This is a genomic window from Halohasta litorea, assembly GCF_024494645.1.
Lineage (GTDB): Archaea > Halobacteriota > Halobacteria > Halobacteriales > Haloferacaceae > Halohasta > Halohasta litorea.
Map to the genome: position 1 here is coordinate 105,620 of NZ_JANHDJ010000006.1, position 53,566 is coordinate 159,185.

74 protein-coding genes, 1 tRNA gene and 1 pseudogene (2 of these 76 cut by a window edge) are annotated in these 53,566 nt (G+C 56.7%); 57 read left to right on the forward strand and 19 right to left on the reverse strand.

Annotation, left to right across the window (positions count from 1 at the left end):
- From NO877_RS14605 to NO877_RS14645, 9 genes are all read left to right on the forward strand, one after another.
- Nucleotides 1-185, forward strand: partial view of a hypothetical protein gene (locus NO877_RS14605; protein ID WP_256397084.1) — the 3' portion only. Its footprint begins 148 nt before the window's first position; only the last 185 of its 333 coding nucleotides appear in the window; its start codon lies beyond the left edge, outside the window; it ends in the stop codon at nt 183-185.
- A gap of 25 nt (nt 186-210) precedes the next feature.
- Complete coding sequence (locus tag NO877_RS14610) at nt 211-1,137, forward strand: hypothetical protein (protein WP_256397085.1); 927 nt, start codon at nt 211-213, stop codon at nt 1,135-1,137.
- A gap of 73 nt (nt 1,138-1,210) precedes the next feature.
- On the forward strand, nt 1,211-1,714 hold the full coding sequence (locus tag NO877_RS14615; RefSeq protein ID WP_256397086.1) for a hypothetical protein: 504 nt from the start codon (nt 1,211-1,213) through the stop codon (nt 1,712-1,714).
- Nucleotides 1,715-1,755: 41 nt separating this feature from the next.
- The gene (locus NO877_RS14620; protein ID WP_256397087.1) at nt 1,756-2,115 is read left to right on the forward strand and encodes a hypothetical protein; all 360 of its coding nucleotides are present in this window, start codon (nt 1,756-1,758) and stop codon (nt 2,113-2,115) included.
- A gap of 5 nt (nt 2,116-2,120) precedes the next feature.
- Nucleotides 2,121-2,462 carry a hypothetical protein gene (locus NO877_RS14625; RefSeq protein WP_256397088.1) on the forward strand — a complete coding sequence of 114 codons (342 nt, stop codon included), beginning with the start codon at nt 2,121-2,123 and terminating at the stop codon, nt 2,460-2,462.
- Nucleotides 2,463-2,467: 5 nt separating this feature from the next.
- Nucleotides 2,468-2,794, forward strand: a complete 327-nt coding sequence (locus NO877_RS14630; protein WP_256397089.1) for a hypothetical protein — start codon at nt 2,468-2,470, stop codon at nt 2,792-2,794.
- Entirely contained in the window at nt 2,791-4,104 is a 1,314-nt protein-coding gene (locus NO877_RS14635) for a hypothetical protein (protein ID WP_256397090.1), read from the forward strand. Before NO877_RS14630 ends, NO877_RS14635 begins: the two co-directional genes overlap by 4 nt.
- 31 nt (nt 4,105-4,135) lie before the next feature.
- On the forward strand, nt 4,136-4,426 hold the full coding sequence (locus tag NO877_RS14640; RefSeq protein WP_256397091.1) for a hypothetical protein: 291 nt from the start codon (nt 4,136-4,138) through the stop codon (nt 4,424-4,426).
- Between the two features lie 183 nt (nt 4,427-4,609).
- Nucleotides 4,610-5,131, forward strand: coding sequence for a hypothetical protein (locus NO877_RS14645; RefSeq protein ID WP_256397092.1), 522 nt, complete (start codon nt 4,610-4,612; stop codon nt 5,129-5,131).
- 39 nt (nt 5,132-5,170) lie between these two features.
- Here NO877_RS14645 and NO877_RS14650 read toward each other — a convergent pair whose 3' ends face one another.
- On the reverse strand, nt 5,171-5,338 hold the full coding sequence (locus NO877_RS14650; protein WP_256397093.1) for a DUF1931 domain-containing protein: 168 nt from the start codon (nt 5,336-5,338) through the stop codon (nt 5,171-5,173).
- Nucleotides 5,339-5,547: 209 nt separating this feature from the next.
- Here NO877_RS14650 and NO877_RS14655 point away from each other — a divergent pair, with 209 nt between their 5' ends.
- From NO877_RS14655 to NO877_RS14680, 6 genes are all read left to right on the forward strand, one after another.
- A complete protein-coding gene (locus NO877_RS14655; protein WP_256397094.1) occupies nt 5,548-6,615 on the forward strand; it encodes a transcription initiation factor IIB in 1,068 nt (355 codons plus the stop codon).
- Entirely contained in the window at nt 6,612-6,992 is a 381-nt protein-coding gene (locus NO877_RS14660; protein ID WP_256397095.1) for a hypothetical protein, read from the forward strand. Before NO877_RS14655 ends, NO877_RS14660 begins: the two co-directional genes overlap by 4 nt.
- A 116-nt stretch (nt 6,993-7,108) precedes the next feature.
- A complete protein-coding gene (locus tag NO877_RS14665; protein ID WP_256397096.1) occupies nt 7,109-7,816 on the forward strand; it encodes a hypothetical protein in 708 nt (235 codons plus the stop codon).
- Nucleotides 7,817-7,898: 82 nt separating this feature from the next.
- The gene (locus tag NO877_RS14670) at nt 7,899-8,219 is read left to right on the forward strand and encodes a hypothetical protein (RefSeq protein WP_256397097.1); all 321 of its coding nucleotides are present in this window, start codon (nt 7,899-7,901) and stop codon (nt 8,217-8,219) included.
- A complete protein-coding gene (locus tag NO877_RS14675; RefSeq protein ID WP_256397098.1) occupies nt 8,216-8,686 on the forward strand; it encodes a hypothetical protein in 471 nt (156 codons plus the stop codon). Before NO877_RS14670 ends, NO877_RS14675 begins: the two co-directional genes overlap by 4 nt.
- A 4-nt stretch (nt 8,687-8,690) precedes the next feature.
- Entirely contained in the window at nt 8,691-9,017 is a 327-nt protein-coding gene (locus tag NO877_RS14680; protein WP_256397099.1) for a hypothetical protein, read from the forward strand.
- A 138-nt stretch (nt 9,018-9,155) separates the two neighbouring features.
- On the opposite strand, the gene NO877_RS14685 is transcribed toward NO877_RS14680, so the two are convergent.
- The gene (locus NO877_RS14685; RefSeq protein WP_256397100.1) at nt 9,156-9,857 is read right to left on the reverse strand and encodes a S26 family signal peptidase; all 702 of its coding nucleotides are present in this window, start codon (nt 9,855-9,857) and stop codon (nt 9,156-9,158) included.
- A 172-nt stretch (nt 9,858-10,029) separates the two neighbouring features.
- On the opposite strand from NO877_RS14685, the gene NO877_RS14690 reads away from it, so the two are divergent.
- Genes NO877_RS14690 through NO877_RS14710 form a run of 5 tightly spaced genes read left to right on the forward strand, consistent with a single transcriptional unit; the run spans nt 10,030 to nt 12,351 of the window.
- On the forward strand, nt 10,030-10,413 hold the full coding sequence (locus tag NO877_RS14690; RefSeq protein WP_256397101.1) for a hypothetical protein: 384 nt from the start codon (nt 10,030-10,032) through the stop codon (nt 10,411-10,413).
- A complete protein-coding gene (locus NO877_RS14695) occupies nt 10,410-10,703 on the forward strand; it encodes a hypothetical protein (RefSeq protein WP_256397102.1) in 294 nt (97 codons plus the stop codon). The genes NO877_RS14690 and NO877_RS14695 overlap by 4 nt, the downstream gene beginning before the upstream one ends.
- Before the next feature lie 6 nt (nt 10,704-10,709).
- Nucleotides 10,710-11,336 carry a hypothetical protein gene (locus tag NO877_RS14700; protein WP_256397103.1) on the forward strand — a complete coding sequence of 209 codons (627 nt, stop codon included), beginning with the start codon at nt 10,710-10,712 and terminating at the stop codon, nt 11,334-11,336.
- Nucleotides 11,333-11,629 carry a hypothetical protein gene (locus NO877_RS14705; RefSeq protein ID WP_256397104.1) on the forward strand — a complete coding sequence of 99 codons (297 nt, stop codon included), beginning with the start codon at nt 11,333-11,335 and terminating at the stop codon, nt 11,627-11,629. Before NO877_RS14700 ends, NO877_RS14705 begins: the two co-directional genes overlap by 4 nt.
- Nucleotides 11,630-11,655: 26 nt before the next feature.
- Nucleotides 11,656-12,351, forward strand: a complete 696-nt coding sequence (locus NO877_RS14710; protein ID WP_256397105.1) for a hypothetical protein — start codon at nt 11,656-11,658, stop codon at nt 12,349-12,351.
- Between the two features lies 1 nt (nt 12,352).
- Here the strand turns inward: NO877_RS14710 and NO877_RS14715 are convergent, their stop codons facing one another.
- Nucleotides 12,353-12,931: a DUF192 domain-containing protein gene (locus NO877_RS14715; RefSeq protein WP_256397106.1), complete on the reverse strand. Its 579-nt coding sequence runs from the start codon at nt 12,929-12,931 to the stop codon at nt 12,353-12,355.
- 140 nt (nt 12,932-13,071) lie between these two features.
- Between NO877_RS14715 and NO877_RS14720 the strand changes: the two genes are divergently transcribed.
- The 16 genes and pseudogenes from NO877_RS14720 to NO877_RS19865 all read left to right on the forward strand — a co-directional run.
- On the forward strand, nt 13,072-13,749 hold the full coding sequence (locus NO877_RS14720) for a hypothetical protein (protein ID WP_256397107.1): 678 nt from the start codon (nt 13,072-13,074) through the stop codon (nt 13,747-13,749).
- A gap of 49 nt (nt 13,750-13,798) precedes the next feature.
- Nucleotides 13,799-14,284, forward strand: a complete 486-nt coding sequence (locus NO877_RS14725) for a hypothetical protein (protein ID WP_256397108.1) — start codon at nt 13,799-13,801, stop codon at nt 14,282-14,284.
- A 31-nt stretch (nt 14,285-14,315) separates the two neighbouring features.
- On the forward strand, nt 14,316-14,765 hold the full coding sequence (locus NO877_RS14730) for a hypothetical protein (protein ID WP_256397109.1): 450 nt from the start codon (nt 14,316-14,318) through the stop codon (nt 14,763-14,765).
- Entirely contained in the window at nt 14,758-15,999 is a 1,242-nt protein-coding gene (locus NO877_RS14735; protein WP_256397110.1) for a hypothetical protein, read from the forward strand. The genes NO877_RS14730 and NO877_RS14735 overlap by 8 nt, the downstream gene beginning before the upstream one ends.
- Nucleotides 15,999-16,196 (forward strand): hypothetical protein, encoded by a 198-nt coding sequence (locus NO877_RS14740; protein WP_256397111.1) that lies wholly within the window; start codon nt 15,999-16,001, stop codon nt 16,194-16,196. Before NO877_RS14735 ends, NO877_RS14740 begins: the two co-directional genes overlap by 1 nt.
- 4 nt (nt 16,197-16,200) lie before the next feature.
- A complete protein-coding gene (locus tag NO877_RS14745) occupies nt 16,201-16,677 on the forward strand; it encodes a DUF6884 domain-containing protein (RefSeq protein ID WP_256397112.1) in 477 nt (158 codons plus the stop codon).
- Nucleotides 16,678-16,820: 143 nt separating this feature from the next.
- Nucleotides 16,821-17,561, forward strand: a complete 741-nt coding sequence (locus NO877_RS14750) for a hypothetical protein (protein ID WP_256397113.1) — start codon at nt 16,821-16,823, stop codon at nt 17,559-17,561.
- Nucleotides 17,558-18,604: a hypothetical protein gene (locus NO877_RS14755; RefSeq protein WP_256397114.1), complete on the forward strand. Its 1,047-nt coding sequence runs from the start codon at nt 17,558-17,560 to the stop codon at nt 18,602-18,604. The genes NO877_RS14750 and NO877_RS14755 overlap by 4 nt, the downstream gene beginning before the upstream one ends.
- Before the next feature lie 42 nt (nt 18,605-18,646).
- Entirely contained in the window at nt 18,647-19,015 is a 369-nt protein-coding gene (locus tag NO877_RS14760) for a hypothetical protein (protein ID WP_256397115.1), read from the forward strand.
- 20 nt (nt 19,016-19,035) lie between these two features.
- Entirely contained in the window at nt 19,036-19,446 is a 411-nt protein-coding gene (locus NO877_RS14765) for a hypothetical protein (RefSeq protein ID WP_256397116.1), read from the forward strand.
- Complete coding sequence (locus NO877_RS14770; RefSeq protein ID WP_256397117.1) at nt 19,443-19,859, forward strand: hypothetical protein; 417 nt, start codon at nt 19,443-19,445, stop codon at nt 19,857-19,859. Before NO877_RS14765 ends, NO877_RS14770 begins: the two co-directional genes overlap by 4 nt.
- A 44-nt stretch (nt 19,860-19,903) precedes the next feature.
- The gene (locus tag NO877_RS14775; RefSeq protein WP_256397118.1) at nt 19,904-20,311 is read left to right on the forward strand and encodes a hypothetical protein; all 408 of its coding nucleotides are present in this window, start codon (nt 19,904-19,906) and stop codon (nt 20,309-20,311) included.
- A gap of 54 nt (nt 20,312-20,365) precedes the next feature.
- Complete coding sequence (locus NO877_RS14780; protein ID WP_256397119.1) at nt 20,366-21,319, forward strand: hypothetical protein; 954 nt, start codon at nt 20,366-20,368, stop codon at nt 21,317-21,319.
- Nucleotides 21,320-21,481: 162 nt separating this feature from the next.
- Nucleotides 21,482-21,599: transfer RNA gene (locus NO877_RS14785), tRNA-OTHER, on the forward strand.
- A gap of 110 nt (nt 21,600-21,709) precedes the next feature.
- Nucleotides 21,710-22,300: an archaellin/type IV pilin N-terminal domain-containing protein gene (locus NO877_RS14790; protein WP_256397120.1), complete on the forward strand. Its 591-nt coding sequence runs from the start codon at nt 21,710-21,712 to the stop codon at nt 22,298-22,300.
- 2 nt (nt 22,301-22,302) lie between these two features.
- Nucleotides 22,303-22,791 (forward strand): annotated as a pseudogene (locus tag NO877_RS19865) (archaellin/type IV pilin N-terminal domain-containing protein); the annotation flags it as partial.
- Nucleotides 22,792-23,417: 626 nt separating this feature from the next.
- Here NO877_RS19865 and NO877_RS14800 read toward each other — a convergent pair.
- Nucleotides 23,418-24,020, reverse strand: coding sequence for a hypothetical protein (locus tag NO877_RS14800; RefSeq protein WP_256397122.1), 603 nt, complete (start codon nt 24,018-24,020; stop codon nt 23,418-23,420).
- A 157-nt stretch (nt 24,021-24,177) separates the two neighbouring features.
- Here NO877_RS14800 and NO877_RS14805 point away from each other — a divergent pair, with 157 nt between their 5' ends.
- Both NO877_RS14805 and NO877_RS14810 read left to right on the forward strand, forming a co-directional pair.
- Nucleotides 24,178-24,396, forward strand: a complete 219-nt coding sequence (locus NO877_RS14805) for a hypothetical protein (protein WP_256397123.1) — start codon at nt 24,178-24,180, stop codon at nt 24,394-24,396.
- Between the two features lie 77 nt (nt 24,397-24,473).
- Nucleotides 24,474-26,180 (forward strand): DNA-methyltransferase, encoded by a 1,707-nt coding sequence (locus NO877_RS14810; protein ID WP_256397124.1) that lies wholly within the window; start codon nt 24,474-24,476, stop codon nt 26,178-26,180.
- Between the two features lie 67 nt (nt 26,181-26,247).
- Here NO877_RS14810 and NO877_RS14815 read toward each other — a convergent pair whose 3' ends face one another.
- Both NO877_RS14815 and NO877_RS14820 read right to left on the reverse strand, forming a co-directional pair.
- The gene (locus tag NO877_RS14815) at nt 26,248-27,045 is read right to left on the reverse strand and encodes a LamG domain-containing protein (protein WP_256397125.1); all 798 of its coding nucleotides are present in this window, start codon (nt 27,043-27,045) and stop codon (nt 26,248-26,250) included.
- 152 nt (nt 27,046-27,197) lie between these two features.
- On the reverse strand, nt 27,198-27,983 hold the full coding sequence (locus NO877_RS14820) for a LamG domain-containing protein (RefSeq protein WP_256397126.1): 786 nt from the start codon (nt 27,981-27,983) through the stop codon (nt 27,198-27,200).
- A 98-nt stretch (nt 27,984-28,081) separates the two neighbouring features.
- Between NO877_RS14820 and NO877_RS14825 the strand changes: the two genes are divergently transcribed.
- The 5 genes from NO877_RS14825 to NO877_RS14845 all read left to right on the forward strand — a co-directional run bounded on the left by NO877_RS14825 (nt 28,082) and on the right by NO877_RS14845 (nt 32,207).
- Nucleotides 28,082-28,618: a hypothetical protein gene (locus tag NO877_RS14825; RefSeq protein WP_256397127.1), complete on the forward strand. Its 537-nt coding sequence runs from the start codon at nt 28,082-28,084 to the stop codon at nt 28,616-28,618.
- Nucleotides 28,619-28,630: 12 nt separating this feature from the next.
- Nucleotides 28,631-29,404 (forward strand): CPBP family intramembrane glutamic endopeptidase, encoded by a 774-nt coding sequence (locus NO877_RS14830; protein ID WP_256397128.1) that lies wholly within the window; start codon nt 28,631-28,633, stop codon nt 29,402-29,404.
- Between the two features lie 62 nt (nt 29,405-29,466).
- Nucleotides 29,467-30,651: a hypothetical protein gene (locus NO877_RS14835; RefSeq protein WP_256397129.1), complete on the forward strand. Its 1,185-nt coding sequence runs from the start codon at nt 29,467-29,469 to the stop codon at nt 30,649-30,651.
- A gap of 95 nt (nt 30,652-30,746) precedes the next feature.
- A complete protein-coding gene (locus tag NO877_RS14840) occupies nt 30,747-31,172 on the forward strand; it encodes a hypothetical protein (protein ID WP_256397130.1) in 426 nt (141 codons plus the stop codon).
- Between the two features lie 78 nt (nt 31,173-31,250).
- Nucleotides 31,251-32,207 (forward strand): PIN domain-containing protein, encoded by a 957-nt coding sequence (locus NO877_RS14845; protein WP_256397131.1) that lies wholly within the window; start codon nt 31,251-31,253, stop codon nt 32,205-32,207.
- A gap of 347 nt (nt 32,208-32,554) precedes the next feature.
- Here the strand turns inward: NO877_RS14845 and NO877_RS14850 are convergent, their stop codons facing one another.
- On the reverse strand, nt 32,555-33,175 hold the full coding sequence (locus tag NO877_RS14850; RefSeq protein WP_256397132.1) for a DUF6735 family protein: 621 nt from the start codon (nt 33,173-33,175) through the stop codon (nt 32,555-32,557).
- A 179-nt stretch (nt 33,176-33,354) separates the two neighbouring features.
- On the opposite strand from NO877_RS14850, the gene NO877_RS14855 reads away from it, so the two are divergent.
- The 8 genes from NO877_RS14855 to NO877_RS14890 all read left to right on the forward strand — a co-directional run bounded on the left by NO877_RS14855 (nt 33,355) and on the right by NO877_RS14890 (nt 40,518).
- Nucleotides 33,355-33,768: a DUF7964 domain-containing protein gene (locus tag NO877_RS14855; protein ID WP_256397133.1), complete on the forward strand. Its 414-nt coding sequence runs from the start codon at nt 33,355-33,357 to the stop codon at nt 33,766-33,768.
- Between the two features lie 215 nt (nt 33,769-33,983).
- The gene (locus NO877_RS14860) at nt 33,984-36,260 is read left to right on the forward strand and encodes a DEAD/DEAH box helicase (RefSeq protein ID WP_256397134.1); all 2,277 of its coding nucleotides are present in this window, start codon (nt 33,984-33,986) and stop codon (nt 36,258-36,260) included.
- 158 nt (nt 36,261-36,418) lie between these two features.
- The gene (locus tag NO877_RS14865; RefSeq protein WP_256397135.1) at nt 36,419-37,291 is read left to right on the forward strand and encodes a hypothetical protein; all 873 of its coding nucleotides are present in this window, start codon (nt 36,419-36,421) and stop codon (nt 37,289-37,291) included.
- Between the two features lie 283 nt (nt 37,292-37,574).
- On the forward strand, nt 37,575-37,946 hold the full coding sequence (locus NO877_RS14870; protein ID WP_256397136.1) for a hypothetical protein: 372 nt from the start codon (nt 37,575-37,577) through the stop codon (nt 37,944-37,946).
- Nucleotides 37,947-38,033: 87 nt separating this feature from the next.
- Nucleotides 38,034-38,720 (forward strand): thioredoxin domain-containing protein, encoded by a 687-nt coding sequence (locus NO877_RS14875; RefSeq protein WP_256397137.1) that lies wholly within the window; start codon nt 38,034-38,036, stop codon nt 38,718-38,720.
- A complete protein-coding gene (locus NO877_RS14880) occupies nt 38,717-39,088 on the forward strand; it encodes a hypothetical protein (RefSeq protein ID WP_256397138.1) in 372 nt (123 codons plus the stop codon). The genes NO877_RS14875 and NO877_RS14880 overlap by 4 nt, the downstream gene beginning before the upstream one ends.
- A 132-nt stretch (nt 39,089-39,220) precedes the next feature.
- Complete coding sequence (locus tag NO877_RS14885; RefSeq protein WP_256397139.1) at nt 39,221-40,066, forward strand: hypothetical protein; 846 nt, start codon at nt 39,221-39,223, stop codon at nt 40,064-40,066.
- Nucleotides 40,063-40,518 carry a hypothetical protein gene (locus NO877_RS14890; protein WP_256397140.1) on the forward strand — a complete coding sequence of 152 codons (456 nt, stop codon included), beginning with the start codon at nt 40,063-40,065 and terminating at the stop codon, nt 40,516-40,518. Before NO877_RS14885 ends, NO877_RS14890 begins: the two co-directional genes overlap by 4 nt.
- 93 nt (nt 40,519-40,611) lie before the next feature.
- Here the strand turns inward: NO877_RS14890 and NO877_RS14895 are convergent, their stop codons facing one another.
- Nucleotides 40,612-41,052 carry a hypothetical protein gene (locus NO877_RS14895; protein ID WP_256397141.1) on the reverse strand — a complete coding sequence of 147 codons (441 nt, stop codon included), beginning with the start codon at nt 41,050-41,052 and terminating at the stop codon, nt 40,612-40,614.
- Nucleotides 41,053-41,199: 147 nt separating this feature from the next.
- On the opposite strand from NO877_RS14895, the gene NO877_RS14900 reads away from it, so the two are divergent.
- Nucleotides 41,200-42,054 (forward strand): hypothetical protein, encoded by an 855-nt coding sequence (locus tag NO877_RS14900; RefSeq protein ID WP_256397142.1) that lies wholly within the window; start codon nt 41,200-41,202, stop codon nt 42,052-42,054.
- Nucleotides 42,055-42,124: 70 nt separating this feature from the next.
- Here the strand turns inward: NO877_RS14900 and NO877_RS14905 are convergent, their stop codons facing one another.
- Nucleotides 42,125-42,670 carry a TATA-box-binding protein gene (locus NO877_RS14905; protein WP_256397143.1) on the reverse strand — a complete coding sequence of 182 codons (546 nt, stop codon included), beginning with the start codon at nt 42,668-42,670 and terminating at the stop codon, nt 42,125-42,127.
- A gap of 112 nt (nt 42,671-42,782) precedes the next feature.
- On the opposite strand from NO877_RS14905, the gene NO877_RS14910 reads away from it, so the two are divergent.
- The 5 genes from NO877_RS14910 to NO877_RS14930 all read left to right on the forward strand — a co-directional run bounded on the left by NO877_RS14910 (nt 42,783) and on the right by NO877_RS14930 (nt 46,161).
- A complete protein-coding gene (locus NO877_RS14910) occupies nt 42,783-43,328 on the forward strand; it encodes a hypothetical protein (protein WP_256397144.1) in 546 nt (181 codons plus the stop codon).
- Between the two features lie 37 nt (nt 43,329-43,365).
- Entirely contained in the window at nt 43,366-43,800 is a 435-nt protein-coding gene (locus tag NO877_RS14915; protein ID WP_256397145.1) for a hypothetical protein, read from the forward strand.
- A 9-nt stretch (nt 43,801-43,809) separates the two neighbouring features.
- On the forward strand, nt 43,810-44,601 hold the full coding sequence (locus tag NO877_RS14920; protein ID WP_256397146.1) for a hypothetical protein: 792 nt from the start codon (nt 43,810-43,812) through the stop codon (nt 44,599-44,601).
- A gap of 69 nt (nt 44,602-44,670) precedes the next feature.
- On the forward strand, nt 44,671-45,063 hold the full coding sequence (locus tag NO877_RS14925) for a hypothetical protein (RefSeq protein ID WP_256397147.1): 393 nt from the start codon (nt 44,671-44,673) through the stop codon (nt 45,061-45,063).
- 120 nt (nt 45,064-45,183) lie between these two features.
- Nucleotides 45,184-46,161, forward strand: a complete 978-nt coding sequence (locus tag NO877_RS14930) for an A24 family peptidase (RefSeq protein ID WP_256397148.1) — start codon at nt 45,184-45,186, stop codon at nt 46,159-46,161.
- A gap of 2 nt (nt 46,162-46,163) precedes the next feature.
- Here the strand turns inward: NO877_RS14930 and NO877_RS14935 are convergent, their stop codons facing one another.
- From NO877_RS14935 to NO877_RS14980, 10 genes are all read right to left on the reverse strand, one after another.
- Nucleotides 46,164-46,574 (reverse strand): hypothetical protein, encoded by a 411-nt coding sequence (locus NO877_RS14935; protein WP_256397149.1) that lies wholly within the window; start codon nt 46,572-46,574, stop codon nt 46,164-46,166.
- Nucleotides 46,575-46,645: 71 nt separating this feature from the next.
- Nucleotides 46,646-47,395: a LamG domain-containing protein gene (locus tag NO877_RS14940; protein ID WP_256397150.1), complete on the reverse strand. Its 750-nt coding sequence runs from the start codon at nt 47,393-47,395 to the stop codon at nt 46,646-46,648.
- A gap of 40 nt (nt 47,396-47,435) precedes the next feature.
- Complete coding sequence (locus NO877_RS14945) at nt 47,436-48,191, reverse strand: hypothetical protein (protein WP_256397151.1); 756 nt, start codon at nt 48,189-48,191, stop codon at nt 47,436-47,438.
- An 80-nt stretch (nt 48,192-48,271) separates the two neighbouring features.
- Nucleotides 48,272-49,015, reverse strand: a complete 744-nt coding sequence (locus tag NO877_RS14950) for a hypothetical protein (RefSeq protein ID WP_256397152.1) — start codon at nt 49,013-49,015, stop codon at nt 48,272-48,274.
- Between the two features lie 53 nt (nt 49,016-49,068).
- On the reverse strand, nt 49,069-49,719 hold the full coding sequence (locus NO877_RS14955; RefSeq protein ID WP_256397153.1) for a hypothetical protein: 651 nt from the start codon (nt 49,717-49,719) through the stop codon (nt 49,069-49,071).
- Nucleotides 49,720-49,884: 165 nt separating this feature from the next.
- A complete protein-coding gene (locus tag NO877_RS14960) occupies nt 49,885-50,637 on the reverse strand; it encodes a hypothetical protein (protein WP_256397154.1) in 753 nt (250 codons plus the stop codon).
- A 78-nt stretch (nt 50,638-50,715) separates the two neighbouring features.
- A complete protein-coding gene (locus NO877_RS14965; protein ID WP_256397155.1) occupies nt 50,716-51,471 on the reverse strand; it encodes a hypothetical protein in 756 nt (251 codons plus the stop codon).
- 46 nt (nt 51,472-51,517) lie between these two features.
- Nucleotides 51,518-52,315, reverse strand: coding sequence for a hypothetical protein (locus NO877_RS14970; protein WP_256397156.1), 798 nt, complete (start codon nt 52,313-52,315; stop codon nt 51,518-51,520).
- 153 nt (nt 52,316-52,468) lie between these two features.
- On the reverse strand, nt 52,469-53,008 hold the full coding sequence (locus NO877_RS14975; protein WP_256397157.1) for a hypothetical protein: 540 nt from the start codon (nt 53,006-53,008) through the stop codon (nt 52,469-52,471).
- Between the two features lie 72 nt (nt 53,009-53,080).
- Nucleotides 53,081-53,566: the 3' portion of a LamG domain-containing protein gene (locus NO877_RS14980; protein WP_256397158.1), read on the reverse strand. The gene runs 321 nt beyond the window's last position; 486 of the gene's 807 nt are visible here — the last part of the coding sequence; its start codon lies off the right edge, out of view — the gene reads right to left on this strand; its stop codon occupies nt 53,081-53,083.

Below are 53,566 nucleotides of genomic sequence, written 5' to 3' on the forward strand. Positions count from 1 at the left end.
CCGTCGAACGCGGCTCGGTCTATCTCGATGCGAAGGTCGCCGACGAGCTCACCTGGCTCGTCACCAGCCACATCGGTTCGACACTCGAGATCACGGCGCTCCCGCAGAAATTCGGCGTCGAAACCGAATACGCGGTCAACCCCGGCTTCTGGGCGGCCACGATCGACGAATCCGAGATCCGGTGAGCCACCGCTCAACGACACATCCACCATGAACGGCCTTTCACAACATATCGCAGACGACGACGACCGGACTCGTATCGCGTCGCGCTCCGATATCAACGTCTTCGTGCCCAAGCTCGATGACTCTCGCTACGTGTCGGACTTGGCGGGCGACTATTGGCCCCACCGGTCAGTCACGCTCAAGCAAGCGTGTGAACAGCCGAAGGCAGTCGAACGAACGCGCCGCCGGACACAGACACTCCGACTCGTCGACAACCGACCACCGGGAAGCAACTTCCCGATGGAACTCTTCGAGACGGCCGACGACGCCCACGTCGACGAGGTGCTTCCGGCGAGTTACTCCGGGACGGCGAGGGACGCGATCGCGGACGCGGTTCGGCTCTACTCGAACTACGATTTCCGAACGGAACCGACACTGCTTGTACCGGTTGTTGCGCCGTACGAGCTGACGGGAGCCTGTATCAAGCATCTCCTGTACGAGACTGACCACACGAGCGGACTCCGGTCGATCAACAATCCGACCGACTTCGCCGTCCGTGGGCTCTCCTCGCGAACACAGAGCTACGAGCAGTTCAAGGAGATCCTCACGACGATCGAGGACGTCCTCAAAGGCGGCGTCAATCTGAACATCCACGCGCCTCACGTCAGCGCCGACCTCGTTCGAATCGTCCGCAACCACAACGGGCTGATCAACTCGGTGACGCTCCCCCACGACACAGCGGGACTCGCAACCACGGAGTCGACATCGTACCTCTCGGCGAAAGGCACGGAGAATCTGACAGCGGACTCGTGTCCGTTGGTCCAGTTGGCCGGCGAACTGAGCCTACTCACGAGCGACCTGATCGACGATGACCAGGTGGCGAGCGCACTCGCCGAGTCAAGTATCCCAGAGCTCGCGCCGGAAACGCCGAAGCCGGACGCTGCGGGAGTCGACCGTCAGTCGACATTCTCGTGAAGACACCGTGAAGACAGACACAGCCACGTACGACCGAATACACCACACAGACGGCCCAAAACACCAGAACCCCATGACAGACGACTCCCCAGAAACTACGTTCACACTCAACGTTCGCCACGAAGGATACCACGCCGATCAGTTCACACCACACACGCAGATCAACCGGTTTTACCTCGTCGGCTCGGGGACGCCATCTGCGGAACAGCTTGTCGAGGCCTACCTCCATGCGATCGCAGACGCCGTCATCTACGACAAGCACAGTCTGTCGGACGCTCTACTCAGCGGGATCATCGCCGATAGCGGGAATCCACTCGATATCGAAGTGGTGGACAAAGAGACCTACACCGAACACGAAGCGGCCGAGACGTTCGACCTCTATATCTGGGACTACCGGGAGGCAACGCTGGAGAGAGGACGCAGTCACGTCCCAGCTATCACAGATCCAACAAAGGAGGAGTTGATCGACGCGGCACAGACACTCGACGAAGAACACGAACGACCCACGACCGCGAGCGACAGCCAAGAACCGCTCGACGGTTTCGACACTTCCGACGCCGACCTGGATTTCGCGTAATTGCCCCTGTGAGTGTTTGTAGCCCCCGAATGAGGTGAAGGATGGGAAACATACCAAAGTACCTCAGAGAAATCTTGGACGAGGCGACCGCCTACTTGGAGGAGGACGATGACATCTCGCGAGTAGGGGCCGCCCACGAGATCGCCCACCAGCACGAATCGCTGGTGGTGATGGACGACGGCGAGCGCGACGCCCTCGAACTGTTGCGGGACATCCGAGCCATCCACACGTTGTGTGGCGACGAGTTCGAAACGTACCGACAGTACCGCGACGCAGAGTACGCGGACTCGATTCTCGAAGCGGTCGCGCTTCGCTCGCTCGAGGAGCTGATCAACGTCCATCTCCACGACGAACAGTCCTTCAACAAGAACGAACCAGCCACGGCGCAGACGGCGAAGTGAAATCCATGACAGAAGCCATTAACCCCGAAAATCTGCGAGAAGCATACGACCAGACGACCATCCCCAAGCCGGGGACGCCAGAGCGGAAGCCGCACACCGAGTCGGACGACGAGACCGAGGTCGCGGTGAACGTCGGCGACGTTATCGAACGCCGAAACACGCGCAACGGCGGGACGGTCGCCGATGTCAGATACGTCTTGGAAGTGTACGACCACGGCCTCGTGGTGTGGATCCTCGACGACGAACGGTACACGTACTACCCGAGCGAATTCCTCCGGGAGGACCTGAGTGAGTACGACCTGCGTGTTCACGAGGATCCGTGGGGCCTTCGCGAGGACGACGAGTAGCGACCATGCCAGCCACAGAGACCGAGTACGGCCGCGGGGGACCCTACCCGAAAGACGGCGAACGGTTCGACCCGATCAACGGCACACCGCCGAACGACTGGAACCTCGACGCCCACCTCGTCGGCGGCGGAGCCGACACGCCACGCCGAGAGACGGCGCTATGGAGCCACCCAGCCGGCGGGACCATCCGCGTGGTCCGATTGCCCAACGCCGACGAGAAGCCGTACACGCTCGCCGTAACGGCGACTGGCGAGTCCCGGCGTGGAAAGCGAGAAGCAATCTTCGATCAGGCCCGCGAGCTGATGGGCCGACGCCGCCCAACGGGCCGATGACCACGACGTGGCCGATTTCGATCCGGCCGCCGTTCGCAGACGACTGCTGGGCGATCGTTCGAGCCCGCTTTCTCGACGCCCAGTATTGGGAGGCCGACTCGAAACAGGCGGCCATCGACCAACTGAAAGCCGGCATCGACGACCCACGGAACGTGCCGGGCGAGAACCCTCCGGTGACCCGACAGACGGTCGCGATCGATGCTCACGAGGACTTCGCGAACAGCATCACGCTGGACACACTCTTCGAGAACCAAGTCGGGCTCGCGAGCTTTGGAGAAGCCACCACCGAGGAGCCGTGGTTCAAAGCCCAACCAGAGTGGACCCAACTGGAGCCACTGTACGACGCCGACCGTGTGCTCCACGCGACGAGCGGCGACGGCCCTGCTGAACACCCCTCGGGGTGGGAGTGGGACTACGCGATTTGGGCGAGACATGCCGGTGACAAAGAGTTCGATATCGTGCTTCACCGCCCAGAGCGATACGAGTGGACGACGAAGACCGCTGAGACCAGCGAGCTCATCCGGATACTCCAAGGGCGGTGGCACACGCAGGGCAGCGCACACCTCAAGCAGTTCTACTTCGAGAAGTCTCACGAAGACACGGACGACCCGTATCTTGCGTGGGAGCCAGCCGCGGTCGAGTACCACCCGGAGTCGGAGTCACCGTTCGACCCATCGTGGGACTTCTGTCCGGGCGCTCCGATGGCGATCAACGGCTGGGAGTACGATCCACACGCCAGGCTGTCGCGTGAGGTCTGGCGAAGCACGACGACGCCGGAACGCCGAGTCGAACTCCACCACAACCCCAGCGACTACTCGTTTCTGAAGGTGTTCGACAGCCGGGTCTCAGGCGCAGACGCCGCGATGGTGCCGGACGGATTTGACGGTAAGGTCCAATCGACCACCTCGGCCAGCGACCTTCGAGACAAGGCCGTCCGCTGGATGCGACAGCACAGTCCCGGCGGCGTGGCTCACCCAGCGTTCGACGCGCAGCTGCTCGAAACACCGGCTGGGTGGGTCCTTGATCGGTCACCGGGCGTTCGGTATGGAACCGAGTTCCACGTCCGCTACCGCAAAGAGACGCCCTCAGACGAAGAGACAAACGTGTTCATCGAGATCGCCGGGCCGTCGAAAAGCACGGACTTTCGCGTGACACGGATCGAGCAGGTGGGGGAGACCGGCCGGAAGACCACCGAGTCTATCCCGACGCCGGAACACTGCTCGCCAGTCGTGGCGCATTCACGATTCCGGAAGTTCGTTCGCTCGAACACGGAATCTCCGGCAGACGGCCCGACGCGGGCACACCCATAAGTTCAAACCCACAGCCACGCAGAACACACCCATGACACCACTCACAACGCTTCTCACTCTCGCAATCGGCATTCTGATCGCCGGGACCGTCGCGGGGACCGTTGCGTACTCGATGAACTACATGATGCGGGCGGACGACGTCGCCCACCGAATCATCTTGGGGACGTACGTCATCGTCCCGTCGGTTGGCCTCATCGCGAGCGGCGAGGACCCCACAGTCGTCATCATCTCGATGTTCGTGAGCATCATCATCATCGGGCGCTACACGTTCGGCCTGATCAAACCCCGTCTCCCACAGCGCAAACCGACCAACCAGCAATAGTCACCGGTCGGCCAAGACTTTTCATAGAAACAACAAATACTTGGAAGTAGATTCCAAGACCCTACTTGAGCGAAACTATAATACTGTGACATACCTGTTAGTGAGTCACCAAGAACAGAACCAGTCAGATAGGTACAGTGCGAGTCGAAGACCTGCGCCCCGCTTAGCGTGGATAGGAAACGTATGAACCCCGCAAAAACAGAATATACAATCGCAGTCGAAGAGGAAGTTGCCCTCGAAGCGTTCAGGAACGCGACGAGTGACGGAGTCAACATCAGGTGGGTCAATATCGCCCCCATCCACCACCGGACAACTGCTCCGTTAGACACCAAGCGAGCCACACACGAAATTATCGCAGACATGGCCGCCCTCTGTGAAGAGTGGCCAGAAGACGAGACGACGCTTTACTGGAATCTTCACATTCCGGATACAGACACGCTAATCGACCCCCTCACGAGCAGGTCGATTCGCACGCCGGCAGTCTCCCATCTTCAACCGCCGCCTGCCCCGATCGTGACTGCGTGCCAGCGATGGTACGACGACGACAACGAGGAGATCGAGGGTGATAGCGACGGCACTCTACTCAAGGGCTTTTTCATCAAGACGACCATCGGCCAAGACGGAACGGTCACTGATGCCGAACTGATCGCGAAGTACACCGAGCCCTCAAACAGCAGAGCTGGACTCAACTCACCACCATACTAGCGCCGAAACCGCAACTACAAGAGGGTAGTAGACCGGTATCTACAGGTCGCGCGGCTGGACCGTCTTCCGATCGTTCGCCTCAGCTCGGGCCGCGGCGTCGGAGATCAGTTCCTCGACTTCCGCATCGAGTGCGTCGTAGAAGTCCGCCGCCACGTTGCTGTCATCCAGGGCTTCCTTTACGGCCGCTTTGACGATTAGGTCAGACATTGCGAATTATACTCTGATGCCCCTCAATATAAACCTTGTTTATAGGAGATAGATGGGGCCGAAACGGGCGGAATATCAAATGACGACAGCGGGGGAACTTCCTGATAGAATAGATATGATTCCTTGTTTTTGTCCCCCGGAGTTGTGCGAAGGGGTTTCCTTAGAAGCACCACCGTAGATCCCAGACAGATCACTCCAATCACCCACTAATGACTCACCGAACATCCGTAGTAACCGCATCGCAAGAAGCCGCGACCACGTCGGCCATTTCACCCGAAGAAACACGCCAAGAGCCGGCAAGCAGTCGCCAAGACGAAACCACCTGCCCTGACTGCGAGGGCACAATCATCACTGACGAGGCCGCCGGGGAGCGTCACTGTGCTGACTGTGGGATGGTCGTCGAGGAAAACCGAATCGACCACGGCCCCGACTGGCGGAATTTCGATCACGAAACGGACAACAGCCGAGTCGGAGCACCGGTCTCCGAGGCCTTACACGATAAGGGCCTCTCGACTCAGATCAGCTGGCAGGACAGAGACGCAAACGGGAATCGGATCTCCACGCGAAAGCGGAGGCGGATGTCTCGACTCCGGAAATGGGACGAGCGATTCCGAACGCAGGACGTCCGCGATCGCAACAACAAGAAGGGCTTCACCGAGATCCAGCGGATGACCTCTGCACTGGGGCTACCGACTAACATCGCACAAACGGGCGCAGTCATCTTTCGGCAAGCCTCCGAGCAGAAAGTCCTGCTCGGACGATCCATCGAAGCCGTCGCAACGGGTGCGACTTACTTAGCCGCGCAGTTAGAGGGCATCCCCCGGACCTTCGACGAGTTCGCTCACGTTTCACGAGTCGAACGGGCAGCCATCAGACGAGCCCAGTCCGCGATCGACAAGAAACTGAAGCTCCCCATCAAGCCGACGACGCCCGAGGTCTACATCCCGCGATTCGCGAACGAACTGGATGCCTCAGAGCGAGTCGTCACAGAAGCGAAGCGACTGACCAACCATCTCTCGGAGACGAACCACATCTCCGGTCGGAAGCCGAGTGCGCTCGCTGCTGTCGCCCTCTATGCGGCCAGCATCACCCTCGGAACGCAGATGACACAGAACACCGTCGACGAATCCGGACTAGCGAGCGAAGTGACGGTCCGGAACACCTACAAGCTCTTCCTCGACGCCGACCCCACCTGTGAGTACACGCTCGAAGAGCTCGAATCGATGAACTCCGCCGAAATCAAATCGAAACTAAGCCCGGACCCTACCGACAAATGACACACGCCAACAACCTAGACGACAGCCCGCCTGAGCGAGACGAATTCAAGACGATCTACTCGCCGTACAGACCGTTCCCGCATGGAGCGAAGAAGGCCCTCGCGAACGCGGCAGACGCCGTCGAGTATCCCGAGGATCACAGCCGGTATGCGTACGTGAGCGACCTCCCCGACGAAGAGACTCTGGATAGCTGGGAGCTCTCCCACGTGAAGTACGACAGTCCGGATGAAACGTGGGTCACAGATAGCGGAGAGGAGGTTCTCATCTACACAGACCGGGTCATCGTCGATGGCCGCGTGACACAGATGGACCCCGGTGATGCAAAGAGTCAGGCCCGGTCACAGGATTCCTTCACTCGCACCGAGTCACCCGCCTGAACCGCTGAGAATTTCAGCCAGCCAACAACACGCCCGACGAATACCGAGAAACAGACACAAGCAACTCTAACAGGGGCAGTGTGGTTTTATACATTAGAAGGGTGTGCTGTTCATATATGAAATCAAAAAAAGCAGAAGAGGTCGTAGAGGAACTCCGGGCAAAAAAGCCAGATAGTGCAGGCCACTGTGAAATCGAGCTAGTAGATACTTATTCAGACGAGACCATCGACAGGTTCACCTCGGGAGATCTGGCGAGCATCCATAACACATTCAGACAACATTTTCTGGTTCTTATTAAATATAGAACAGCGACATCAACTGAACAGTTACCCAACCGCGACAACGTGGTTGACACCTACAAGATTCCCGATTGGCTACAGAACGTCGCTCAAGATTTTGAATCAGTAAGGCTAAGAACCGGAGAGGGCGACAATAATTACTCACATAAGTATTTCACACTCGATGACGGCAAAAAGGAGGTGGTCGATGACGTTAATATCTGTCAATTAAAGACCATCATCGACAAATCGAAGGCGCAACTGCCGGTAACTCGGAGTATTAGAAGGAAGCTAGGTGTTGAGTTTGATTCATTTGAATCGATCATACTTGCGGATAAAAAACGGCTACAAGGAGTAAATGGAATTGGAGAAGCAATCTCTGATAAAATATATAGCCGTTATAGCGATCAGGTGCGGGAATACGTAGCGTCTGATGAGTATTCAGACGAAACCACACTCCCACTAATTGAGGATCAAGACGGTGTTCTACGGCTACCTGAGGAATTCGAAGCGGACTCATTAACACCAAAGACGCCTTCACTGTAGCATTCACAGCTGCTTCATCGCACCCACCTGATCGACTACAGAGACCGCAGCGCCGGTGTTTTTGTCCACCGATGGGGTTGAGATGGAGAAGGTAAAATCACCAGAGGAGGGATTCACCCACTGGTATGACGAAGATATCCATAGTGCCATCAACCCGATCAACTACACGCAAGCGTTGATCGATGAGATGGGGCTGAAAAGCGGGGATGTCTACCTCGCGAACGGAAAGGCCCACCAGATCGAATCCATCGACATAGCCGTCGATCGGCTCGTCCTCGCCGACCCCACGGTGAACCACCCGCAAGATGCCCGAAGCGGCCAGTGGAGCGTTCCGATCACTGGACTGTATCAGGACTGGCGGCAGGGGAAAATCGACCCGGCAACCATGGACGCAGTAGCGTGACTGCCCGAGATACCCCGCCACACCGTTCGGTGAATTCTCGGCATACGCACATCGCCGAAGACCGGGCAGTCCACGTCGTCGATGACGGAGAGGTCGAGCAGGACCTGACCGAGACCGCCGACCCCAACGAGGTTCTGGCGTTCATTCGCCAGCTCGTCGAGTGGTACGAGAGCGACGTTGATCACCGGGACGAACTCCCGCTGTTCGCGACGGTCGTCGACGACGGCTGTGTCTACATCCGAGACCCCCAAGGCGGCGAGTGGCTCGCGTGGACTGTCGATGAGTGGACGCTCCCCCCTGAAGACGGACAAGCGAGTGACAGCGATTACTCGTTAGAAGGCACAGACCGACGGCTGAACACAGACGTGATTCGACCGATCATCACCGCGATCGCACAGACCTACGAATCCCCAAGCGAAATCAAGCAGCGACACGACCGCACCCAGATCGAATCCTGTTCCCCCTAGACCCATGCACAACGGAGTATACACCGACATCGACGAATTCACCGAGGCAGTTGACGAGTCCAGCGAGATCCACCGCGATCTCGACTTACAGGGCGCACCGATGAACCGGACCATCGGAACCCTGATCGAGATGAACGACGAATTCGACCTACTAACGGTCGTCACTTCCCACCGCCACGACCTCCCTTACCCGACGGGAGCCGATTTCAACGTTTCGTCAGTCCACGAGTTCGCAGACCTCATCGAGAAACTCGGTGGGAGCTGTATCTGTACGGAGGACATCGAACAGAACGACGACGGAAGCGCCCAGGTCGGCTACCACTTCGATTAACACGCCCAACCCATGACAACCACTACTCTCCCGATAGAATCGCTCCTCGAGGCCGCTGACATCCCCAGCGATGCGTCAATTCACGACTTCGAGTGGACAGACGACGGTCTCGAAATCGAGTATAGTGAGTCCTAGCAGCTAGACGATGAGCCGACCGGAGAAGATCAGTCGGATCCAGCCTACGTAGGGGACATCCGCGCGAGCAACCGAGCTTATCCAGTCACCGTCGATCGGCCGGGACAGGCCGATAGCTTGGTCATAGTACGGGTTGTTGTCTCCCTTCGTGATGTAGCCAGCATTTGGAGCAGGGCAGTTCCGGAGGTCAGAACACGATGTCGCCCCGTGAAGGAACGATTCATTCGCCCGCTCGAACCAGTCTTCACCCTCCTCAACGTGGAACATGGCACGGTGGATCGTTGCTGGACCGTTCGTTTGTGGATCCTGAAACACGATCACCGTCCCGTATCCGCCGAGGTTCTCGACCCCTTCCTGAACGGCGAAGTCGTGAGTGACGACGCCGTTCTCGTCAGCGTTCTCGTTCACAAACCGATCAGGAGCCGACACGATAGTCATGTCTCCTTGGTTGATGTTCGGCTCCATACTCCCGCTTTCAACTACAGTCATCGGCGGCCAAACGCCAGCAGCCACCGTAAGTAGAAGCAACCCTACAATCACGATCCCGAACCCGAGACTTCCGTCGCGGATCCACAACCCGATAGTAGACTTACCACCGCCCCCATCAGTAGGCGACTCCATTTCGGGATATTCTATCGCCTCAGACTCCGAATCGGAATCCGGATCGGGATAGACAAACCCTGACCCATCATCGTCTTGGCTCATTACAACTCGTACTCAGTCACTTATCAAGTATCTTTGGCTCAACTTTCCGCCGCGCCTCAGTAGAGACACAGGGTGTGAGCAGACCGAGCGGCACCCTGACGGGGGGATAGCTACCTACAGAAGCCGCCAAGGGAGAATTTTTAGAAACCGAGAGGGGTGAGTTATGGAATTGATGGAAACGCCGGTTACGCAGGCCCAAGCACAACAGGCACTCGAAGCCGCCTTCGAGACGGAGGATGACCAGCCGGACCTCGAGGTCTTCATGTCTCTCCTCCGTGAGTACCAGGCCTACTTCCTCGATGAGGAGCTGGAAGGACACCTCGAATCCGTCCACGAAGGATACATCCGAATCTACGCAGCCTACGCAGACTGCTTCGTGATCGAGACTTCGTACGACGCTCACTCCATCGGATTAGGAGAACTCGGATACGGTCACCAACCCCTCCAGCGCGCCGTAATGAACGCCCACCGAAAGGTCGCAGAAGAAGTCGAAGACGAAGTGGGGCCGGACATCTACCCGATCGCGCTCAACCTCCCAAACAGAACCACCGAATGACCAACATCAAGTCGCTGAAAGAACTGAAGCGGAGTAGCATTACTCGGTACGAACACACCCGTACCGGCGAAGAGAAACGAATCCACACTATCGACATCCGTGGAAAGCGAGAGGAACCAAAGCTCGTTGGAAGCGTCGTCACTGTCGATGAAGATGGGCAGTGTGACGAAATCGACGCACAAGAGTTCCAGAACCAACTCGCGCTCGGGGTAATCAAGCTCCTACCGGACACGAGCACCGAGACGACTACCCTAGACAGCATCGAGAACACGCCGGCCGGACATGCGTAATCCAACATGAGCGACACCACGACCCTCAAGCAGACAGAACAGACCGGACCACCGCCGACCCACCTCCCCGACCCGCCAAAAATCACTGGTTATCAGTCATCGGGCGGTGAGTTGGGCTCGCCGTCGACGATCACGCTGACCGTCGAGTTCTACACACCGGGGATTGCGGAACCCTACGAGACAGACGTCCTGTTCTCGATCATCAACGGCACCGCAGAGTTCCGCCGCGTCGAAGCCCAGCTCGGCCTCTCCAAGTCCCTCATTGCGGTAGAAGCCGCTTCAAAAGAAGTGAGCAAGCACCCAGCAGTAACCGCTGTAGAAGGCGTCGACGCAATCGTTGAGTCACAGCGCCAGTGGATCGGGCGGTGTAAACAGTTCAACGAAACCGGCTGGGTCGAGATGCCGGAGAAGCCCGACAGCACGATCGCCAGTTGCGTCGAGGCGTACGAGAACAAAGATGGCGAGCAGTACATCATCTGGACGACCTCCGAAGACGACGACAACCACCCAGACATCCTCGTCGAACACCACCACGGAGACGACGACGAGACCGTGGACACGACACCCTGCGACACTCTCAATGAAGCACGAGAGAAAGTCGCCCGCGAAACGACAGGCGTGACCGAGGAATGACCACACAGGCTAGCGAAGGCACAGAGCGTTGTCGAGAGACGACCGAGCATCAGAACGTCCCCACATCAGCATCCTACGGAGGAGCAACGTTCCACCTCTACCAGCTCGTCTACACGCCTGACCCCAGAGACAAACACTACCCGAAGGCGTGGGTTGTGGTAGATCTTCAAGACAGACTCAAATTGGCCGATCTGCGATTTGACGAGACGAAGAGCCTCACAGAAGAGGAAGTCCGCGATTTTCGGGTCACTCCAGAGACAGCCGAAACCGGAACGCCGGTCTTCGGGTACTAACCCCGATCTGCCCCAGAACCCACAGAATGAATCACAGAAACGCAGCCCACGGTGAGACGATTTCCTTACCGACAGTCTACCATGTCGGGAACCTCGATGAAGAGCGAGCCGTCCCATACACCTCACAGGAAGGGGGTGAACTCTCTATCTCAGTCCACCCAGACGTGTGGGAAGGGATCATCCGAGGAGACGGCACAGCAACCCACGAAACCCTCCATACCTACGAGCTCTCAAACGGACAAGCGGAGTTCTACTACGTCGACCCAACTGCCGAGTTAGAAGCCGAACGGGCCTGGTGTCTCGATGCGGAATACATCACCGAGGTCACCGGCTATCGTGTGACCTTCACCGACGAAAACGGCGACGAGCGGTATCTGAAAGTCAAAGACGAAGGTACTGCTCAGGAAGAAGCGGCATCCAGACAGTCGAGATACGCTGAGGAACCAATCCTCACACTTGCCGCGAAAGGAGTGGACTACTGGAACAAAGCGTTCAGACAAGCGCCGGAACACGCTTCACCAGTCCTGATAGAAGGGCTACTGCCGATTTGGTACGCCAGCGACCTCGATGTCGACGGCGTCTGGTGGGCCGAACAACTGGCCCCCGAGAAACGTTCTGCCCCCCGTGGTTGTATCTTCCAGAACCGGCTCAACAGATGGAACAAAGAGATCACCGGGACAACGAAGCCGGCGTTCGACGATTCACCGCGTTCGTCAGCGTGAGTTATGCCTCACAACCGCCGTCGATCCGCACGGAATCGCCCGGTTCAACAACACCAGAAGCGGCCCCTTTGGGGACTTCTAGAACGTATTTCCCAACACCTCGGTACTGATGATGCGGCTCGACCCCGGTCTCGTTTCCGGTCGGCGCGTCCGCCTCGTGAACCGCCTGGATGACACACGAATCATCGATGAATAGAATATCGATGTCGAACTCCATCCGTGGCATCGCGTAGGTAAACGTCCGCATCTCGTCATGGAGGAACAGCATTCCCGTACCTGCTTCAAGTTCTGAGACACCACCGAGCCCGGACTCTTTCTCCGACTGCGTGTCCGCGTGAACGACAGAGAACGTCTCAACAGTCTCGCCCTCCGAGACCAGCTCGACTTCACCATCCCAATCCACGGTGTACGCTTCAACCCCAATGAGAGCGCCAGTTCCGATGAGGATGCCGAATCCCGCGACCCCCGCTAGAACGAGCACTAAGGAGGGGTGTCCATCTTCAGACTCCACCGCTTCCTCCGGCTCAGCAGCGTCGTCACTATCCACTTCTCCGTTCGAATTCGTGTGTTCGTCACTCATTGTTGATACAGCGGCTGGCCGCTGTCTCTTACCCACCGATTCACACCACCCCATCAAAAGTGTTGAGGGTCAAACACAGACGGGGGATAGAGTTTATACCACACGTTGTGTGTGTCCTGTTGTTAAAGGAGTCTCCATCTATGGATTCTAACCACTCACACCCAGACGACACCGATGCCGCCGTGCTCGCTCCCAGTCCAGAGTACCTCATCTGTCTTGCGGAACTCTCACCCGCGAACCTCAAACTGTACAACACCGAGACGGGGCAGTTCGTGAGGGTGGTCCCGTCAGATCAGGAGTTCGAAATGGAACACCGAGCGGGGGCTGAACAGCCGTGGGAACACCAGTCAACTGGGACTGATCTGAAGGAGATCGTCAGAGAAGCCACCGACGTTCTCGATCTGGCGGTCGCGACGAAGACGTGCCCTCAGACCGGCCTTGAGGATCTGTATATCGACACGGGAGAACACGGTCGGCTACTCATCGACGATCGCGACCAGTTCCCGGTCCACATCGTCAAGAAGCACCCCAATCCGTTCGACCCGACAAACGAAGAGTTCCTCATCGAAGCCCCCAGCAAGCAGGGGGAGTCGATCCCGAACCACTACAGCTACCACGTCCACACCCGGCACTGTATCGAAGACGAGTGGGAAGCCCTCCACTCCTGTTACGAAGAGCTCACCCCGGCAGCGGCGATGGACCGCTTCTCAGCGATTACGGACCTCGACACGCTGATGATCAACGAAGAGGAGGAACCAACCGAGCTCTTCCAGGAGCCTCATGAGACAGAGGCAGAATCGCCGAACACCGAGAGCTAAATAGAGCGGGTCCAACGTTCAATACAACCACTACCCCGATTCGCCACCCATGACTGAGAGACTATCAGAGATCAACTTCCCGCTCGAAAGCTGCTCCTGCGCTCACTGTGGGGTGAGTTTTCCCGAGGCTAGCATCCCCGAGATGGCGAAAGCGATCGCTACACACTGGAACAGACAGCACCGAGCTGTTCTCGCGGAAGTGTACACCCAATTCGACGCAGAGGCCTACCACGAAGAGCACATCGAAGGCGACCTCTACGGTGTGTTCAAGGAAGCCCACTACATCACGGCCTACGACGTGATCGCGACCACCGGAGTGTACCCACTCTCTCCGGAGTTCACATCCGACCTCAAGTTTCGCGATGTCTGTGTCGACTGCTGGGAAGACGTCGCAGATATCGACGAGTACACGGAAGTTCCGGACGACACCGAACTCGCTGGCGAATACCTCTGTATCCCCTGCTCGGAAGCCAGACAGATCGAGCGGCGACAGCAGAACAATCAGCAGTTGAGCCGGTTTTCAGCAGCGGAGTAGTCTGTTTTTAGCCTCCGAGTGGTAGTAGAAGATGTGTAATAATGCCCAAGCACAGCGGAAGCCACCGATGAGCCAGACCGGGCTCAGCCGGGAGGAATTCGTCGCGATCGGAGAAACAGTTGGCGAGCAGGTAGACACGGACATTGGAGGCGACTCCCAAGTCAAGTACCAGATGGAGCCGTACTACGCCGACACGACTGGTGAGATCACTCTCTGCTTCAAAGCGCAGGACGAGCCCGTCATCATCGTCGAGTCGATTCCCGCGAGGGGGTCAGAGCGAGGGATCACGCTGACCGCGCCTGCCTCCGAGTGGACAGTCGCGAACGACGTCGACGACCACAACATCATCACGACGCTCAGTATCGCCCAGGAGGTAGGCCACACCGCCGAGTTGTACTTCCGAGGGCCGCCAGCGAAGCTCACCCCGGAGGGTATCGTCACTGATGGCCCCGTCGAATACCCCCCACTCTTCAATGAGTGACTCCCAACCCGCGCTCTCGGAGTTCGACGGGAAGACAGCCCGAACGAAGCCAGAGCCCGCAGATACACCGCCCGAACCGATCAGTGTCCCCAGCCACAGCCAGTTCGAATCTACCGAGGGCGAGTATCCCGACAGCCAGATCGGCGCGCTCACCGACGGATCAACGATCAGCGTCTCGTTGTGTATCCCAGAGGGGACAGTTTCAGTAACGTTCACTCACCTCGCCGGGTCGGGCGGTATGGGGCCAACCGCGGAGATCGAACACCGCAACGAGGTAGCAGGACTACTGGACCAGCTCAACGGTCACCCACTTCTCGTGACCGGTGGGGGAATGAACACACCGATGGGGTGCGGATTCGTCCTTGGACGCCTCACAGACACCAGGACCGTCGACGCGACCGTCGAGGTGGAGTATCGAGAGCTCTTCCGACACGCCAAGCACAGCCGAGACACCACCGAGACGAAGCGACTCGGCTCGTATCAGGTATTCGTCCCCAAAACGGACCACGACAGCCAACGCGCAGCGAAGGCGCTGACCCACTGGGAAGCCGGCGAACTCGAACATCTGAATCCCGAAAAACGGGCGCAAGAGAAGGCCAAAGAACAACATCAAGAAGCGTTCGACAGCCTCTCTCCCGGCGACAAGATCGAGACGCCGGAGTACGCGACCCGGCTCGACGTCATCTCCGAGCCATACGAAACACACGCGGTCATCCCGCGAGGGACGCTCGGAGAGAAGACAGTTCCAGTGACCGCAGTCGTCGTCGCAAATCCGCGAGGCGGCTACTATCAGATCGGGATGAATCCGAATTCCAACTCGCGGTACCGAGACGGTCCCACGTGCTACATGAGCGGGTCGAAAAAGACACCGCCCACCCCGAATACAGCGTTCACTCGCGACGTGAGGTTCGGCTGTTCGGACATCGAGATCACGACGATCGACCACCCACCGGACCCAACGGTCATCGAACCAGACAGGACGGTCCTCGAATCACCACTCCCCGAACCGCGGCTCCAAACGACCCTCCAATCCCTCGACGGAATCGGCGAGAAGACCAGCCGGAAGATCCAGCGTCTCGCTGACGAGCGGGTGACCGCCGACACACTCGCATGGACGCTCTTCGGAGACGGAGAGACACACACCGGGTCACAACGAGAGATCGAGAAGATCCTCAAGTCCCTGCCAAAACACGAACAGATATATGACCAGCTTCAGAAGTACACTCCAGAATAATGGCTCCCTGGCCCCTCTTCGCCGTCGTCTATCACGCCGCTCGGTCGGGAGACGCCGACTGGCTGAAAGCGATCAGCATCGCAATCCTGTTCTTTCTGTTTCTACCAGTCATCTTCGGAGTAGCTGGCACTTCTGGACAGATCCTCGCGTGGGGGACGCTCTTCGGACTCCTCCTCCTCGGCCGAAAGAAGGACTAACACCATGTCAGACCAAACAGTAGTCGGAATAACGGCGTGTAGCAAGTCGAAGAGCGTCGACGACGATTTCCAAGGCAAGATCGAGGCACAACACCTCTACGACTCTTGGCTGTTCGACTCCCGGAGAGACGCCCTCGAAGCGAACTGCGATGAGTGGGCGATCTTCTCTGGGAAGTTCGGCTACGTCGAACCCGACGAAAAGCTCCCGTGGTACGACCAGCAGATCTCAGAACTCCCCGAAGACGAACAGTGGGAGTTGGCCGAGGAGGTCGCAGGCAACGTGGGCCACGCAGACAAGGTTCTCATCCTGATGGGGCGAGACTACGCAGAGAAGTTGAAAGACGCCCTCGACGCCAGTGTGACGATCTGGGACCCGCTTGAGGGGGTCCAACTATTCGACCAGCGCGGGAAACTCAAGGAGTTAGCAGACGGAACCGATCCGACTGGGCAGACCACATTCGCGGAACTCGACAACGAGTAGCAGAACCGGTCTTGTCAATCGTTACAATCTGATAGCGGACGCAATTGACAAGAGACACCCACCCACCACGCCGGGGGTGAGTTTTTCTCCCCCGGATTAGAGGTGGAGGGGTTCGAAAAGAGCCCATCAGAGATAGAATACTCATGAGTGAATCCAGCACCACGATCGGCGACTTCGAGTTAGCCGGGGTCCCCACCTCGGTAGAGCAGATCAGCGAATCAGCGTCCGCTCACGTACTGGAGGCGTTCACCGCCCTCAGTTCGTGGGGAACGGCCGTTACCATCAACGAGATGGACGAGCCGCTGTTAGTCGGCGCAAAGACGGACGGCCACACCGAATCATACCGGCTCTACCACGGACCTTCAGCAGACCACGGCCTTCAGTTCGCCGGGGTCCTCGCCCACTCGCACTCTTACAGCGACGACATCCCCGACCGAGTCGGATTCGTCCCTGCCGGCGACGGCCCCGATGAACCCACCGAGGTCGCCCCTGTCGAGACGCTCGACGTCACCGATCACGACCGAACGGACCGGCTAGACAAACTGTTACCGTACATCCGTACCGAGATCACTGACTCAGACTGGGTGAACGGGCGGGGTGATACGACCTACCCAGAGTGGGGCCAAGCCGTGAGGCGGATGGCCGAGTTCATGCGGGACGACCTCGACACCGAGCTCGCCTTTGACCGGCAGCTGCTCCGACTTCCCCGAGTCGAACACGCGCTTGGCCGGTATCCCATCGATGCAGGTGGCATCCTCACCCAGTTCTCGAACACGATCGACCAGAAATCCAAGCTCGACCATCACAATGTGAGCCCGGAGGCGTTCAGAGAACTCCTCTTCGCATTCGCCACGCACCACGACATCACCGGAGAGGGTGAATGACCGACACACAAGAGTCTCTCTCGGCGTTTTCGACAACAGACACCCCGTCATCACAGAATACACCACAGAAACAGAACGAAACGGACGAACAGTCCGAACAGTCCAACGCGGGAAAGAGAACTACACCTACACCGACCACGGCGTCTCAGTCCAAGACCCCCCTCGCAGACCTGTACGAAGATGTCGAGTCGCACATCATCGAACACTACCCAGCATTTCTTCGAGAGCAATCGATCGTCACGCCCCTCAACCCGGAGGAAAGGCGATACCGAACGAACAGAATCCCAGACGGCGTTGATGCGCTTCCGGACACAATTGGCCAGTGGAAGCTCGTCACCCACGATGCCACTCACGTGAGCTATCTCGCAGACGGACCCGCCTACGATGCGGAGTACGGCAAAGGCGGCTCGCTGGTCAGATTCAAGCTCTCGCTAAACGATCGCGGGGCCAATCGAGACGACAAGTACCACCTCCGAACCGAGAAAGTCGTCGGTTACACCAACGGGGAGAAGATACGGTCATACACCCCGGACGACGAGTCGCCAATGCTCGGGATTCGCGGCCACAGTGTCGGGGACAATCCCGGTGACTTCTCCGTTCTCGGCGGAACAAAACGCAAGTACGTAGACCCGAGAGACGGCCTTATCGACCTCATCTCTCTCCTCCACCACCTACCAGTCCCGATTCGGAACTACCTCCCCGACACAGAAGACACGCCGTGGGATCTGGTCAGACACGATCTGGTGAGTGGCAATTGGGCCACAGACGCGCCCGACTGCGTCCCCAAGGAAAGTCTGAAGCTCGGACTGTCGCATAACCAACTCAGACTAACCGCATCCGATTCAAGCGATTCGTTGCCACAGAAGGATAAGGCGACAGCCCCTCTCGTCGATCCCAGCCACCCGGACGATCTCACCGAGTGGCTCGAGTCGAAGTCTGCGTACACCACCGTTTCGTCAAATCCCGCTGCGAGTGCGATACTGACCGAGGACTTGACCACGGTGGCCGAGAAGAGCCAGTTGGATACCTCAGAGAGTTTGTAGCCCCCGAAAGGAGATGTAGGGGAGTCTAAGGAGACACCACACATGGATACAATCACCGTCGAAGCGTTCGAGACACTCGACAGAAACGTAGCTGAGGTCAGCACCGACGCGGAGGCATACATCGAGGTCGAAGTCACCCGAAAGGAGGCTGTCGACGTCGACGACGCACTCAGCAGCCTCCTCAAAGAGGCGATCGGCGGAGAGTACGGCAACGCCGAGCAGGTGTCGAATTTCAAGCGACTCTGGGAAGGTCGGTCTCAACAGAACCCGACCATCATGATCACCAGCTCCGACGAAGCCGACATCGCACTCGACGCTTTGGATCGGTTCGAAGCGGACGAACTCGATCTCACAGACCGGATCCATGACGACCTGGTCGAGGCCATCAACGAGACCAGCGTCGATCTGTAGCCCGCACCGAATCAATTCTCATGAGTTCAGCACACCACCCAGCAACAAGCACCGAGACCTGTATCGACTACACCGAAACCGAACACTCAGTCCGGCTCTCACACCGAGATGAGCCGCTAGAGGTGACGTTCGATAAGGCGTATGAAGACGCCCCGACCAAGTTCAGCGTCGTCGCATACGAACACCTGATCGCAGACCACCTCGTCGGGCCGTTCGCCGAGACCGACTTCGAGATCGACACGGTCCACGAGGATTCCGCTCACTTCTTCCTCACGACCGAACTCCACAACGTGGATTCGTACGAAGAACTGGTCGACATCCTCTCGACAGTCGCGAACTACGCTTGGGAGTATCCCGGTGGTTGCTGGCTCAACGTCCAGACGGTCGAATCGGACCATCACTCCCACGTCGTCGCGACGATCATCCCATGACCATGACCACCTACCCATACTCCGACAACGAGAACCGGAAATTCACCTACGAAGAGACCGAGCAGAGCGTCACGATCACTCACGAGCCGGAAGCTGTGTCGGTTAACTTCAAGCACGTCTCGAACCCCACTCGCAATACAAAGCTGAGCATCATCGTCAACCGAGGGGGCTTAGAACAGTTCCCAACCGACCTGTTCGACGAGACCCCATTCGAGCCAGCAATAGCCGAGGTCGGCAACCGAACATCGTTCATCACGACCGAATTCGTTGAGCTCGACGCCTACACGGTACTACTCCCAGTTCTCAAGGCACTCGCAGAGTACGCCTGGGTGGACAACATGAATTCACTCCACATCCACAACAGCGATACCCCCGCAGCGAATCACCTCGTGTGCGTCCTCGGGGAGATATAGAGCGATAAGGTCAAACCCTCAGACACCAGTTTCCCGATAACAACATGGCCCACCACGACATTCCCGATCTTCCGTCTGGCTGGGTGGTCTCCACGAACATCGAGGAGCACATCTCGCTGCTCCGTGCGGAAGGGGAAACGCGCTACTCGATCGCGATCTACCCGACGAATCCAGCAACCACCCATTCAGGATGGACCGTGATGGGCCTCGCGAACTACGAGCCATTCCGCCCAGTCTTCACAGACAACGCCACACTCGAGGACGCACTCTCCACCGCGATTGACGAGATCACCGCAAAGAACAACGGCGAGCAGATCACCCACGTCAGGAAGGCAGGCGGCGACCAAGACGCAGACCCGACGGACAACCCCGAACCGGAGTCGGACGATGAAGACACAGAAACAGACTCAGACTCCGGCGACGGACAAAGCGATCTGAACCACTGGACCTGAAGTTTTTATCCACCAGATCGAGTGATGCGGAGTTCGGAATAGGTGAGAAGAGATATGACCGGATCAACAACCCAATCAAGCGGTGCTGTAACGCTCTCAGATATCGACTATACGACCATCGCCGCCCCTGAAGTAGACGAATCGGCGGTTGAAGAAACAATCACCACTCCCGAACAAGTCTTCAACTGTGAGCAAGGGGACGTCCTCTGGATCGCCGGGACGGAGTACGTCGTCGTCGACGAGTCATTCACCATCCTCGGGAAGAACCCCCTCATCGTCGTCGGCGAAGACGGTACGCATGGGAAGCTCGCAGCAGGAATGACCGATGGCTCAGCCGGTGGCGTCGCGTGGGTCGACACACTCGCAGACTGTGAAACAGGCGGCGTTCGAAAAGCACACCTCCTCGGCGAGTTCGGGGATATCTACAAGCTGAAAACGAACGGCTTGGAGATGCTTCACTCGTATCTCCCAGACACAGACACTCGGTCCTGTCCCAGCTGTACGCACGATGGAACGGGGAAACCGATCCGCATCGAAGAGCAGGGAACCAAGACGATCGAAATCAAGCGATGTCTCAACACAGACTGCTCTCAGCCCTTCCGATTCGTTCGAGAGACCCCTGAACCAGACCGGGCAACAGTCCTGACATACGACGACAAGACGGACACGCTCAACCCACACACCGTGTCGGGACGCTTCAAGTGCGACCGCCAGGACGATTTTAAGTTCCCCATCGACACCAACACCGCTCGCGACGAAGGTATCTACAGTGCTCAAGAGGTAGCCGACTTCATTAATCCGAAGATGGTTGGCGACCCGTACGGTTTCGTCAGGATCAAAGACGACAACCGGTGGGGCCAAGACCGACTCCATATCCAGTGGAAAAACGCGAAGGGCTACAGCGCAGATATGCGGATTACGTTCAAGCGAGTAAGCACAGAGCCGGAAACCTACTGGGAGGCCCTCCACCGAGTTTCAGGAATCGCCCTTGCGGACCTCTTCGAATAATTCCAACCCGCAGATATGAAACGGCCTAAGGGCGTTCCAAATCGGATCGAAGTAGACCGGACTGGGTAGAGAGGCCGCCTCTAGATTTTATTTATATATCCCGTTTGGGGTGTGGGAATCAAATAGATAGAAGACGCCCGATCACCTCGGGCAACCGCAACAGGGGCCGTAGTTCAAACGGCAGAACACCTTAGCTGTGAGACAACTTCGAACATTGTACAATCGTCCGGCCTTTCCAACTCACGCGAGGCAGCTCTGGGTTCGAACCCCAGCGACCCCCTATGTAGCCAGACAGCGACGCACTCCGGAGTGGCAGATCATGACTAGCCCACTACGGCAGATGGTAGTGAACCACCCGTTCAACGGACGGACGGGCACAATGACAACAACATGACGACACAAGACACAGACAGAGGGCAGGTAGGTATCGGCACACTCATCGTGTTCATCGCGATGGTTCTCGTCGCCGCGATCGCCGCAGGCGTGCTCATCAACACGGCCGGCTTCCTTCAGACGCAGGCCGAAGCAACGGGCGAAGAGAGTACACAGCAGGTCAGCGACCGGCTCCAGATCGTGAGTCAGTCGGGGTACCTCGACGACCCGAGTGCCGGTGACGTCGATCACTTGCAGTTCGTGGTCGCCCAGTCGCCAGGTGCCAGTAACATCGACTTGGACGAAGTATCGGCAGAGTTGATTGGGGCAGACGGACAAGAAACCATTCAGCTTGACGATAGCTCCGCCTCGATCGACATTTTCACTGGGGGCAGCAACAACGTGCTGACCGATAATGGTGACCGAGCAGAGGTCTCCATCGCGCTCACCACCGACAACGACATCGGAGTCGCTGACGGGGACGAACTGGGCTACGTGCTCGCAGAGGGTGACTCCCTCTCCGTTTCGTTCACAACGGCTTCGGGGGCGTCAACCACCACGGAGATCCGTATCCCGAGTACCGTCGTCGAAAATTCGGTGAGGCTGTAACGATGTTCGAGTTCATCACTAACACAGAGGACCGAGGCCAGGTCGGTATCGGCACGCTCATCGTGTTCATCGCGATGGTTCTCGTCGCTGCGATCGCCGCAGGCGTTCTCATCAACACGGCCGGCTTCCTTCAGACGCAGGCCGAAGCAACGGGCGAAGAAAGCACGGACCTCGTCTCAGAGCGTGTCAACGTGAACAGCGAGGTTGGTGTTGTCGGCGACAGTAGTACAGGCACGCTCGACGAGATTCGCCTCGGAGTCACGGGCGCTCCCGGTGCGGGTCAGATCGATCTCTCTGAAACCACCATCCAAGCCGTCGGGCCGGGTGGGCAGGAGAATCTGGTTTTCGTTGACTCTACATCCGGCGGTTCGCAGGTGACTCAGTTGTCCGCTCCGGCCATCGGTGCAAGTGACACCAGTGTCTCCATCTCCATCAGCTACAACAACATCGACGGTCTTGACGCAGCCGACACCGATCAGGATCTGGTTCTCGAGTACCACGCTGGCGGTGTTTCCGCCACTGCGGACGACACCACGACGGTGACAGGAGCCGACCTTGACGGTCAGTCGTTCACCTTCGACTCGGCCGGTAGTGGAGACAACGAGATCAACACCGGAGGGTCGCTCTCGGCTGGAGACGAATTCGTTGTTGACCTCCAAGACACCAGCGACAGTTCCGTTCTCGACACACAGGTCACCCAGACTGTGGACTCCGGCAGCGCAGCCGAGAGTACCACGACTACGGGGGGAAGCAGTGTCACTGACCTCGGAGCGAACGAGTTCGCTGTCGGTGAAGACGGAGACTTTGAGTCGTCACCTGTCCTCAACGACCAGGATGACTACACTATCCTGATCAACCCCGCCGCGGGCGCGTTCGACGACGGAACGGCCTTCAGCCAGGGTCAGGAGGCAACCCTCGACATCGTGTCGCCCGCAGGCGCGACGACGCAGGTCGAACTCCGTGCCCCGGACCTCTTCAGCAAAAACGGCGAAGCGGTCCGGCTCTAACGAGCTATCTAGCACCGAGACCCAACGTTTGCGGAACAGTTTTTTCGACCACAGGGGCGTCTCGTACAACCGAACAATCATACATCATCGTACGAGGTCGTGCCGGCGTTCTAATGGTGAGTTTCAATACCAGCCAAAAAATCCGCAACCCGATGCCGAGGCCGGTCTGGCGTGGGGCCTAAGACTCGGTGGATATCAGGGGCGACAGACGTTCGCTTGATATCTGGGGGATGGAGAACATATACAGAACAAGTCACCGCAAAATAACCACTCGGAGTATCACTTGTACGGGCACATTCGGTGCTACAATACCACCCCAGAATCTTGAACTCCTCCGAAAGATCTTCTGGTCCGACGACAATCTCGATTGTCTCAAGCGGGACCGAAACAGAATGGAGGGGGACATCCACTGCCTCCATTCCCTTCTCCAGTAACTCCTCTTGTTCCGTGCCAGATAGCGGGTAATTCTGAGACAGATACATCCCGCAAGCGGTTTCTCCTGCTACTCGACTCTCATAGTCGAATTTCTCGCAATTAGGGTTGTTACAGATGTACGCCGCAGGATTGTATCCTAACTTCCCCAAATTTTGAACAAATGTGTCCAGCTCCCATCTCACGACTATGTGTTCGAAGTCTGAGAGTCTACTTTCAAGCTCTTCTTCCAGCTCGACCCTCTTTTCATGTGTCTCTACCCAACGCTGGTGAGTCGCCATATCTTATATTCCGAGCGAGAGTATATAACATCCTCTGTCAACGTAAGTTACTAAACCGACTCGCACACCCATCCAATGATACCTTATAGTACAAAGTCACACCACCCGATCTGACCGGTATCTCTAAGACAGTCTCCCCCAACCGTCAGATAGGAAAATGCCGACATTACCGCTTGCGCTCAGTACACCGCTTCAGGTTCCGCTCATGTTACCGCTCGGAATCGGCCCACTCCAGTTGGCGGTCCTCGTGCTACTCCTCTTTTCGACGACAGGGCTGTTTATCGCTCTCTCGAAACAGATGAGTGGAGGGAAAGCACTCGGATCTGCAATCGGCCTCTACGTGTTGATGGCCGGCTGGACGTTCCTCGTCGTCTAACACAACTAGAGCGAGTGTAACAAAGAGGGGAGTTTTTGTGCCCCGAGTGGAGTCAGAGGAGGAAGTAGAAGATCTCCATGTCCACTCGATCACCAAGTAGAGATGTCCAGTATACGCTCCGAGATGACGGTTTTCTGTTCTCCGAAGCGTATCTCACAGGCGGGAACCGGGAAACCGCTGAAAACTACCTGTGGCCAGTCCCGGTGTTTCAGCGCCTGCGAGAGGATACGGCCGCAACGATAGGTCACAGCGGGGATGTAATCAGACCCGGCGACATCCTCGAGTATTGTGGCGGCGACTACGAGGAGTACCTTCTCGTGGTAGCGATTCTACCAACGCCCGCGAAGTTCCGCCCCGGCTTGGAAATCGCCAATTCGGATCGTATCCTCTGTTACTCGTCGAACAGCGAGTCCTACAGGCTCTTTCTCGGTGGGGCGTTCATCAATCTCTCCGGCAACCGACTCGATCACGAGACTGGCGAGTACGTTCTTCACGAGGATGCGGCCCCACTCATCGAACCATCCACGAACATCCCCGCAGATGTGACCCACCCCCCGTGTCCGGAAATCCTCCCCGACGATGGGAACCCGTCTGCGTACGCGAAGGAGAACTACCCCCACACCCACCCACCTGAAAGGGCGATCCGTCTGACCACCGCAACAGCCGGCGAGACGAAGCCGATCGGCGAGTTCACCAACGAAATCCACCACGGCGACGCCTGTGAGGTCTTGGCGACGATTCCGACCAGTTCGGTCCACGCTTGGATCACCTCACCACCCTATTACTCGTTGAGGGATTACGACGTCGACGGGCAGATCGGCCGAGAAGGGTCTGTCACCGAGTATCTCGAGTCCATCATGGCCGTCGTCAACCAGCTCATGCGGGTCACCCGCAACGATGGTCTCGGAGCTCTCGTCGTCGACGACGCATATCAGGGCGGGTCGGTCAAGGGAATCCCCCACCGACTCCACCAAGAGATCACCAAGCAGGGCTTCGAGATCGTCCACCACGCGCCGTGGACGAAGCCAAACGGAAAGCCCGACGCCGCGACGAATCGCTACTCTCACCGTCACGAGCACATCCTAATCATCGCCCACGACGGCGGCGATCACTACTTCCACAAGCAAGCCTCGGCAGACCCGACCGACGTCTTCGACTTCGCTGTCGGGACAAGCGACGCCGACCATGACGCCATCTACCCCATCGGGCTGCCGAAAGAGTTGATCCGGACGACCGTCCCCGAGAAGGTCTGCCCGAAGTGTGGCGCACCGTACGAAGAGCAATACGAGGTCACCGACATTCGGAACCTCCCCAGCGATCGCCCACAAGCTCAGCGAGCTCTCGAACTCGCGTCACGACACGACCTCACCGACGACCACCTTCGCGCTCTCAGATCAGTCGGGCTCGGCCACACCGGACAAGCAAAGCGAACGCAGTCCGGAACCGGGAACAATACCGACAGCGTCGAACAGCTCGCCACAGAGGCAGAAGACGCACTCGGCAGTTACGCGAGAGAGTTCACCAACCCGAACAAGGAGCTGACCGGCCACATTCCGTCCTGTTCCTGCGAGACAGACACGGAGGCGAAAGCGGGGATCGTGGTCGATCCGTTCTTCGGATCCGGCACGACGGGGAGGGCTGCGAAATCACTCCGACGGCGGTGGATCGGCATCGAACTCAACGAAGATTATATCGCGACAGCCCAGTCTCGAATCGGCGTCGACGTAAGCGAACCAGATCGGCTAACCGACGAGAATCAGAATACTCTCACGAACTTCGTGTGAGAATATCAACGACATCATACTAGCCCCAGAACGATTCATGTATAGACACACGCAGACACCGGATGGCTCATATCGAACCCGTTTGGTAGAGATTCTGGACCTCTGTTTCAGCCAGCCCTTTATTGTATATCCGTGGATCGTCGATCCGTCCTCTAAAGGGACCGCCGTTCGAACGGGAGTGGGAGTCTCGTCCGATCCAAACGGGGTCAGAAACTGAATTTAGAGACGGTGGGGCACTCACAGAATCTTCTAACTCGCCGTCGATATAGTAGGCAACAGTCGAACCATCATATGTCCCAACGAGATGATGGTCATTCCCGTCATAAATATTCGTTGAGCCAACTGCACCCGCCGCCGACGAACTTCCCCACACCCGCATTGAACCGCACTCATTACCTCCGTGGTTTATCTGGAGAGTGTACGCGGCGTCATGGCCTTTCGAGACGCCCTTTGCCCAGTTACTACTCGACGAGGGCGAATTCATCCACAACGAGATTGAGATGGCGTTCGTCAGGTCAAGTGACGATGGGTTCCCCGCACTAACGTAATCGCCTGTACCGTCGAATGAATACGACTCCCCCCCATATACAGCAGTCGCGCCCGTCGTCGCTCCATTTATCGTTGCGTTGTTGTCGTTCCATGCGTCGAGTGCTTCACCACTTTCCATGTCAGCATCGTCGAACGTCCATCGGGCGACCCCGCTGTCGGGTGTGTCACCAACGCCACTCGCAGATCGGGAGACTAGGTTCCCATCAACGACATCGACATTCTCCGCTGTGCCAGCTGCCCAATCCTCCTCACCAGTCCATGAGCTCTCCTCGCGAGTACGCCGATCGCTAGTGAACCGACTCAACCCGTCTGTCATACCGCATACCACCGAGGAAAGGACATTAGATGTTCCGGTCGCCCGCACGACAATAACCAGAATACTCTCACGACCTTCGTGTGAGCAACATCATCGACGCCATACCAGCCCCAGAACGACTCACGTATTAACACACGCAGACACCGAACGACTCACGACCACGGTTGGGCGGTGTAATCTGAACCGATCTCGTCCGCTGTCAGCTGCTCCGAGTATATGATGAAGTCATCAATGACCCCAGGGAACTGGCTAGTCCCAGGGGTTTTCGCGGCAATGTAGAAGTAATCACCAGCAGTATTTGCAGTGCCATTAGCTCGGTCGTGGGTGTCGTTCTGGGTGTTTATATACCACGTTGAGTCCCTATTCGGAATGTCGTAGTTTACCAAGACCCGATACTTCGTGTTTGTCGAAAAATCGAAGTCAGTATATCCTATTCCACCGAAATCAGACAGGTTCCCAACATCTATGAATAGGTTGCTGTCACCGTCCCACACCATTTTAGTTCCGTCTTCTCCCGCCCCCCCATCGTGGAATAGCGCAAAGGGATTTGACAGGTCGCTCGCTTCAAACGTAAGACCGACTGCGCCCACATCGGGAAGTAGGTTAGAGCCGTTTATTTCCGTATAATCATCTTGTCCATCGTAACTCAAAGCGTACCCCCCTTGCCAATCACCACCCACCCACGAAGTTCCACTGGTCGAACAATCCATCCCCCCAACATCCGCGTCGGCAAATGTTCCAACGCCCTCATCAAATTTCCAGCGGTAGATGGCACTGTCAGGTATGTCACCAGCACCACCCGTCGATCGAGAAACTAAGTTACCATCAACGACATCGACATTCTCCGCTGTGCCAGCTGCCCAATCCTCCTCACCAGTCCACGAGCTCTCCTCGCGAGTACGCCGATCGCTAGTGAACCGACTCAACCCGTCTGTCATACCAGAGCCATCAAATCACGTGAGGTTAGGTGTATCGGTCCTTCGGGTCACGATCGACCCGTAGACTCAAGTCAGAGAACGTGAACAGAGAAGTAGAGATGGCAGCGAGCGAACACCCGGAGGGGCACGACGATATCGAACTCGACATCTGCGGTGGATACGATGACGAGGGCATGGAAGCACTCCTCGAGTTGGCGGGAGGTGACAGAATCCGAGTGAACGACACCGAGGCAACCCTGACGAGAACCGATCCTGTCTCCGATTCAAACCGAGCAATCAGCTGGGCGCGGGTACTCACCGACGACGAAGGCAAGCGGTACCTGCTCGTCGTTCGGCTTGGCGACGGAACCTACATCTACGCAGAAACAGAGGGGAAGTGGGGTCAAAAAGAAGAGGTTGAAAGCCTCTCAGTCGTCGAATTAGCGGATGTCGGCTGGTGTGAAGTCTGTACCGTCTATATCCCAACTGGTGGCGACCACCCAGCAGACGAAACCCACCACATCAGAGCGAACGACCAGGACGAAGCAAAGCAGAAGTTGAAAGGCCGAACCCCCCCGATCGACTACTACGCAGCGATCTACACGGATGTCGGAGGACGCTCAGAGATCATCAACGCAGCTCGAGAGACAGAATAATCGACCCACCACATGGACAACCCCGATGAATCAGACCTACTTACCGACCTCAAAGACAAGTTCCGAACCCTCGGAGTCGCCTGTGTACTGGGATTCGGGGGCTACGGCCTCAGTATCTTCTGGTACACACCGTTCCGACTCGCTTCAGACCTCCCCTCGTTCACACCCGACTACGGAGAGGCAATGGTGATGAACGACATCGCCTTGGGCCTCGCCGCAGTGACGATCGGCCTCCTCTATCTGAAATACTCCGGGAAGGGCCGGGAGTACATCGATGTCGAAATCCCGACGAAGCGACGGACCATCTTCATCATCGGCGGCACGCTCTCACTCCTCACAGCCCTGTACGCAATTAACAGCCTCAAGTCACACCTCAACGTCGACGCCTCACAACACACCGCTTCTCAAGCGGTAGCGGCGGGCTCAGTCGATCCACAGTACGTTCTGTTGATGATCCCGCTATCGTTCCTGTTGATCGGCCCCGCTGAGGAGTTCATATTTCGCAATCTGGTCCAGAAGCGACTCTATGAGAGTTTCACAAAAGCGAGCTCCGTCATCATCGCGAGCGTCATCTTTTCAGCGATTCATATCCCAGCGTATGCGACAGGAACAACAGCAGGCCTACTGACCAGCCTCGCGACAGTGTTCACCCTCTCGCTGTTTCTCGGGGGGTTCTACGCCATAACCGAGGACCTCATCGTCGTCGCCGTGATGCACGGAGCCTATAACTCAGTGATCTTCGGCCGCTGGTATCTCGCAATCTCTGGCTCACCGCTTCCATTCTGACTACACAGTGACAGGCAGATGTAACCCATATCTATATAAACCCGAGACGAATAGCGTCTCGCATGGTAGAAAACCATATGAAAGAGCGGACGAATGCGGTGGTAGCCGCTGTCGAGGAGCAGCTACCAGAGCACGCCACAATCACTGGCGGTGGGCTCATCGCAATCCTCCATGCCACAACAACGGAGATGGAGCATGAATGGAGTCGGGCTGGTATCGAAATGGCCCTCACTGAGCGAAAAGCCGGAGAAGAACAGAACCCGCACACGGCGGACGTCCCTTCTGTAGAAGATAACACATCTACGTTGACGCAGATAGAAAAGAACAGTAAAAACCCGGAAGCGGCAGTAGTAGCAATCGAGAACTCCTGGGAGACCCACGTGCGTCTTACTTCCCTGGATTTCCTAGTGGAGCCATTAGTAGCAAGGCAGGCGAGGTACGACGTAGATACAAACACGGTCCTAACGGACCTCGGAGTGGTGGATGCGGACGGTCACCTAGACTCCGAATTCCGCACCCAATGTGTCGTAATGACCCTCCTCCACCTATACGAATCAATAGAACTCTCAAACCTAACAGAGCGGGAATTCGCCTCATTCCATCTCTGCGCCAGATACCGCCCTCAAGAAACAGCGCGCATCCTTTCAGAGGTGTTTGGAACAGACCAGAGTGCGGGGACAGTACGGAAATACAACTCCCGCGTTCGGAGAAAGCAGGACGAAGCTGAAGCGACCGTCAGATCCCTAAGCAACGTCAAGCCGACCGACGAGATACCAGCAGTAACCGCAAGCGAAAGTTCACTCATGTCGGACGATCAAAAGCGACGGATTAGCCAATTGCTACAAGGCGTCTTAGCAACACAAAGTGGAGCGACCGACGAGACGATCGAGATCGGCGAGGGAATCCAATTCCACATCAGTCCTGGAATTGATATGGAGACACTGTCAATCAACTTCTACCACGAGACGGAAAGACTCCCAGAGCCCATCACGGTCGATGTCGACCAAACAGCAGGCACAGAGTTAGTGTCAGAGGGTAAGAACCTGACCGAATTCGGTAACATATCAGAGGAACACGCCGAAACAAAAGCCGACGTGATTGAAGCCATCAAATACGGCCTCGAGAAGGCGGACTTCTACACACCAAACAACCTCGATGACGTAGAATTCAAGTCAACCGAAGCTTACGAAGGGTCCGGCGATCACCCATCCTTCGTGAACTTCTTCACATTGATCAAACTGGCGTAAGAGAGTAAACAGGCCATTAGAAACAACTTCATATCAATCAACACGACCACCGGAACCCCTACATACCCCGGCGTGAATCTCTGTGCTAAGCAACGATGGGGTTCTACTACCACAGCGAAGATCTCGAAGCCGAGACGATACTCCGCAAGTGCGCGAACCGACTCGATGATGCCCCAACCGACATCGACGACATCAACGTCACCAAACGAGACGCAGTTCTCGCCGAGGACCTCATCGAATCGGAGTTCACATCTGATTGGGTGACTGCGAATTACACCGAAAGCGGCGCGATCCAACTCGACACCCCATATCCCGAACTCAACAAGGAGAGTCGAGAAAAAGAACAGCAGCACCTCAAAGACAAGCGAGGCCAGTTCTTCTACGTCATCGGCGAGGTCTCCGGTGAAGGGACCACAGTAGCCATCAGTGCGCTCGCAGAGATCAGGGGCCGAGCCGCCGAAGAGAAAGTCGAATACTTCATCGAGGAATACACGCTCGGGCGTGTAGACCCCGCGAAGTGAGAGTGTGGTTTTTTGCCCACCGGCTGAGAGTAGAGTAGATAATGAGAACCAAAAGCTTCGGAAACGGTGGAGGGTGTAATGGGGAATAGCGCACTCCGAACGCTCGCGACATTAGAGGAGACGCCTCTCTCAGAATACGCAGGAGCAACGGTCGCGATCGACGCCCACCACTGGATCTATCGGTATCTCACCGGGTTGACCAGGTACATGGACGACAACATCTACACCACCGAAGACGGGACGGAACTCCCGAATGTCGCGGGTGTCTTCCGCGGACTCCCCCCGATCCTCCGGGAAGACATCACCCCGGTCTTCGTGTTCGATGGGAAGCCCCACGAGCGGAAAGCCGACGAGATCCAGAGCCGGCGAGACGCGAAGCAGGAGGCGAAACAGAAGATGGCCGACGCTGCTGAAGCTGGCGACACCGCCGCCATGAAGCGGTACAAGGCACAAACCCAGTCGTTGACGCCGGCCATCCACGAGACGACCCGAGAGGCGCTGGAGTTACTCGGTATCCCCTACATCGAAGCCGGCGGCGCTGGAGAAGCCTACACAGCCAAGATGGTCGAATACGGCCTCGCAGATGCCGCGATGACCGATGACTACGACGCACTCCTGTTCGGTTCACCAACGACGATTCGCCAATACACCGGGAAAGGCCCAGCAGAGAAGATGCTACTGAACAAAACCCTCCACAACCACGGGATCACCCACGAGCAGCTCGTCGACATCGGGCTCATGTGCGGCACCGACTACAACGATGGCATCAGCGGGATCGGCCCGAAGAGAGGCGTCAAGTACATCACTAGCGGGAAGACGGTCGAGGAGATCCTTGAGGACAAAGGCGCGACCATCGACGGCCTCTCGCAGTTGCGTGAGTTGTTCCTCTCCCCGACGATCGGGTCGGTTCCGGATACACCCCTCACTCGAACCGAACCTGACTTCGCTCAGTTCCGAGCGTTCGCAAACGAGTGGGAGTTCCCGACTCAGTTCATCGAGAAAAACATCTCTCGCTTCCCGAGATACGCAGAGTGAACTGCCTCGGGGTCAAGCCCCGAGGCACTCTGCCTCGAATTCTGTAGATACCTAAGCGACGGTATTCGGGTTGTTAGCTCGTACGTTTCCAAATTCGATGCGAGTCTTCTCAACGAAATCCAGAACTGCATTATTGAGGACCTCCGGTGATCTGGATTTTCCATCCATGAAGTGGCGGTTCCACTGTAACATGTGGTTCCACCGCAGGGTGTTCGCCCGCTCATAGAAGTCTTCCCAAACGATACCGGGGTCGATATCTCCGATCTCCGCGTCAATACAAACACCAAACTGCCTTGTCACCCCCAGTGACTGTTTGACCGGGTTCCCGTTCGGGCGATACACGAACGCTAGGTCTGCATGGACGATCGATGGGCGCTGCTCTCTCCCATTTGGTGAACCATATTCCGGAAAATGCCCATATGAACTTTCGACAGGACATCCTCCACATACCCGATCGGCGGAGCATCAGGCCGGTGCTGGGTCGCTTTGGTCAGATCGAGGAAAGCATCCCCCTCTATCCGGTAATATGGGTCTTTTGAGCCCGGATACCCACCGCCAAGTTCGGGGTAGACCTCAAGTGTCCCATGAGCGGCTAGCGTACTCTGCATGTTAACCCCAGTCCAGTTCATATAATACGTAGAGACCCCATCTTCTTCGACAACGTACAATGCGTCAAACAGAATGAAGCATGTTTCAGATAGAAGTTCATCTATAGAGACGCCCTCATAGAGAGGCTCTTTTTGGACCATCGGCTCGTCAGACTGTGGAACATGAGTCTCGCCTTCAGGCGGATCAACCACTCGCGGTGGTTCGAAGTTCTTTTTCTGAAGCTCTGCCAGACCGGATTCTCCGAGCGCCTCAAAGTGAGGGTGGAGTTTGAATCTGTGTGCGCCGTTCCGACTTTTGTACACGTCGTATTTTGAGCTGTCACTCTCAGCAGGAACAGCTACTAACGCTCTGTGACTCATGTAGTTTGTATACCAATTGTGCTGATATATACTTTCGGATCAGAGCAGTTGAGGGGCGACAGGCGTACGGAGTTCCCTGCCCCCCTCCAGTGGAGCGAAGAAGCCCAGCCACCGGGCACCAACACCCGAATACTATTAGTCAACTACAGCGAAAGGAGTGTATAAGCCGAAACAGATCCATGATTCCCTGCTTCCCCGACCACATCAAAAGCGGCGAGTGCCCCGAATGCGATGTCGTCCACTCAGAGTATAGTGCGTTCCCCGATGAGCCGATCACAGTCAACGAGTGTAACGAACTGGAGCGCGATGCTGGCATCGACATGGTATTGCCCATTTTCCGAGTCGAAGACACCGACGAACAGGGCTACTACGTCCAAGTCGTCCCCGCGGTCATCGCGATCGAGGAGAACATCGTCCGTGTCCTCTGGTGTAACCCGAGCAGCGACGATGGCTGGATCGTCGTCTCCGAACACGAAACCCCGATGCCCTACGAACTCGCCAGAGAGTTGCGGAATACTCTTCGAGAAAGCGCCCAGCTTGAACGGACCGTCGCAGGCCACAACGTTATCGAAGAACCGCTCCTCACCGAGTAAGATAGCGAACCCAACAGACCAGCCGACCCCCAGTCAGGGAATCGATCTGCCGTCACCCGCAGAAGAAGTTTTTAGCCACCGAGGGTTGGTGAAGCAGTAGTTTGGTAGGAAGGAGTGACCGCACTCCCCTGCGAAAGAGCAATATGGCCCACCTGAGTACAAACAATCCAACTACCAGTACCGAGCCCGCAGATCGAGAGCGTAGTCTTGAGTCCATGAACACGCCAGCCGACCTCGACGTCACACCTGAACAGCAAGCAACGATCGCAGAGATCATGCAAGCCCACGGATACACTGGGCTGAAGAAAACACAAGCGTTCGCCTTCAACGGTGGCATCCTCGACGAAGGAAACGACCTCCTGATCGCTGAAACAGGGAACGGGAAAACCCTGACCGCCGAGGCAGTCACCCTGAACCACCTGAAGAAGGGCAACCGCGTAGCCTACCTCGTTCCGTCGACCCAGCTTGTCTGGGACAAAAAGGAGGCTATCGAAGAGTGGGCTGGCGATACCTACTCGATCTACTCCGGACGGGGCAAATTCCGTAGCGGCGATGTCGCCGTCGCTACGTTCGACTCGTTCTATCAGGCCGTTCTCCAAGGAAAAGAGGGCGCTCGGTCCTTAGACGCCCTCATACTCGATGATTTCCACGAAATCTACGGGGGATTCCGGGGGACAGGGATAGAATTGGCAATTTCAGCGGCTCTAAACAACGATATCGACCTTTACGGAATATCCGCGACGCTGGAAGACTCCAACGAGATCGGCGAGTGGATGAACGCGAACGTCCACGTCAGCCCGGAGGATCGACAGACGCCCATCCGTGAGTTCGCTGTCGACTCCAGCACCTCCTCGACGAAAGACACCATCGTCCAGACGATCAAGCAGAACCAAAACGATGGCCCGTTTCTGGTGTTCTGCTTTGCGAAGACCTGGACAGAATCGCGAGCGGAAGCCCTCGCCGAAGAGGGCATCTTTGACGGCCCATCGAAGGATCGGAATCTCCGTCGCGAGCTCTCGAACGAGGTTGACGGCCTCCTCACCGAGACCCACCGAGACATCCTCGACATGCTCCACAACGGCGTCGGCTACATCCACGCCGACCTTCCGGGGACCGTCAAGAAGTTCGTCCTCGATCTCTACGACGAAGGCGAGATACAGGCCCTCACGACGACGACCTCGCTGGCGTACGGCTTCGACTCTCCCGTGAAGACGGTCATCGTCGCGGACTGCAAGCGCCGTGGCGAATACGTGGGCATATACGAATACGTACAGTGGGCAGGGCGCGCGGCTCGCCCGTCGATGGGTTACGAAGAGGGCTACTGTCACGTACTCGCGGACGACCCCGAAGAGGCCGCAGAGCGATTCTTCGAGCCCACCCGCGAACTCGAAGACGTCCACACCCACATCGATAACGACGAACAGTTCCGGTGGCTGACGCTGGAGCTCATCGCGAACGGGTGGGACAGCGCCGACCTGATGCGAGAGTTCATCCACAAATCGCTCTACTACCACCAGATGACGGTCAACAACGCCTGGGGACAGGGACCGGAAACCAAAGACGAGAAGCTGACGAAGCGGCTCAAGAACTCGACAGCGTGGCTCGTCGAGCAGGACTTCATCAGCGAAGACGCGACCCGCGAAGGCTTCAGCACGAAGCACCTCGGCCGGGGGGCCGTCAACTTCCACTACAACTCTTTCGTCGACGCCGAGTTACAGAGCATCAAGAGCTTCTACGAGTGGGCGGACGAAACCGCCTCCGGCGACATCCGGCAGCTGGACTACCTCCACCAGGTGATCGACAACTTCGATCTCGCGCTCACGGTGAGGGCCGTCGACGGGCGTCTCGAACCGACGCTCATCGATAACGGGTACGAAGCGACGGAACAGGGCATCACGGCCGGGCTGGTGCGCTGGTACTGGATGCGAAACTACTCGACCGAACGGATTGAACAGGAGACGGGTGTCGACCCGACGTATCTGCCCGGACTCGCCCGCAAGTTGAGCAACACGGTCCGCGCAACGCAGTACGTGGTCGAAGCCGCACCGAACGCTCGGAAGCCCGACTGGCACGACAGCCTCGTCTTCCGCGTGGACAAGGGCGTCAGAGAGGACGCCGTCGGCGTGGCCGCCGACATCAACGCGATGGGGCGTGCCCGGATTCGCTTCCTACGAGCGTACCTCGAGAAGATGGCAACCCAGACGCTCGATCTCGATTCAAGCGAGTCCCTCGGGACGCTGCTTACCGGGTTCTACGACCACACCTCAAGCGCCGAGCAATTTGAGGAGGTCCTGAGCGAGCAAGTCACCATGATCGGCGACGTGACGGCGAAGAACATCTCCGAGTTCATCCAGTCGAACGACTTCACCGCAACCAACCTCGCAACCGAAGAGGAGACGGCACTCGAGATCAGCCCGTCCGAAGACGGCTCCACCGCTGATGTGGCCTTCTCGAAAGCAGGGGGACAACCCACCAGTCTCCAAGACTTCTGAGCAGCCAACAGCCCCAAATCCGCCCCCTCTGTGGCGATTCAAAATTTGAAGACTCTCAGCGCATAGTGGAAAGCAGACAACCGCACCAAATCAGGCCCGATTGTCTCAAAGTGAGCGAGTAGTTTAAGCAGGGGCGTTGAGACGGATTGTACAAGCCAATGCCACCGAGTCGTCGGAATTTCCTTATCGCATCCAGTAGCGCCTCACTTATCTCTCTCGCAGGGTGTACGGGGGAGACCAAAGAGTACACCGCCGAATTCGATAGAGTCTGGAGCGAGGACCTCCAGCTCAACGCCAGAATCACCGCCCCATCAGAGATAAGCGAGGTGATCTTCGAGACGGCAGACGAGCAGATTGGCGTCGACGAAGTGACCGAGGACAATCCCGTCGCCACTTGTGAGATAGGCGAAGCAGCAACAATCGGGACAGCCGAGCAGTCCTACAGCCACGACCAGGAGTTCACAATCACACTCCGAGATACCGAAGGGACTCGGTTCAAACGCACCGAGTGGACGTACGCCCCCGCTGTACGGCTTACAGACGTTCACACCGCAGGATCGATGGACTACCAGCCGGTAGACGGGATCCAAGCAGCGACGCCCATCCTCGAGATCACGAACCGTGGCCGAGGCCCAACCCGGTTAGACAAGATCATTGTTCGGAACCCCTCTCAGGACGTTCCCCTCACCAAGGGCATCGAAACGACATCGTTCGCGAACGCGGCGATCGCACCAGAACCGAACAGTGGTCGATTCACGCCGGTCAACCCACACGAATTGGGCGGCTATTTCCTCTCCGAAGGCGATTCAACATATCTCGCGATCGACGACCTCCTAACTCACGAAGGGAGCCCACCGAAACAGGTCGAAACCGCGGGCCAGAACATCGACATCAACATCGGGTGGCTCTTTGACAGCCCCACATTCAAAGTCAACCTCACGCTGTCAGGGGGCATTACGCAAACGAACGGCCTCTACCACTTCGCAGAGTTCACCACCGAGAAGGTAGACTTCGCGAGCCCGCTCAAGTGAACCACGACAGTCGAGTCATCTGAAACGAGAACAAGAAGACCTCATTCAATCGCAGATCACCGAATCTCCCAGAAACACCCACACTCCTCACACTCATACGAGTACGACCCGTCGTCTTTCAAGGCATCTTCCCCGCAGTTAGGGCAATACGTTACTGAAGTCATACACAGTAGTACACAGGCAGCCCTATTCAACCCACCGCGTGTCATCTGGAGACGGAGATTGTTTTTAGCCCCAGAAAGGGGTGTAAGGGGTGGTTAGAGCCCCGAGAGGATTCAACACCATGCCAATACTCTCCGCTGACGAGCTGAAGGATCGAGGCTGGGAAGACCCGCTAGACGAATCGCCAATCGACACCCCAGACGGGTGGTTTCGAGGAGCAGTCGTCCACACGGGGGGCCACATATTCTGTCGTATCTGGAGTACCAGAGACGAGGTTGGCGATCGCGAACCGGATGAACCGGATACCTACTTCGAGGCAGTGTACGGTTCGGGGTTCCAAGGCGTCGACATTGATCGGTACGAATACAACGAGGACCACTCCGAGTGGCGGTATGAAGGCAACGTCGTTTCAGCCGTAGCTGAAGAGCAGACCGACGAAGCCTGCGCCGAGCTCGCCGCTGAGCTAATGGAAGACCAAGACGTCCCATCGTAAGGGTCACATCAGAAACGCCGCTAGAAAGCGCAGAGCGCGACGACAGCAGCGAAGCAGTCATTACCCCGGTCAGCGAGACAGTACGTAATGAGAAGTTCGCGCCGAGCCTTCCTCGGCACACTTGCCGCCGGCTCCGCTGTGAGCCTTAGTGGGTGTACCGAAGGGGTCCTTGTTGAGACCGCCTACGACTGCGCCGTCGACGAACCAACGACCACCCCCCATACAAGACAGCCCCACATCGGACAGCAGAGCGCCCCAGTAAGCGTTGAGGTGTTCCACGACCTCTCGAACAGACCGACGTGGGCGTTCACCACACACGCCCTCAGCGCGATTCTCGACGACTATGTGGATACAGGCACAGCTCGAATCGAGTTTTACGACCTACCCGTACCCGGCGACCCAGACTGGGCGCACCAACTCGCGAGTGTCGCTCGCTACATTCACGCCGAGGCGGGTCAGGACGGCTACCAGAGCTATATCGAGACGGCAGCAGAACTGTTCAGTTCTGACCAGCCGACATGGCAGGGCGTTGGCGACGCCGCTAGCGCCGCTGGTGTAGATCCATGTACTGCGATCGCCCATGGGAGTTGGAAAACATACGAATCCGAGACGGAAGCAGACAGACGATACGCCCACAGTCTCGAAATCGATGCCGTCCCCGCACTTCTTATAGATGGACAGAGACTACCAGATATCAACCCGGTGAACCGCTCAGAAGGGAAGATATCGGCGGCGATCGAGGAAGCACTCGAAAACAGCAGTGGACGCAAATGAGTACGAAACCATCCGGACCAGTCGGCCTGAAATACGGCACTGGCCCACAAGAGACGGCGAGAACCGCCCACGAAGACAAAACACTCGCGGCGACGATCCGCTACGACGACGAAAAGGAGATCAACGCGGGAAGCGACCTCGAGTTACAGGATGCTAACGGGGAACCGTTCGGCACGGCAACGGTAGTCCACTGTGAGATGCTACTCGCCATGTGCGCCTTCGGCCCCATCAGAGCATACGGAGCCGAATACGGACTGTCGACCATCCCAGAATTACTACTCACCCTGAATCGCTACTACAACGACACGGTTACCCTAGAGACGCCAGTCAAGGTCATCATCTACGAACCGCACGATATCACCGCGTGACGAACGGCGAAAAGTAGTTTTTAGCCCGCGAGAGGAGTGGACGCTTAGAAAATTGGTTCTGTGGTGACTGACCGTGACTTCTCCCAGCCAATAGACTAGAGCCGAACCAACCAGTGTAGCGAATCAGCCCATATGATCGACACAGAGAATCCAACCGAAGAGCAACAGCCACAGTCCAACATCCCAGAGTGTACCCTTCCAGAGACCGTGTCTGGGTGGACCAGTCGGACCACGAAACCGGGGAACATCCTCGAATACTGGCGAAAGGGAAGTACCCATATCGCATGTTCGTTCGAGCAGCTCGTCGCTCGCCAGCGAGGTGATGGAGACATCACCCTCGTGAAGCGATGTTACAACCAGTATCGCCATCTGCTCAACACCCAAAGCATCAGCCAACACGAACCGTCCAACTTCGATTGGATCTGCGATCGGGCAAAAGAGCAGATGGAGCGGTACCCCGGCATCGAGCCGTTCACCGAGCCACCCACGTTTCCGACCGGCGTCGGTGAGTGGGATGCCGTCTCGCTGCCCAAAGAGCAACCAATCGGCTTAGCGAAGTGGGAACTCGGGCTCGGACGGGCCGAGCTCTTCTGCGAGGAAACAGAAATCATCTCTCACTACAGCCACACCCGACGCCCGCACACCATCTCATACAGAGAACTGGACACAGAGTCGACCACGATCGCGAAAGGCGTCAGTAAAACGATGGCCTATGAGATCGCCGTGAACACGTTAGAGTCGCTTCCACGGCCGGTGTCTGAGATGGGCGAGACGAAAAGTGAACTACAGGAGATCAAGGGAATCGGCCCGGCGAAGAGTCGCGACCTGATTCTCCTCGGCGTCACCTCGCGTGAGCAACTGCGAGAACACATCCAGTCCGAAAACAGCCCCATCAATCACCACCACAGCAAAGCCGTCAGTAAACTACTCACAGAGACCATCGAAGACGACCTCACCGCTACGGACCAGAGCAAATGACCCTCGCACTCACCCCAGAAGAAGACGAACAGATCCAGAACGCAAGCGAGATCGACGACCCGCGCGAACGGTTACGGAAACTCGCCGAGATAACGATCGGCATCGGAGAGCGGTTGGATGTCGAAGACTTGGAAGAAGCATCGTACTACATCGGCGTGTACGAAGTCGTCGGGACGGGGATGGGCATGTCCCTTCCAACGGTGCTGTCCCACCTATCCGACCTGATCGGGATACACGAGGACGGGAATATCCCCGCCCACGGCGGCGATGAGGAGTTCCTCGAGTCGATCACCCTCAACGAACGGTTCGATCACGACTGCTACTACGCGCTCCAAACGCTGTACGGAAACATGATCTACGACCAGATCAAGAAGGACCGAGACGCTCAAGCAACCGAATCAGAATCTGAGTGGGACTGGGGAATTGCTGAATCCCCGTCTCAAGAAGCGTAACCCTCAGACACGACATACCGGACCCCGCTTCAGGCAAGCACACGCGACAGATCCGGCAGGGTGTATGAAGTGAAACTCACAGTGACGGAGGGGTTACGGAAGGACCGTCTCCCGGCCGCTGATGTAATCCCCGAGAAGAACCCCCTTCTCTAGAGGGATGTCATGCCACAGTTTTCGTCGCGTCGGAGATGTACACTCCATGTTCGGGTAGCCGTCACGGAGGACCGTATCTGAGTCAAAGACGTACGAGTTCCCCAGCCGCGGTTTCTCACCGAAGAACACGATCACCGGGCAGCCGTTGTCCGACGCTCGACTGGCGACTTTTTTCGGGAACGAAGCACACCCCTGATACGGCATATCCTTGGTGATGCCGTAGACGTACTCCTCGCCCGTGTGGAGTTTGAGCGCGAACACCCCGATGTCGTCGCGGTGAGTCCGTGCGATCGCCCAGCCCCAGTTTACGGCAGCATCCCGTAAGAGGCTCATCCCGCTTGGTCCGCGGCTGTCGCCACCGGACGATGACCGCTGCGCCATATGAGAACGCTCACAGTCAGTTGTCTTATGTCTTCCCCCAGATCCGCTGAAGCACACCGCTTTGGAACGGGCTAACCGCGTTTCAACGCCCCCGCGAGGGGGGCCGGGGAGAGTTTTTAGAACCCGATTGGAGGTGGAGGTTTAGAGATGGATCCCAACAACGACAGCGCAAACTGTGAAGTACAGTTCCTCGAGGAGAGCATACTGGAGGCTGGCTTCGAGAGTTACATTCAGAGCGAGTACGAGCTCCCGTACTTCGTCGATGTCGACTACCCCGAGTCTGCCCCCGACACCCCCCGTGAATACCTAATCGGCCTCGCGAAGAGAGTCTTGAACGCGGGCGGGAACCGGACGGGATTCACTCACCACACGGAGATCAGGCGGTCTCTCCACGGGTGGGCACCGGAGTACAACGAAGACGTCGACGGCGATCCCGGATACTGGGGCGAATGCGCGTTCGGGCTCTCGTCTCACGAGATCAACTTCGGCCGACTCGAAGGCGACGGCGAGACGAAAGAGCAGAAGGCACGCACCGTCCTCGCGTGGGCTCGGGACAACATCGACGCCGAGGTCCTCGTCGAGATCGAGGAGAACTACGTCAGCGACATCCGCTCCATGTGGGATGATGCAGCTGCGCTCGCTGAGGGGGAGCTACAGATACGGAAGTTCCAGAACAGTCCCCCGGACAACGTCGGCGGATGGCACAGATTCGACGCGAGCGACGAGCGTGTCAAGTTGGCCTACCGAGCGAACAATCACGATGTCCCCGTAGTCATCGGCGTCTACGAGGCCGGCGAGGACCTGGACGTCCATGAGTGGACGATCGAAAACTGGGAAGCCAACAACGGCGACCCGCTCGAAACGCCAAAGAACCGATTCCCGGCGTCGACGCGAACGAACGACGGGCCATACGCCCGCCTTCGGAACCACCTTCAGACCTACAACGCCGACCCGCTTCCCGTCGATACCGAGACAGACACGAACAGCTCAGCCCCGGCGTAACTCGACCGGGCCCACCACTAGCCCACTCAGGCGCGGGATGAGGCCGTGGTCGGCACTCGCAGAACCAGACCTACGCTAAGAGCCCGAGGGAATCCAGTTTACCGTGCGCCGCTTCGAGTGCCTTCGGCGGAGTCGACACATCCGTCGCGCCAGTAATGACAACTTTGCCCGAACTGAACAGGAGAACCACAACATCGGGCTCAGAGAGGCGATACACGAGGCCGGGGAACTGCTCAGGCTCGTATTCAACAGCCTCTAACCCCAACCCGATCGCTGCGGCGCTCAGGTTGATGGGCGAACCCAAGTCAGCACAAGAGACCACATTCACGACAGCCACGTCAGGGTCGTCAACATCGATCCCGAGGTCGCGAAACTCACCGAACAGACTCTCAAGCGATTCCTGAGCAGCGTCGACGTTCTTTGCCCCAGTACAGATGATCTTTCCTGAGCGGAAGATGAGAGATGCTGCCTTCGGCTGCTGAGTCCGATACACGACGCCGGGGAACTCAGAAGCATCGTACTCAACGCCGAGGAGGTCCTGCGAGACAGCGTTGAGATCAAGCTCCTGCCCAACCGTCGTCGACGCCACAACGTTCTCCGTTGAGATCGTCTCCATCAATTGCGTGTCCATCGATATCGAAAGATAAGATGGTGATCCTATATAAAGTTCACCGGGAGAACACGTCAGACACGGAAACAGATATGTAGGTGGCCGGTGGACAGAGGGTATGCGACGACGAGAGCTGCTCTCAACCTCGGTTATAGTCATCGGTGGGTTATCGGGCTGTCTCAATAGGATCCCCCTCATCGGGATGACTCCAGAGGAGGTGGTTACTGAATTCTACGAGGCACAATTCGCTCTCGACGTAGAGACCGCCAATTCACACATCCACCCCGAAAGCCAGATCAGAGAGATCACCGCCCAAGACGCCAAGAGAACGCAAATCAATGAGCATAGCCTCATTAGCGTCACGAACACGGGGGCTGAATTGGAGGAAGAAGAGTTCTTCTTAAATGAATCAGAAGTCGCAGAAGAACTAGAAGACCTCCGAGAGTATCAAGACGGGACTGAAGGAGAAAATGTAGTCATACAAGAGGAAATTGAGCGATACGAGAACGGGACAACCCCACAAGTCGCAACCGTGTCCGGTATGGCTGAAGTCGAAGTGGTCCTTGATTTGATCGAGAACGGCCGCCGCCGCCGGCCCACCAGGACGGTTGTGCTGATCAAGGATGGAAACGGCTGGAAGATCTGGACGATCAGCTCCGAGTAGAGGTGTTTTTGAATCCCATGAGGGGTGAGGGATTAGAGTGATTCAGAAAGAAATCGGCTGGAACACCAGAGCGATGGCGATGCGTGGTCCACGAGATGGTATCGAGCCGTCGACCGCGTCGTGTGTCCTCCGCGAGTTCGCAAAGTGCCCCGAATGCGGTAGTGGGATCGACCCCGACGTCACGGACGGCTTCTACGAGGACCGCGACGTGATCTGGACGAACAACCGAGGGCGAAACTCCGCCGCACACACCTGTGAGAACTGCGGGACGGAACTCCGGATGTTCGTTGAGGAGAAAGCCTTTGGGCGAATCGGACCCAGCCAGCTTCCAAAGAACGCAGAGGACTGGGAAGAGGTGACCTTCATTCCGATCGAAGACTCGTCTAACTACCTCGTGGTGAACACCAACCAGTTCTGGGTGACGCCCGAGCGCCCCCAGCCAGACTCGTCGAAAGAACAGACCACCGCGTAACACTCAGACATGTCTTCAGAATCATCAGTGGCTGTCCAGCCGCAGGCTTTCCAGCACCAACCACACGACGGTGACTGTGCCTGCCCAATCCACCGGAATCGCCAACAAGACCCCTTCACCGCCCCGCTGGGGTTGCCCTTCTCGAATCACGTCCACGTTGAGTCCATCCCGCAGCAGTGGGCCGTCGACATCTACGATGAACACCACGGCTACATGGGCGGAAGCGACCTTCATAACGCCAATTTCACCCACCACGGGCTATTTTATCAGAACAATTTGACCGGCGCGATTACGTGGAGGTACCCGCCGTTCTCGCTCAAAAAGCTCCACTTCGATACAGACGGTGAGTTGATGCCACAGCCGTACACGGAGTCGGACTTCGAAAAGCTCCCACCAGAGATGGAGTACCAAGCTCGCGACCTCTTTGAAGACATCTCTGAAGGCGACGTCGGCGAGTCCGTCGTCCTCGAGGGCGACAAGTTCGCAGAAGCGAATCGGATCTGTATCGGGGTCAAGATGGCCAACCTAGCCAGCTGCTCGCTCGCGGCCAGCCAGGAGACGTTCGTCGACTCCGAAGCATGTCCAGACTCGGTTGAGTACCTGATAACGTTCGTCCGAGCAGACTTCGAGGGCTCGATGATCAAGGCACTCCGGACGAAGGGGTGGCAGTGTCTCGGCTGGTCAATTCCGAAGCAGGCATCCAACCGCGACTACAAAGCGATCCGCGACCGATACAAGTGGGTCTTCGCCTGTCCCGTCGAGACCGTTCGAGAACAGGCGATGCTAAGCGACTGGCGCTAAATCGATTCTTGTCAATCGTTACAACGGCCACTCCGAACAGATTGACAAGAGACACCTCACCAACACACAATGACGACCAAATCACTCCCAGAATGGAAGAAGAGCATCGGACAAATGGCTATCGCGACCGCGATCGAGACAGACGGGATCAAAGACACCAGCAACGTCGGGTGGGAAACTGACGAGCTCACAGTCGATACTGTGCTGCCGGTCAACGACCTGGCCGGCGGGGAAGCCGGCTTCGAAGTGGAAGCGTCGACGACCGCTACAGAGTCCGAGCAGATCACAAAGGCCCGGAAGAACCCGCCCGGTAAGGCACACCCGGCGGAGTACCGGAACCACGACGTCGAGGTCCACGTCCAGATTCAGTTCTTCCCCAGCCGGAACGACAACCTCGGGGCTGCCGAGGGGATGGTCCAGACCGAAGGAGGCGTCCCAGCGCCGCCGGGTTGTGGGTACTGATCAGACAATATTCCCGAGAACGCCGGGAAGACCCCACTCTGACCAGTAGAATCATACCACCGGTCCGACTATCAGTAATGGTACGACATGATAGATGCCGATCCGGATCTACTTCGCCTCTTGGCGATCGCCCCGCTAGCGTGGGCCGCATGGAGCGACCACCACACCAGACGTGTCGACCGCCGGGTCTGGGCGGTCCTCATCTTTATCGGAGCTATCGCCGCGGTCTGGCAGGTCGACCAAATCGCCCCTATCCACACAGTTGACGAGTACCGGATCCTCACACAGCTCATCATCGTCCCACCCGCGACCGGATTCCTCGCGATGGTTCTCTTCCGGACGGGAGCGTTCGGAGGAGCTGACGCGAAGGCGCTGTTCGCGCTCGGACTTGTGTTCCCGACCCCCATCGAGTACGCCCTACCGGCACTCTCCATACTGTTACCTATCTACCGGCCCCAGATCGCGCTTATCGCAATCGGATTCAACGCGATGTTGTTCGCTGTGCTCCTGTACCTCCTCAAGATGTGGGCACAGAACCTCAGACGTGGAGAGCGGGGCCTCGACCTGCTGATGACCGAAAAGGTCCCCGTCAGCAAGATCCCGGAAACGCCCGGACAGTTGCGGTGGACCGACGATACAGGAGAATCAAACACCCTCGATCTCGACGCACTCCGTATGTACCTCCGGTGGAAGAACGTCACTATAGAGGACATCCTTCAACACTCGGACGAGCACAGAACGCCCACCGAGATCGAAGCCGTCTACGAAATCGACGACGGTGTGGTTTACTCGGAGATCACCACAGGACACCCGCTTGCGTCAGAGGATTTCGATAGCCACGAGAATCCCACTATTGCCGACAGGAACGTCGCCATCGAGAAAGACGACGTGTGGGGGACAGAAACGTTTCTGGACTCGATCACCCACACGGCATATGGGGCGTCACCAGACGACCTCCGGGGCGGCCTCGAGCACATACTGACCGCTCAGTCGGTACGGATCCAGCCAGCCTTCCCGCTTATCGTTCCGTTATTTCTCGGGGTTGTGGCCGCAGTCACCATCGGAGACATCATCGCGCTCTCAGCGGTATCTCTGTAAGTTCAGACTCCGAACTTCACGGCTGCTTGGACAATCCCCAGTGAGAGGACACCAACGGCGTACATCCCCATTTCGACACGCCTGAACTCAGACCGGTCGATGTACCGGGTGTAAAGAGCCTCCCAAAAACCAGCACTAAAGGGGAGGTCACCCGCAGCATCGTGATCTCCATCCTCTTCGAAACCGTCCTCGCTTACTCGCGATCGCACATCTGTCTGAAGATAATCACCACGCAACACCGAGAACCCAATCGCGAGGATCACGAGGAGCAACCCAATCGCATGAAGCGAGCTTAGGTAGTGACCACCTTGAAGCGAGTACGCGATCGACAGAAGACTCCCCACGGTGATCAGCACGTAGAAGTACACCGCATACGTCACAGTGCCTTTTCGGAGAGCTGACTGGCCTAGCATACCCTATCCAAGCAGTACCCAACTAAAACCGTTTCCCCCAAGAAACCCCGACGATCAGACCGTAAGGAACCTCAACGAATAGAGCCCGTATTGTATAGATCAGACACTCTTACCGAGGAGAGAGCTTCACCATAGATGCGTAGGTCGGCAATCATTCCATGGAGATAACCACCACCATCAGCCTTGTGACCTACTCGGAAGGTCCCCGAACCACCTGGACCATCATTCCCAGACATCGCTCCAACGGCCACCCCATCACGGTAGAACTGTGCTCTGCTATTCGAATCATCCCAAGCGATAAGACAGTGATACCACCTACCCAGCTCCCAAGACAACTGATTAGAGACGTAGCCATGGCCGAATGTTCCAAACCAGAGCGACCCATCAGCGTGTACATGAAATTGGTAAGCCCGCCCCTTGTGGACCATCGGAACGACATCGCCAATTCCGGATGTCACGTTCAACCACACTGAGATCGATGCGTCAGATGAAATCTGGAAGACCTCCCCGAAAGTGACCTCACCGTTACCGTCAAATCGCTTAGCATACTGACCAACTGGGGAATCCACACTATACCCCACAGAGGTTCCATCAACACCACCATTATCTCCCCAAGAATCGGCTACATTTTGCTCAAACGCAAAACGAGATATGCCACTATCAGGCCGCTCAGCGATTTGATTTGGTGCTCGGGGGACCACACTACCATCGACGATGTCGACGTTCTTACCCACCCCCTGATCCCAGTCTTGTATGCTGGACCACGAAGCATCATCACACCCGCGGCGGTCGCTCTTGAATCGACTCCCCTCACCAGTCATATTCTATCGGACCCCGCACGAGAGGTTAGGTCTTCCGCCCTCACGGTGAACGATAGCCGACAAAATCCACGTAAGCAACTGAACTGTTACCATTCCGGTTGTTAAGTCCATACCCTATCCCCCCAGATGTAAGCCCACTATCTGTACCAGACATAGACCCCAACTCGGAGCCTTCAGAATCGAATACTTTTACGAAATGGTCTCCGTCCGTACGCCAATCAACTTCAACTGTGAGCCATTCATTAGACGGGATATTCCGAGTGCTGCTGTTCGCGACCGTTCCCCCCGAGCGCCGGTTATCCAGCCGCATGGAATTATGCTTGTTCCGAAGTGTGACTCGGTATCCTGTACCGTTCGCCCGATCTCCCTGTTGAACACCATAGTATAGATACAGCGCATTATTGTCTCCGTTTGGGAAGAGAACATGAAAAGTTGGGATGTCTCCCGCACTCGGATACGAGAATAAACCAGACGTCGACCCCAGTGCGAACACCCTTCCATTCGTAGCGATCCGAGCCAGGTTATCCCCCTCTAACGATCTTGAACTCTGAACCACGCTTGCGCTACCATTGTCCTTAGAGGAGTCTACAACGTACTCTGTGAGGCTTCCATCCTCAAAGTTGTCCGTGACAAAATCGAGGTCTTCGCCGCCCTCCGGAGGGGGTGTCGGTACCAGCCCCCCACCCGAGATTTCAACATTCTCAACCACGCCCGCCTTCCAATCCTCATCAGTTTTCCACGACGCCTCTCCTCGAGTCCGCCGATTGCTGGTGAACCGACTCAATTCGCCAGTCATATGCCCAATAACCAAGCAGAGAAGGTTATGTATTCCGGTGGGGACATAAGAAAGCAGTCCCCCACGTGAAAACCGGCTCATCAGTTTATCGTGATGTAGTCTGTCCATGAATCGAGAGCGCCGTAATAACTTCCACTTGTGTTCAAACGCTGCTCCGCTAGTGTATTCTCAGTACCAACGTTGACTTTCTGTATCTGCGTAACAGACCCCGTAGCATCCATATCCGCTGTCACAGTCCGCTGAGCCCCCGACTCGAGGTCTTCAAAAGTGTACGTCACATCCTCTTGAGCGTAGTCGAAATCTAGACGCAGACGAACCCACTTACCGTATCCGTCACCGGAATACAGTTCATACCCACTTCCGCCGTCTACATAGATCCAAGCTGGGTTGCTAGTCCCAGCGCCGGCCACACGCCCACCGTCAGCATCTAGGAACTGGTAGCCATGCCCGTAGGATGAACCGGTCTCGCGCCAAAACAACTGAACAGTAGACACACCCGCACCCAGACTGCGCTGGCCTAAAAGATAATCACGAGTAGACGTCCCAGAAGAAGCATGAAGGCTGTTTGAACCGTCATACGCACGGTTGCTTACAATCTTGACATTGCTGGTTTCAGACCACGCACCCAAACTCCCGTCTTCGAAGTTCTCAACTACATTACTGGGCTCACCGTCGCTTGATGGCGTCGACCTGCGAGGCACCAAGCCACGGTCAACTACATCAACGTTTTCGGCTACACCCGCCCCCCAGTCTTCCGGATCAGCCCAAGACGCCCCTCTTCGGGTCCGCCGATCGCTGGTGAACCGGCTTGTTTTCTCACTCATACATCAACACCCGCTGCGCGTGGGGTGTGGTAGAGGCTCAGATGCTAACTGGGTCATTCCCACCGCCTCACTTCATCGAATTGTCCTTGATGCTCATCGCTGTCCCCGCCATGGGAGAACCCGATCCCTCCGGCATCGAACGTGCCATCCGCAGTCGAGAAAGTCGCTAGCTCAACCCCCTCGGCATCGTTTATTCGGTATACCTCAGTCCCACCCACCCTCGGCTCAAACACCACCTCGTACCACGTGTCAAGCGACTGCGACAGAGATTTGGTCGCGATCTTGTCTGTTACTGGGGATTCACCGGCCCCACTCCTGAAAACAATGACGTTGTTATCGTCTTGTCGAAGCTCGATGTAGTACCCCCCAGGCGTCGCAGTTCCTTCCTGAGTCATGAAGATAATACCCGCCTCACGCTGATAGACAGTCGAGCTAGACACGCTCTTGTTCATGACCCACCCGCTGTAAACACCACCGCGTTCAACAGCCAGATCTGTCCGCGAAATCACGTTGTACTTGTCACCCATGAGCTCCATCGAGTGATCGCCCGCATACACGGGTGAACTCTGTATCGAAGCGTGTGTAGTCCCACCGCCGTACGCAGAGTTGAGCGACCCTCCTTCAAAACCCTCTAGCAGAACCCCAACCCCCACCGCGGGCCGGGGGACTAAGCCACCCTCAACGATATCCAGATTTTCAGACACACCCGCTGCCCAGTCTCCATCGCCCGTCCACGACGCACCCTCACGGACACGCCGATCGCTCGTGAATCGGCTTTCTCCGCCTGTCATAACCTATCTGACCAAGTACAGAGCGTTAGGTGTTCCGGTCAACCCCACCACCGAGCCGACAACAGCATCGAATAACGATCACGTCGTCAAGATCTCGTCCCAGTAGACCTCTTCATCAATTCCCGAACCACTCCCAGCCCCGTAGTAGTTACAAGCGAACCCGATTCCTCCCGCCACGTATGTGGGGTCCAGCGCACTCAAAGACGCAATCTCCGATCCGCCAGAGCCCTCGACGACAACATCGATCTGGCCATTTTGCCCCCAAATAATCTGTACCCGCAACCACTCGTCAGCTGGAGGTCTAATACCAACCGAATCCAACACAAACCCATCCCGAAGCAACTCTACACCGTTATTGTTCCTGTCGAGATTGACGCAGTAGCCATCAGGGTAGGCAGACTCGGACTGAGCCGCAAAGTAGAACTGCGAGACAGGATCGCCAGCCGACGACGATTCAATATAATTCCGGTACGAGATCACATCCCCCGCCTTCGGATAGTCATCAAGCCCGGACGTTGAAACAGCGAAGACCTCACTCGTGCGCTCCGGATGATCATCGCGAAGTGACCAACTACCGTCGAACGCTCGCGCCTGAGTGACTTCCAACGGAGAATCAATATACCCGTATTCAGACAGCGAGCCACTCTCAAAGTCGTCGACGACATTACTGGGAAGCTCACCACTCTCGACAAGTTGATCTCGGGCCACCAACCCCCCATCAACGACGTCGACGTTCTCAGCAATCCCCGCCGCCCAATCGCTTTCGCTCTCCCATGAAGTATCCCCGCGGAGACGCCGATCGCTGGTGAACCGACTCGATCCATCAGTCATACACTCCTCATTTCAGAGAGAGGCGTTAGGTGTTCCGGTCAAAAACTGCCGTGAAAGACCAAGAGGCCGGGGAGACGCTCATTTGATGCCCACGTTGTCTATCCTAACAACAATAGGTCGATTAGCACCGACGTAGTATCCAACCCCACCAGACGTTCGAGAACTATTATGTGAACCACTTACGGATGTTTGCTCATTACCATCTCGATCGTACACGGTCACAACGATCTCGTTAGGCAACCATTGGATCTCCCACTCTTCCCACGCATTTGCGGGGTAAGAGTACGACACCCTGTCAATAATTACTGTACCGTCAGGAGCATAGACGTAAAAATCTGAATTACCCCGATTCAATCGCAAGTTAAACCTGGTGCCATCATTCTCATCATACCCCCAGAATATATTACCAGCGTTGCCACCAATAGAAGCCTTATCGACCCAATTCCAGTAGCTAAACGTGTCTCCCTCCTGTGGGTAATCCAACCCATCGCCTTCGTAAGAGACCATCCAGAAATTTGACTGCCCACCATTATGCGATCCTTCAAGCACATACCCTCCTTCGTGGACACCACCACTTCGGCGTGTGAACTGGGATACATCGTTACTGTAGTAGTCACTGAGGGCCTTCCCTTCGCCTTCATAGAGGACTTCATCAAAGTCATCGACTACACGAGTCTGTGTCCCACTCCCTTCTGATGGGGGGCGACCCACTAATCGGTCGGCCAGCAGCCCAACGTTCTCTGTAGTTCCAGCTTCCCAGTCGGCTTGCTCAGTCCAAGACGCCCCCATTCGAGTACGCCGATCGCTGGTGAACCGACTCGATCCATCAGTCATACACTCCTCATTTCAGAGAGAGGCGTTAGGTGTTCCGGTCAAAAAATCAGACAACGCCCTCACTGACGCAAACCTCGTCGAAGAAGGCGCGTGATCGACGACCACCATTACCGAAATTGTTTGAGAAAAACCCGAAAGCCCGATTACCGAGAGCGGCTTCACCCGCAGCATCGTACGTTACTGAATTGATGAGTGTGTGATCTCCCCGATCGTCGCTACCGTTCGTTTGATACAACTCATAGACCAAATTGGCGTCCGAAGAAAACTCAAACCGCCCCCGTAACCACTCGTCAAGGTAGTTCCCGATAGACACCCTCGAAAAAGATCCTTCACGAGAATCTAACGCCATGGAGAAATCAGAATTATTCCCATCTGCGCGGATCTCACACTCATACCCCTGAACCCAATTTGACGGGTTCCCATTCGTCCCGATGACAACGGAAGTGGAGCACGTTTCGATGAAATCAGCATAGATGTACCACTCAACAACATCCCCCTGTTGTGGGTAGTAGTTTAGACCGTCACCTTCTCGGGAGAACACCTTCGTCGAGCTGGCATTATCGAACTCAACACAGCGCGACCCCATCCAATACCGGCTCGTCGTTGTCGAGAATGATCCCCGACCATTGCTATCCTTATTATACTCACCAACATTAGCGTCTTCAAACGTCTCAACGGCTGTCGCAGGAACATCCCCCGCTTGTGGCGGGGTGCGAGGGACCAGCCCCTCCTCAACGACATCGACATTCTCAGCAATCCCAGCCTGCCAATCACTACCATCCACCCACGACGCACTCTCCCGACGACGTCGATCGCTAGTGAACCGGCTCGGTTCCCCCGTCATAGCCTACATGTTCCAGTACACGACGTTAGGTGTTCCGGTCGCTAACACCCAAAACCAGCCATGGGCGGGACGACTCCAAGAGTAACCACACTTCGGCGGCTGTATCATCCAACTAAGTCAGCACACAACGCTACAAAAACAGACACAACGAACTCACGTATCTACGTCAACCTCTACTTCAGCGATTCGCTTATTCGTCGAGTCATCAACTTGAACTCGGAAATTCTCGCTGGATTTCCACCCGTTATCTAATTCATCATCCAAAGAGACGACATACCAAGGGTTACCGGAGACGTCCCAATCCTCTTTAATCACGGTTCCTGACGGTTGAAGTGAGATGTCGATCGAGCCTTTCGTACCGTCAAAATCAAATCTGATCTGCTTGTACTCTTGGTCAACAGAATATTCGATATAACCACTCTCTGAAGAATCAAGGACAGAGTACGTCGACACGTCACCGTCAATAGAACCATTCCCTGACGTTCGAGCGATTCCCTCGGAATTAGCAACAACAGGTTTCTGCCACTTTTCGCTAGTAGGCACACCATCGTCGAGTGGGGTTTGAGCGACTAACTCACCACCAACAACCACAACGTTCTCAGTAGTACCATTCAGCCAATCCTCGCCAGTCCCCCACGATGCGCCCTCACGGGGCCGCCGATCGCTGGTGAACCGACTCGACTCATCAGTCATACAAACCACACTCCAGAAACACACGACAGGCATTCCAGCCACCCCAGCAAGAGAGGCCCCACACTAAACCGCTCATCCACTGACACCCCCCGTATCGTAATGATTCGAGACTTCAGAACTGCTCAGTTCCCGACTGTAAATATCCATTGCGTCTATTTTCCCGTCGAACCAATCTGGGTTGCCCCCACCAGGCCAAACACCAACATACAGATTTTCGTTGTAATCCGGCAGGGGCTCATTCAGCGTTTCAGACCCAATATCCGCTCCACCTTTGTAGAACGTGAGAGTTGAACCATTATATGTAACAGCGAAGTGTTCCCACGTATTTGTTGAATATCTATTCCCGCCAACATTGAAGGAACTGTCTTCCAGGGTTATGTGCATATCATAACCACTCGCCCCACCATTGATGCCGAACCGGATAGATTGGTTCCCATCAGGTGGGGCATTCATGACGAGTGCAGAAAATTGCTGGTCGTCTATGAACGGGTACACCCACCCGATAAACGTGAATGAGTCATTAGTAGATATGTCGTTCCAAACGTCGCTAGTAGTTGT

Coding starts and splice junctions, on each gene's coding strand:
- NO877_RS14610 (WP_256397085.1), top strand. CDS start 211: ATGAACGGCCTTTCACAACATATCGCAGACGACGACGACCGGACTCGT.
- NO877_RS14615 (WP_256397086.1), top strand. CDS start 1,211: ATGACAGACGACTCCCCAGAAACTACGTTCACACTCAACGTTCGCCAC.
- NO877_RS14620 (WP_256397087.1), top strand. CDS start 1,756: ATGGGAAACATACCAAAGTACCTCAGAGAAATCTTGGACGAGGCGACC.
- NO877_RS14625 (WP_256397088.1), top strand. CDS start 2,121: ATGACAGAAGCCATTAACCCCGAAAATCTGCGAGAAGCATACGACCAG.
- NO877_RS14630 (WP_256397089.1), top strand. CDS start 2,468: ATGCCAGCCACAGAGACCGAGTACGGCCGCGGGGGACCCTACCCGAAA.
- NO877_RS14635 (WP_256397090.1), top strand. CDS start 2,791: ATGACCACGACGTGGCCGATTTCGATCCGGCCGCCGTTCGCAGACGAC.
- NO877_RS14640 (WP_256397091.1), top strand. CDS start 4,136: ATGACACCACTCACAACGCTTCTCACTCTCGCAATCGGCATTCTGATC.
- NO877_RS14645 (WP_256397092.1), top strand. CDS start 4,610: ATGAACCCCGCAAAAACAGAATATACAATCGCAGTCGAAGAGGAAGTT.
- NO877_RS14650 (WP_256397093.1), bottom strand. CDS start 5,338: ATGTCTGACCTAATCGTCAAAGCGGCCGTAAAGGAAGCCCTGGATGAC.
- NO877_RS14655 (WP_256397094.1), top strand. CDS start 5,548: ATGACTCACCGAACATCCGTAGTAACCGCATCGCAAGAAGCCGCGACC.
- NO877_RS14660 (WP_256397095.1), top strand. CDS start 6,612: ATGACACACGCCAACAACCTAGACGACAGCCCGCCTGAGCGAGACGAA.
- NO877_RS14665 (WP_256397096.1), top strand. CDS start 7,109: ATGAAATCAAAAAAAGCAGAAGAGGTCGTAGAGGAACTCCGGGCAAAA.
- NO877_RS14670 (WP_256397097.1), top strand. CDS start 7,899: ATGGAGAAGGTAAAATCACCAGAGGAGGGATTCACCCACTGGTATGAC.
- NO877_RS14680 (WP_256397099.1), top strand. CDS start 8,691: ATGCACAACGGAGTATACACCGACATCGACGAATTCACCGAGGCAGTT.
- NO877_RS14685 (WP_256397100.1), bottom strand. CDS start 9,857: ATGAGCCAAGACGATGATGGGTCAGGGTTTGTCTATCCCGATCCGGAT.
- NO877_RS14690 (WP_256397101.1), top strand. CDS start 10,030: ATGGAAACGCCGGTTACGCAGGCCCAAGCACAACAGGCACTCGAAGCC.
- NO877_RS14695 (WP_256397102.1), top strand. CDS start 10,410: ATGACCAACATCAAGTCGCTGAAAGAACTGAAGCGGAGTAGCATTACT.
- NO877_RS14700 (WP_256397103.1), top strand. CDS start 10,710: ATGAGCGACACCACGACCCTCAAGCAGACAGAACAGACCGGACCACCG.
- NO877_RS14705 (WP_256397104.1), top strand. CDS start 11,333: ATGACCACACAGGCTAGCGAAGGCACAGAGCGTTGTCGAGAGACGACC.
- NO877_RS14710 (WP_256397105.1), top strand. CDS start 11,656: ATGAATCACAGAAACGCAGCCCACGGTGAGACGATTTCCTTACCGACA.
- NO877_RS14715 (WP_256397106.1), bottom strand. CDS start 12,931: ATGAGTGACGAACACACGAATTCGAACGGAGAAGTGGATAGTGACGAC.
- NO877_RS14720 (WP_256397107.1), top strand. CDS start 13,072: ATGGATTCTAACCACTCACACCCAGACGACACCGATGCCGCCGTGCTC.
- NO877_RS14725 (WP_256397108.1), top strand. CDS start 13,799: ATGACTGAGAGACTATCAGAGATCAACTTCCCGCTCGAAAGCTGCTCC.
- NO877_RS14730 (WP_256397109.1), top strand. CDS start 14,316: ATGTGTAATAATGCCCAAGCACAGCGGAAGCCACCGATGAGCCAGACC.
- NO877_RS14735 (WP_256397110.1), top strand. CDS start 14,758: ATGAGTGACTCCCAACCCGCGCTCTCGGAGTTCGACGGGAAGACAGCC.
- NO877_RS14740 (WP_256397111.1), top strand. CDS start 15,999: ATGGCTCCCTGGCCCCTCTTCGCCGTCGTCTATCACGCCGCTCGGTCG.
- NO877_RS14745 (WP_256397112.1), top strand. CDS start 16,201: ATGTCAGACCAAACAGTAGTCGGAATAACGGCGTGTAGCAAGTCGAAG.
- NO877_RS14750 (WP_256397113.1), top strand. CDS start 16,821: ATGAGTGAATCCAGCACCACGATCGGCGACTTCGAGTTAGCCGGGGTC.
- NO877_RS14755 (WP_256397114.1), top strand. CDS start 17,558: ATGACCGACACACAAGAGTCTCTCTCGGCGTTTTCGACAACAGACACC.
- NO877_RS14760 (WP_256397115.1), top strand. CDS start 18,647: ATGGATACAATCACCGTCGAAGCGTTCGAGACACTCGACAGAAACGTA.
- NO877_RS14765 (WP_256397116.1), top strand. CDS start 19,036: ATGAGTTCAGCACACCACCCAGCAACAAGCACCGAGACCTGTATCGAC.
- NO877_RS14770 (WP_256397117.1), top strand. CDS start 19,443: ATGACCATGACCACCTACCCATACTCCGACAACGAGAACCGGAAATTC.
- NO877_RS14775 (WP_256397118.1), top strand. CDS start 19,904: ATGGCCCACCACGACATTCCCGATCTTCCGTCTGGCTGGGTGGTCTCC.
- NO877_RS14780 (WP_256397119.1), top strand. CDS start 20,366: ATGACCGGATCAACAACCCAATCAAGCGGTGCTGTAACGCTCTCAGAT.
- NO877_RS14790 (WP_256397120.1), top strand. CDS start 21,710: ATGACGACACAAGACACAGACAGAGGGCAGGTAGGTATCGGCACACTC.
- NO877_RS14800 (WP_256397122.1), bottom strand. CDS start 24,020: ATGGCGACTCACCAGCGTTGGGTAGAGACACATGAAAAGAGGGTCGAG.
- NO877_RS14805 (WP_256397123.1), top strand. CDS start 24,178: ATGCCGACATTACCGCTTGCGCTCAGTACACCGCTTCAGGTTCCGCTC.
- NO877_RS14810 (WP_256397124.1), top strand. CDS start 24,474: ATGTCCACTCGATCACCAAGTAGAGATGTCCAGTATACGCTCCGAGAT.
- NO877_RS14815 (WP_256397125.1), bottom strand. CDS start 27,045: ATGACAGACGGGTTGAGTCGGTTCACTAGCGATCGGCGTACTCGCGAG.
- NO877_RS14820 (WP_256397126.1), bottom strand. CDS start 27,983: ATGACAGACGGGTTGAGTCGGTTCACTAGCGATCGGCGTACTCGCGAG.
- NO877_RS14825 (WP_256397127.1), top strand. CDS start 28,082: ATGGCAGCGAGCGAACACCCGGAGGGGCACGACGATATCGAACTCGAC.
- NO877_RS14830 (WP_256397128.1), top strand. CDS start 28,631: ATGGACAACCCCGATGAATCAGACCTACTTACCGACCTCAAAGACAAG.
- NO877_RS14835 (WP_256397129.1), top strand. CDS start 29,467: ATGGTAGAAAACCATATGAAAGAGCGGACGAATGCGGTGGTAGCCGCT.
- NO877_RS14840 (WP_256397130.1), top strand. CDS start 30,747: ATGGGGTTCTACTACCACAGCGAAGATCTCGAAGCCGAGACGATACTC.
- NO877_RS14845 (WP_256397131.1), top strand. CDS start 31,251: ATGGGGAATAGCGCACTCCGAACGCTCGCGACATTAGAGGAGACGCCT.
- NO877_RS14850 (WP_256397132.1), bottom strand. CDS start 33,175: ATGAGTCACAGAGCGTTAGTAGCTGTTCCTGCTGAGAGTGACAGCTCA.
- NO877_RS14855 (WP_256397133.1), top strand. CDS start 33,355: ATGATTCCCTGCTTCCCCGACCACATCAAAAGCGGCGAGTGCCCCGAA.
- NO877_RS14860 (WP_256397134.1), top strand. CDS start 33,984: ATGAACACGCCAGCCGACCTCGACGTCACACCTGAACAGCAAGCAACG.
- NO877_RS14865 (WP_256397135.1), top strand. CDS start 36,419: ATGCCACCGAGTCGTCGGAATTTCCTTATCGCATCCAGTAGCGCCTCA.
- NO877_RS14870 (WP_256397136.1), top strand. CDS start 37,575: ATGCCAATACTCTCCGCTGACGAGCTGAAGGATCGAGGCTGGGAAGAC.
- NO877_RS14875 (WP_256397137.1), top strand. CDS start 38,034: ATGAGAAGTTCGCGCCGAGCCTTCCTCGGCACACTTGCCGCCGGCTCC.
- NO877_RS14880 (WP_256397138.1), top strand. CDS start 38,717: ATGAGTACGAAACCATCCGGACCAGTCGGCCTGAAATACGGCACTGGC.
- NO877_RS14885 (WP_256397139.1), top strand. CDS start 39,221: ATGATCGACACAGAGAATCCAACCGAAGAGCAACAGCCACAGTCCAAC.
- NO877_RS14890 (WP_256397140.1), top strand. CDS start 40,063: ATGACCCTCGCACTCACCCCAGAAGAAGACGAACAGATCCAGAACGCA.
- NO877_RS14895 (WP_256397141.1), bottom strand. CDS start 41,052: ATGGCGCAGCGGTCATCGTCCGGTGGCGACAGCCGCGGACCAAGCGGG.
- NO877_RS14900 (WP_256397142.1), top strand. CDS start 41,200: ATGGATCCCAACAACGACAGCGCAAACTGTGAAGTACAGTTCCTCGAG.
- NO877_RS14905 (WP_256397143.1), bottom strand. CDS start 42,670: ATGGAGACGATCTCAACGGAGAACGTTGTGGCGTCGACGACGGTTGGG.
- NO877_RS14910 (WP_256397144.1), top strand. CDS start 42,783: ATGCGACGACGAGAGCTGCTCTCAACCTCGGTTATAGTCATCGGTGGG.
- NO877_RS14920 (WP_256397146.1), top strand. CDS start 43,810: ATGTCTTCAGAATCATCAGTGGCTGTCCAGCCGCAGGCTTTCCAGCAC.
- NO877_RS14925 (WP_256397147.1), top strand. CDS start 44,671: ATGACGACCAAATCACTCCCAGAATGGAAGAAGAGCATCGGACAAATG.
- NO877_RS14935 (WP_256397149.1), bottom strand. CDS start 46,574: ATGCTAGGCCAGTCAGCTCTCCGAAAAGGCACTGTGACGTATGCGGTG.
- NO877_RS14940 (WP_256397150.1), bottom strand. CDS start 47,395: ATGACTGGTGAGGGGAGTCGATTCAAGAGCGACCGCCGCGGGTGTGAT.
- NO877_RS14945 (WP_256397151.1), bottom strand. CDS start 48,191: ATGACTGGCGAATTGAGTCGGTTCACCAGCAATCGGCGGACTCGAGGA.
- NO877_RS14950 (WP_256397152.1), bottom strand. CDS start 49,015: ATGAGTGAGAAAACAAGCCGGTTCACCAGCGATCGGCGGACCCGAAGA.
- NO877_RS14960 (WP_256397154.1), bottom strand. CDS start 50,637: ATGACTGATGGATCGAGTCGGTTCACCAGCGATCGGCGTCTCCGCGGG.
- NO877_RS14965 (WP_256397155.1), bottom strand. CDS start 51,471: ATGACTGATGGATCGAGTCGGTTCACCAGCGATCGGCGTACTCGAATG.
- NO877_RS14970 (WP_256397156.1), bottom strand. CDS start 52,315: ATGACGGGGGAACCGAGCCGGTTCACTAGCGATCGACGTCGTCGGGAG.
- NO877_RS14975 (WP_256397157.1), bottom strand. CDS start 53,008: ATGACTGATGAGTCGAGTCGGTTCACCAGCGATCGGCGGCCCCGTGAG.